Origin of the sequence: Streptomyces sp. BK022 (assembly GCF_004217355.1) — a bacterium.
Taxonomy (GTDB): domain Bacteria; phylum Actinomycetota; class Actinomycetes; order Streptomycetales; family Streptomycetaceae; genus Streptomyces; species Streptomyces griseoluteus.
In genome coordinates this window covers 53,956-108,182 of sequence record NZ_SHKU01000010.1, presented here as the reverse complement: position 1 = coordinate 108,182, position 54,227 = coordinate 53,956, and the positions used below count along the sequence as shown (strand labels likewise).

General features: G+C 71.3%; 66 protein-coding genes (1 of these 66 running past the window's edge). 11 read left to right on the top strand and 55 right to left on the bottom strand.

What is annotated here, in order from left to right:
* The 13 genes from EV284_RS32410 to EV284_RS32355 all read right to left on the bottom strand — a co-directional run.
* A protein-coding gene (locus tag EV284_RS32410) for a phage major capsid protein (RefSeq protein WP_130340572.1) crosses the window boundary here: on the bottom strand, positions 1-688 show its 5' portion. Its footprint begins 614 nt before the window's first position; the window shows 688 of its 1,302 coding nt (coding positions 1-688); it begins with the start codon at positions 686-688; its stop codon lies off the left edge, out of view.
* A 202-nt stretch (positions 689-890) separates the two neighbouring features.
* Positions 891-2,843 (bottom strand): NUDIX domain-containing protein, encoded by a 1,953-nt coding sequence (locus EV284_RS32405; protein ID WP_130340571.1) that lies wholly within the window; start codon positions 2,841-2,843, stop codon positions 891-893.
* Between the two features lie 59 nt (positions 2,844-2,902).
* Positions 2,903-3,112, bottom strand: coding sequence for a hypothetical protein (locus EV284_RS32400; RefSeq protein WP_130340569.1), 210 nt, complete (start codon positions 3,110-3,112; stop codon positions 2,903-2,905).
* Positions 3,113-3,115: 3 nt separating this feature from the next.
* Complete coding sequence (locus EV284_RS32395) at positions 3,116-3,709, bottom strand: hypothetical protein (protein ID WP_130340567.1); 594 nt, start codon at positions 3,707-3,709, stop codon at positions 3,116-3,118.
* A gap of 127 nt (positions 3,710-3,836) precedes the next feature.
* Positions 3,837-4,103 (bottom strand): hypothetical protein, encoded by a 267-nt coding sequence (locus EV284_RS32390; RefSeq protein WP_130340565.1) that lies wholly within the window; start codon positions 4,101-4,103, stop codon positions 3,837-3,839.
* A gap of 10 nt (positions 4,104-4,113) precedes the next feature.
* The gene (locus tag EV284_RS32385; protein ID WP_130340563.1) at positions 4,114-13,968 is read right to left on the bottom strand and encodes a hypothetical protein; all 9,855 of its coding nucleotides are present in this window, start codon (positions 13,966-13,968) and stop codon (positions 4,114-4,116) included.
* 56 nt (positions 13,969-14,024) lie between these two features.
* The gene (locus EV284_RS32890; RefSeq protein WP_165425700.1) at positions 14,025-14,192 is read right to left on the bottom strand and encodes a hypothetical protein; all 168 of its coding nucleotides are present in this window, start codon (positions 14,190-14,192) and stop codon (positions 14,025-14,027) included.
* Positions 14,189-15,202: a hypothetical protein gene (locus EV284_RS32380; protein WP_130340561.1), complete on the bottom strand. Its 1,014-nt coding sequence runs from the start codon at positions 15,200-15,202 to the stop codon at positions 14,189-14,191. The genes EV284_RS32890 and EV284_RS32380 overlap by 4 nt, the downstream gene beginning before the upstream one ends.
* Positions 15,203-15,249: 47 nt before the next feature.
* Positions 15,250-15,462, bottom strand: coding sequence for a hypothetical protein (locus tag EV284_RS32375; protein WP_130340559.1), 213 nt, complete (start codon positions 15,460-15,462; stop codon positions 15,250-15,252).
* A 6-nt stretch (positions 15,463-15,468) separates the two neighbouring features.
* The gene (locus EV284_RS32370) at positions 15,469-17,919 is read right to left on the bottom strand and encodes a phage portal protein (protein ID WP_130340557.1); all 2,451 of its coding nucleotides are present in this window, start codon (positions 17,917-17,919) and stop codon (positions 15,469-15,471) included.
* A complete protein-coding gene (locus tag EV284_RS32365) occupies positions 17,919-18,299 on the bottom strand; it encodes a hypothetical protein (RefSeq protein ID WP_130340555.1) in 381 nt (126 codons plus the stop codon). Before EV284_RS32365 ends, EV284_RS32370 begins: the two co-directional genes overlap by 1 nt.
* 41 nt (positions 18,300-18,340) lie before the next feature.
* Positions 18,341-18,850, bottom strand: a complete 510-nt coding sequence (locus EV284_RS33475; protein ID WP_242625886.1) for a hypothetical protein — start codon at positions 18,848-18,850, stop codon at positions 18,341-18,343.
* 163 nt (positions 18,851-19,013) lie between these two features.
* Complete coding sequence (locus EV284_RS32355; protein WP_130340553.1) at positions 19,014-19,340, bottom strand: DUF6087 family protein; 327 nt, start codon at positions 19,338-19,340, stop codon at positions 19,014-19,016.
* A gap of 151 nt (positions 19,341-19,491) precedes the next feature.
* Here EV284_RS32355 and EV284_RS32350 point away from each other — a divergent pair, with 151 nt between their 5' ends.
* Positions 19,492-19,899 carry a hypothetical protein gene (locus tag EV284_RS32350; protein ID WP_242625885.1) on the top strand — a complete coding sequence of 136 codons (408 nt, stop codon included), beginning with the start codon at positions 19,492-19,494 and terminating at the stop codon, positions 19,897-19,899.
* On the opposite strand, the gene EV284_RS32885 is transcribed toward EV284_RS32350, so the two are convergent.
* The 5 genes from EV284_RS32885 to EV284_RS32325 all read right to left on the bottom strand — a co-directional run bounded on the left by EV284_RS32885 (position 19,896) and on the right by EV284_RS32325 (position 22,725).
* On the bottom strand, positions 19,896-20,474 hold the full coding sequence (locus tag EV284_RS32885; RefSeq protein WP_165425699.1) for a hypothetical protein: 579 nt from the start codon (positions 20,472-20,474) through the stop codon (positions 19,896-19,898). The genes EV284_RS32350 and EV284_RS32885 overlap by 4 nt on opposite strands.
* Before the next feature lie 91 nt (positions 20,475-20,565).
* The gene (locus tag EV284_RS32340) at positions 20,566-21,042 is read right to left on the bottom strand and encodes a hypothetical protein (protein WP_130340551.1); all 477 of its coding nucleotides are present in this window, start codon (positions 21,040-21,042) and stop codon (positions 20,566-20,568) included.
* A complete protein-coding gene (locus EV284_RS32335) occupies positions 21,036-21,659 on the bottom strand; it encodes a hypothetical protein (protein ID WP_130340549.1) in 624 nt (207 codons plus the stop codon). The genes EV284_RS32340 and EV284_RS32335 overlap by 7 nt, the downstream gene beginning before the upstream one ends.
* Positions 21,653-22,144 (bottom strand): hypothetical protein, encoded by a 492-nt coding sequence (locus EV284_RS32330; protein ID WP_130340547.1) that lies wholly within the window; start codon positions 22,142-22,144, stop codon positions 21,653-21,655. Before EV284_RS32330 ends, EV284_RS32335 begins: the two co-directional genes overlap by 7 nt.
* A complete protein-coding gene (locus tag EV284_RS32325; protein WP_130340545.1) occupies positions 22,141-22,725 on the bottom strand; it encodes a hypothetical protein in 585 nt (194 codons plus the stop codon). Before EV284_RS32325 ends, EV284_RS32330 begins: the two co-directional genes overlap by 4 nt.
* Positions 22,726-22,882: 157 nt before the next feature.
* Here EV284_RS32325 and EV284_RS32320 point away from each other — a divergent pair, with 157 nt between their 5' ends.
* Both EV284_RS32320 and EV284_RS32315 read left to right on the top strand, forming a co-directional pair.
* Entirely contained in the window at positions 22,883-24,148 is a 1,266-nt protein-coding gene (locus tag EV284_RS32320; RefSeq protein ID WP_242625884.1) for a Tat pathway signal protein, read from the top strand.
* Positions 24,145-24,708, top strand: coding sequence for an N-acetyltransferase (locus EV284_RS32315; RefSeq protein WP_130340543.1), 564 nt, complete (start codon positions 24,145-24,147; stop codon positions 24,706-24,708). The genes EV284_RS32320 and EV284_RS32315 overlap by 4 nt, the downstream gene beginning before the upstream one ends.
* Positions 24,709-25,283: 575 nt before the next feature.
* Here EV284_RS32315 and EV284_RS32310 read toward each other — a convergent pair.
* The 18 genes from EV284_RS32310 to EV284_RS32225 all read right to left on the bottom strand — a co-directional run bounded on the left by EV284_RS32310 (position 25,284) and on the right by EV284_RS32225 (position 35,463).
* Positions 25,284-25,706, bottom strand: coding sequence for a hypothetical protein (locus tag EV284_RS32310; protein ID WP_130340541.1), 423 nt, complete (start codon positions 25,704-25,706; stop codon positions 25,284-25,286).
* 73 nt (positions 25,707-25,779) lie between these two features.
* A complete protein-coding gene (locus EV284_RS32305; RefSeq protein WP_130340539.1) occupies positions 25,780-26,094 on the bottom strand; it encodes a hypothetical protein in 315 nt (104 codons plus the stop codon).
* 80 nt (positions 26,095-26,174) lie between these two features.
* A complete protein-coding gene (locus tag EV284_RS32300; protein WP_130340537.1) occupies positions 26,175-26,486 on the bottom strand; it encodes a hypothetical protein in 312 nt (103 codons plus the stop codon).
* Entirely contained in the window at positions 26,468-28,438 is a 1,971-nt protein-coding gene (locus EV284_RS32295; protein WP_130340535.1) for an FtsK/SpoIIIE domain-containing protein, read from the bottom strand. The genes EV284_RS32300 and EV284_RS32295 overlap by 19 nt, the downstream gene beginning before the upstream one ends.
* 116 nt (positions 28,439-28,554) lie before the next feature.
* Positions 28,555-28,809: a hypothetical protein gene (locus tag EV284_RS32290; RefSeq protein WP_130340533.1), complete on the bottom strand. Its 255-nt coding sequence runs from the start codon at positions 28,807-28,809 to the stop codon at positions 28,555-28,557.
* A gap of 83 nt (positions 28,810-28,892) precedes the next feature.
* The gene (locus EV284_RS32285) at positions 28,893-29,243 is read right to left on the bottom strand and encodes a hypothetical protein (RefSeq protein ID WP_130340531.1); all 351 of its coding nucleotides are present in this window, start codon (positions 29,241-29,243) and stop codon (positions 28,893-28,895) included.
* Between the two features lie 146 nt (positions 29,244-29,389).
* Positions 29,390-29,845: a hypothetical protein gene (locus tag EV284_RS32280; RefSeq protein WP_130340529.1), complete on the bottom strand. Its 456-nt coding sequence runs from the start codon at positions 29,843-29,845 to the stop codon at positions 29,390-29,392.
* Positions 29,842-30,300, bottom strand: coding sequence for a hypothetical protein (locus EV284_RS32275; protein WP_130340527.1), 459 nt, complete (start codon positions 30,298-30,300; stop codon positions 29,842-29,844). Before EV284_RS32275 ends, EV284_RS32280 begins: the two co-directional genes overlap by 4 nt.
* Positions 30,297-30,755 (bottom strand): hypothetical protein, encoded by a 459-nt coding sequence (locus EV284_RS32270; protein ID WP_130340525.1) that lies wholly within the window; start codon positions 30,753-30,755, stop codon positions 30,297-30,299. The genes EV284_RS32275 and EV284_RS32270 overlap by 4 nt, the downstream gene beginning before the upstream one ends.
* On the bottom strand, positions 30,752-31,036 hold the full coding sequence (locus tag EV284_RS32265; protein WP_130340523.1) for a hypothetical protein: 285 nt from the start codon (positions 31,034-31,036) through the stop codon (positions 30,752-30,754). Before EV284_RS32265 ends, EV284_RS32270 begins: the two co-directional genes overlap by 4 nt.
* Positions 31,033-31,689: a hypothetical protein gene (locus EV284_RS32260; protein ID WP_130340521.1), complete on the bottom strand. Its 657-nt coding sequence runs from the start codon at positions 31,687-31,689 to the stop codon at positions 31,033-31,035. The genes EV284_RS32265 and EV284_RS32260 overlap by 4 nt, the downstream gene beginning before the upstream one ends.
* Complete coding sequence (locus EV284_RS32255) at positions 31,686-32,012, bottom strand: hypothetical protein (protein WP_130340519.1); 327 nt, start codon at positions 32,010-32,012, stop codon at positions 31,686-31,688. Before EV284_RS32255 ends, EV284_RS32260 begins: the two co-directional genes overlap by 4 nt.
* Positions 32,009-32,248 (bottom strand): hypothetical protein, encoded by a 240-nt coding sequence (locus tag EV284_RS32250; RefSeq protein ID WP_130340517.1) that lies wholly within the window; start codon positions 32,246-32,248, stop codon positions 32,009-32,011. The genes EV284_RS32255 and EV284_RS32250 overlap by 4 nt, the downstream gene beginning before the upstream one ends.
* The gene (locus tag EV284_RS32245) at positions 32,248-32,535 is read right to left on the bottom strand and encodes a hypothetical protein (protein ID WP_130340515.1); all 288 of its coding nucleotides are present in this window, start codon (positions 32,533-32,535) and stop codon (positions 32,248-32,250) included. Before EV284_RS32245 ends, EV284_RS32250 begins: the two co-directional genes overlap by 1 nt.
* Positions 32,536-32,645: 110 nt before the next feature.
* The gene (locus EV284_RS32240) at positions 32,646-33,281 is read right to left on the bottom strand and encodes a hypothetical protein (RefSeq protein WP_130340513.1); all 636 of its coding nucleotides are present in this window, start codon (positions 33,279-33,281) and stop codon (positions 32,646-32,648) included.
* A 102-nt stretch (positions 33,282-33,383) separates the two neighbouring features.
* On the bottom strand, positions 33,384-33,962 hold the full coding sequence (locus EV284_RS32235) for a hypothetical protein (RefSeq protein WP_130340512.1): 579 nt from the start codon (positions 33,960-33,962) through the stop codon (positions 33,384-33,386).
* 17 nt (positions 33,963-33,979) lie between these two features.
* On the bottom strand, positions 33,980-34,891 hold the full coding sequence (locus EV284_RS32230; protein ID WP_130340510.1) for a hypothetical protein: 912 nt from the start codon (positions 34,889-34,891) through the stop codon (positions 33,980-33,982).
* A 296-nt stretch (positions 34,892-35,187) separates the two neighbouring features.
* Positions 35,188-35,463, bottom strand: a complete 276-nt coding sequence (locus EV284_RS32225; RefSeq protein ID WP_130340508.1) for a hypothetical protein — start codon at positions 35,461-35,463, stop codon at positions 35,188-35,190.
* 179 nt (positions 35,464-35,642) lie between these two features.
* Between EV284_RS32225 and EV284_RS32220 the strand changes: the two genes are divergently transcribed.
* The 8 genes from EV284_RS32220 to EV284_RS32185 are packed head-to-tail and all read left to right on the top strand — an operon-like array spanning position 35,643 to position 39,337.
* Positions 35,643-36,029 carry a hypothetical protein gene (locus EV284_RS32220; RefSeq protein ID WP_130340506.1) on the top strand — a complete coding sequence of 129 codons (387 nt, stop codon included), beginning with the start codon at positions 35,643-35,645 and terminating at the stop codon, positions 36,027-36,029.
* The gene (locus EV284_RS32215; protein WP_130340504.1) at positions 36,026-36,250 is read left to right on the top strand and encodes a hypothetical protein; all 225 of its coding nucleotides are present in this window, start codon (positions 36,026-36,028) and stop codon (positions 36,248-36,250) included. The genes EV284_RS32220 and EV284_RS32215 overlap by 4 nt, the downstream gene beginning before the upstream one ends.
* Positions 36,243-36,491: a hypothetical protein gene (locus tag EV284_RS32210; protein ID WP_130340502.1), complete on the top strand. Its 249-nt coding sequence runs from the start codon at positions 36,243-36,245 to the stop codon at positions 36,489-36,491. Before EV284_RS32215 ends, EV284_RS32210 begins: the two co-directional genes overlap by 8 nt.
* 3 nt (positions 36,492-36,494) lie before the next feature.
* Positions 36,495-36,977 carry a hypothetical protein gene (locus tag EV284_RS32205; protein ID WP_130340500.1) on the top strand — a complete coding sequence of 161 codons (483 nt, stop codon included), beginning with the start codon at positions 36,495-36,497 and terminating at the stop codon, positions 36,975-36,977.
* The gene (locus EV284_RS32200; protein ID WP_130340498.1) at positions 36,974-37,273 is read left to right on the top strand and encodes a hypothetical protein; all 300 of its coding nucleotides are present in this window, start codon (positions 36,974-36,976) and stop codon (positions 37,271-37,273) included. Before EV284_RS32205 ends, EV284_RS32200 begins: the two co-directional genes overlap by 4 nt.
* The gene (locus EV284_RS32195; protein ID WP_130340496.1) at positions 37,270-37,821 is read left to right on the top strand and encodes a hypothetical protein; all 552 of its coding nucleotides are present in this window, start codon (positions 37,270-37,272) and stop codon (positions 37,819-37,821) included. The genes EV284_RS32200 and EV284_RS32195 overlap by 4 nt, the downstream gene beginning before the upstream one ends.
* A complete protein-coding gene (locus EV284_RS32190; RefSeq protein ID WP_130340494.1) occupies positions 37,818-38,174 on the top strand; it encodes a hypothetical protein in 357 nt (118 codons plus the stop codon). Before EV284_RS32195 ends, EV284_RS32190 begins: the two co-directional genes overlap by 4 nt.
* Positions 38,171-39,337 carry a tyrosine-type recombinase/integrase gene (locus EV284_RS32185; RefSeq protein ID WP_130340492.1) on the top strand — a complete coding sequence of 389 codons (1,167 nt, stop codon included), beginning with the start codon at positions 38,171-38,173 and terminating at the stop codon, positions 39,335-39,337. Before EV284_RS32190 ends, EV284_RS32185 begins: the two co-directional genes overlap by 4 nt.
* A 47-nt stretch (positions 39,338-39,384) precedes the next feature.
* Here EV284_RS32185 and EV284_RS32180 read toward each other — a convergent pair whose 3' ends face one another.
* The 19 genes from EV284_RS32180 to EV284_RS32090 form a co-directional block, all read right to left on the bottom strand.
* On the bottom strand, positions 39,385-40,089 hold the full coding sequence (locus EV284_RS32180) for a hypothetical protein (protein WP_130340490.1): 705 nt from the start codon (positions 40,087-40,089) through the stop codon (positions 39,385-39,387).
* 2 nt (positions 40,090-40,091) lie between these two features.
* Positions 40,092-40,526: a hypothetical protein gene (locus EV284_RS32175; protein ID WP_130340488.1), complete on the bottom strand. Its 435-nt coding sequence runs from the start codon at positions 40,524-40,526 to the stop codon at positions 40,092-40,094.
* The gene (locus tag EV284_RS32170; RefSeq protein ID WP_130340486.1) at positions 40,523-40,768 is read right to left on the bottom strand and encodes a hypothetical protein; all 246 of its coding nucleotides are present in this window, start codon (positions 40,766-40,768) and stop codon (positions 40,523-40,525) included. The genes EV284_RS32175 and EV284_RS32170 overlap by 4 nt, the downstream gene beginning before the upstream one ends.
* A complete protein-coding gene (locus EV284_RS32165; protein ID WP_130340484.1) occupies positions 40,768-41,823 on the bottom strand; it encodes a hypothetical protein in 1,056 nt (351 codons plus the stop codon). Before EV284_RS32165 ends, EV284_RS32170 begins: the two co-directional genes overlap by 1 nt.
* Before the next feature lie 298 nt (positions 41,824-42,121).
* On the bottom strand, positions 42,122-42,871 hold the full coding sequence (locus EV284_RS32160) for a hypothetical protein (protein WP_130340482.1): 750 nt from the start codon (positions 42,869-42,871) through the stop codon (positions 42,122-42,124).
* Between the two features lie 10 nt (positions 42,872-42,881).
* Positions 42,882-43,490, bottom strand: a complete 609-nt coding sequence (locus EV284_RS32155; protein ID WP_130340480.1) for a hypothetical protein — start codon at positions 43,488-43,490, stop codon at positions 42,882-42,884.
* Positions 43,491-43,510: 20 nt separating this feature from the next.
* Positions 43,511-43,897 (bottom strand): hypothetical protein, encoded by a 387-nt coding sequence (locus EV284_RS32150; RefSeq protein WP_130340478.1) that lies wholly within the window; start codon positions 43,895-43,897, stop codon positions 43,511-43,513.
* Positions 43,894-44,256: a hypothetical protein gene (locus EV284_RS32145; protein WP_130340476.1), complete on the bottom strand. Its 363-nt coding sequence runs from the start codon at positions 44,254-44,256 to the stop codon at positions 43,894-43,896. The genes EV284_RS32150 and EV284_RS32145 overlap by 4 nt, the downstream gene beginning before the upstream one ends.
* A gap of 27 nt (positions 44,257-44,283) precedes the next feature.
* Entirely contained in the window at positions 44,284-44,499 is a 216-nt protein-coding gene (locus EV284_RS32140) for a hypothetical protein (protein ID WP_130340474.1), read from the bottom strand.
* Between the two features lie 51 nt (positions 44,500-44,550).
* Positions 44,551-45,567 carry a hypothetical protein gene (locus EV284_RS32135; RefSeq protein ID WP_130340472.1) on the bottom strand — a complete coding sequence of 339 codons (1,017 nt, stop codon included), beginning with the start codon at positions 45,565-45,567 and terminating at the stop codon, positions 44,551-44,553.
* Between the two features lie 76 nt (positions 45,568-45,643).
* On the bottom strand, positions 45,644-46,357 hold the full coding sequence (locus EV284_RS32130) for a hypothetical protein (RefSeq protein ID WP_130340470.1): 714 nt from the start codon (positions 46,355-46,357) through the stop codon (positions 45,644-45,646).
* A gap of 97 nt (positions 46,358-46,454) precedes the next feature.
* Complete coding sequence (locus EV284_RS32125; protein WP_130340468.1) at positions 46,455-48,245, bottom strand: hypothetical protein; 1,791 nt, start codon at positions 48,243-48,245, stop codon at positions 46,455-46,457.
* 278 nt (positions 48,246-48,523) lie between these two features.
* The gene (locus tag EV284_RS32120; protein ID WP_130340466.1) at positions 48,524-49,231 is read right to left on the bottom strand and encodes a hypothetical protein; all 708 of its coding nucleotides are present in this window, start codon (positions 49,229-49,231) and stop codon (positions 48,524-48,526) included.
* A 343-nt stretch (positions 49,232-49,574) separates the two neighbouring features.
* On the bottom strand, positions 49,575-50,174 hold the full coding sequence (locus EV284_RS32115) for a hypothetical protein (protein WP_130340464.1): 600 nt from the start codon (positions 50,172-50,174) through the stop codon (positions 49,575-49,577).
* A 110-nt stretch (positions 50,175-50,284) separates the two neighbouring features.
* Entirely contained in the window at positions 50,285-51,013 is a 729-nt protein-coding gene (locus EV284_RS32110) for a hypothetical protein (protein ID WP_130340462.1), read from the bottom strand.
* A 211-nt stretch (positions 51,014-51,224) separates the two neighbouring features.
* Positions 51,225-51,578: an HNH endonuclease signature motif containing protein gene (locus EV284_RS32105; RefSeq protein WP_130340460.1), complete on the bottom strand. Its 354-nt coding sequence runs from the start codon at positions 51,576-51,578 to the stop codon at positions 51,225-51,227.
* Between the two features lie 102 nt (positions 51,579-51,680).
* Positions 51,681-52,145: a hypothetical protein gene (locus EV284_RS32100; protein WP_130340458.1), complete on the bottom strand. Its 465-nt coding sequence runs from the start codon at positions 52,143-52,145 to the stop codon at positions 51,681-51,683.
* A 111-nt stretch (positions 52,146-52,256) separates the two neighbouring features.
* Positions 52,257-52,853 carry a hypothetical protein gene (locus tag EV284_RS32095; protein WP_130340456.1) on the bottom strand — a complete coding sequence of 199 codons (597 nt, stop codon included), beginning with the start codon at positions 52,851-52,853 and terminating at the stop codon, positions 52,257-52,259.
* Between the two features lie 727 nt (positions 52,854-53,580).
* A complete protein-coding gene (locus EV284_RS32090; RefSeq protein WP_130340454.1) occupies positions 53,581-54,021 on the bottom strand; it encodes a hypothetical protein in 441 nt (146 codons plus the stop codon).
* Between the last annotated feature and the right edge of the window lie 206 nt (positions 54,022-54,227).

Below are 54,227 nucleotides of genomic sequence, written 5' to 3'. Positions count from 1 at the left end.
CCGGGTACATCACGCTCGACAGCTTCAGCTTCGAGCGGGGGGCCCGGCCCCAGGTGTCGGAGTCGTCGCCGGTGGCCGGGCTGACGCCGTCCGCCGCGTACCGCTCCTTGACCTGCGCGGCGTTGTTCACCCAGCCGGTCTCGCGGACGCCGTAGAGCACCGCGGCCTTGGTGGTGGACTTCGGGAACAGGTCGCGGATGTGGAACTTGCGGCGGGGGATCTCGCCGAGGGTGAGGGTCTGCGCCGAGCCGAGGGCCTGGTGGGTGACGGTTCCGGCGGAGAGGGAGAAGATGGACTTGCCCTCGATGTCCGCGCGGATGTCGGGCTTGTTGCGGAGGTTCGGGTCGGCGGTGCGGGCCCTCTTGTAGCCGTCGGAGTCGAGGAACAGGTCGCCGAGGGACTTCCGCTCCATCTGCGGGTTCTGCCCGTAGTGGGAGCCGGCGGCCGACGGACGCTCGGGGGCCTCGAGGTACTGCTTGATATCGGTGAGGCCCTGCTCGGCGTCGATGAGGCCCTTGATCTCCTGCGCCTGGGCGGCGATCTTGCGGAACTCGGCGGCCTGCTCGGTGGAGATGACGAAGCCGCCGTTGTCCTCGACCTTGAAGGTCGAGCTGATCCGGTCGGCCTCGGCGGACTTGGCCTCAAGCTGGCGCTGGAGTTCGGTGATGCGGCTGGTGGTGGCGGGCATTTCTGCTGCTCTCCCTGATGCTGGGTGCGGTTGACGTGCGTCGCTCGCCCGGCCAGCACCGGGACGCCTCGAACGCGAGGCGCATGGAAGAGGGTGGGAGTGGTTAACGTCGCGCGCTGCCCGTTCCTGAAATCTGGAACGGGCAGCGCATAGGGTCTGACCTGGGGTTTTCCGTGCCGAAGATCCTTGGTCCGAGTGCGACTCAGCTCGGGATCAGGGTGCGACTCAGCTCGAACGCCTCCATCAGGGCCTTCATCTCGGCGGGGTCGATCCGGACGGTCTCCTCGGCGTCTTCGTCGTCCTCGTCGCCGCCGTCGTCCTCGTCGGGGTCGGGGTTCGGCAGCTCCTCCTCGTCCTCCTCGTCCTCGGGGAAGGCGTCCGCATCCCACAGGTCCAGGGCGTTCCCCGACGGCGCGGCAGCCGGCCGTTCGACCTTGGCGGCCGCCACGTCGAGACCCTTCGCGGACAGCGCCTCGATCAGCTCGCGCACGGAGGCCCGGACGTCTTCGAGCTGCCCGGCGTCCGCGCCGGAATTGCTGACCCGGGCGGTGGCGTCGGTGAGGGCCTCGACGGCGGGCTGCACCACGCGGGCGTCGATGTCCTCGGTGTCGGTGGCCTCCCGCTGTGCGCCGTCGCCCTGGGGGATGACGACGGTTGCCAGCTCTACGGGCTGCGGGGTGTCGAGGGTGATCCCGCCGTCGGCGTCGACCGTGTAGGGCACGGCGTAGGCGTTGCCGTCCTCGCTGCTGCCGTCGTCGTAGTGGACGGTGACGATGACCTGGTTGGGGTAGGTGCCCTCGATGCACGGCCAGGCGGCGTCGTTGCCCTCACGGAACAGGTCACGGACGAGGCCGCGGAGCCGGGACTGGAACGCCTCCATGGACTCGGGCAGATAGGTGGACATGGCGGGGGCCTCCGTGGGCGGGGTGGGGAGGCTCTTGGCCTCGGCGACTGCCGTGTGGGCGGACTTGTGCTCGATGCGGGCCGGCGTGGCGCGGGCGGCGGCGACGTCGGCGTGGGCCTTTTGCTCGCCTCCGGCGGCCGGGGAGGTGTAGGCGGCCATCACCGCGGCGGCGAACTGCTGCGCGGCCGGGCTGGGCTTCCCGCTGGCCGGGTTCTGCGGCAGCGACGCCCCGGTGAGCAGTGCCCAGGGGGTGTCGCGGCAGGCGGGCCGTAGCAGCGGCATGTCGGGGAGGGCGTGCAGCGGCCACCAGGCGGTCACCTCGGGGCTGTCGCCCTTGGGGTCGTCGGGGTTGGCGAGGGGCCGCTCGGCGGCGGGCCGGTTGATGGGGACGCTCTGCTCGCTGGGGACGACGACGACGAACCCGCGGTACTTGCCGTTCGGGGCCGTCCAGGAGCCGACGACGCTCGCATCGGCGGGGAGTTCGGAGCCGGTCTCCTCCTGCCACTCGCGGAGCGCGGCCGCGAGGGGGTTCTCGCCGTCCTCCAGGTGCCCGCCCGGGAACTCCCACGTGCCGGCGGCGGGGTCCTCGGGGTCGAGGGCGCGCTGGATGAGGAGAATCCGGCTGGTGTCGGCAGCCTTGACGGTGAGTCCGGCCACCTTGATGTCGTCGCTGCTCTCGGGGGCGGCGAGCGTGATCGCGGTGGCGGTGGCCTTGTACTCCATGTCCGGAGCCGTCCCGGCCGCCGACTTGATCTCCAGGGAGCGGGTCATGGGGTGCGCGCCGTGCAGGACCGGGGAGACCTCGAACAGGTCCAGGGAGTGGATGACGCGGACGCCGTCGGCTCGCTTCGTCGCGGCGGTCTCGGGGACGCGGTAGCCGATGGAGAACGCGGCCTCGCCGCGCTCGTGCCACTGCTTGACCTGCTCGTAGGTGTCGCGGCCCTTGGAGGTGCGCAGGTTGTAGGAGACGGTGGCGACGAGCGCGCCGGCCTGGGCGGGCCAGTCGGGGATCTCGGCGAACCGCTTGTCGCCGGGCAGCCACTCCTCAACGCTGAGGACGACGCCGCACGGCTCCTTCCACTCGTGGTGCCAGACGGTTTTGACGGGCCGGGTGGAGAGGGTTTTGGTGAACGCGCCCGGCAGGATGAGGTCGTTGACCTCGTCGACGACGCCGGTGACGGCGTAGATCGCGCGGCCGACGCCTCGCAGGCTGGCGGGAAGAGACGCTGGGGTGGGTGGAGCGCTCGGCACGGCGGGGAACCTCCGGTGGACGACAGTGAACTGCCGGGCACCGTGCCGAGTGCGCCTGCCTAGTGTCCTGCTGTGGCCGGGGCGGCCGTCTGGGCTTCCTCTGCTGCCGAGCGGGCCGTGGACCAGCCCTTCGTCCAGTACCGGCTGCCGAACTGCTGCTCCGCGTTGCCCAGTCGGTCGTACGGGCAGGCGTCGGAGGGGTCTCCATTCGCCTGCGCGGCCTTACCCTCGGCGATCAGCGCGAGGGCGGTCTGGCGGTCGAGTTGCACTGGTCAGCTCCCCTGGAACATCGAGTCCTGGACCCCGGCCTGCGGTGCAGTGGCGGAGTCCGGCTGTTGGCTGGTCGTGTCGCCGTTGGCCTGGCTGTGCGTCTGCGTCATCTGGGCTCCGTCGACGTCGTCGGCCCAGGCGTCGGGGTCGGTGTAGCGCCAGACCTGGCCCGTGGAGTCACGGACCCACCCGGTGAGTGTGCCGTCCGTGTCCCTGTCGAGCCAAGCCTGCTCTCCGTTGCTGCCGGTGTAGGCGGAGAACGCGTCGGCCGGGTCGCTCTCGTCGCCCGCGCTGTACTCGTCCCCAGCCCAGGGGCGGGCGTCGTCAGCGGGCGCATCCGGCGGCGTCTCCGCCTCGGTTTCGGCCGGCTCCTGGCCGCCATCGGAGGTCTCGTCGGCGGCCGGGTCGGGCTGTTCGGTACCGGGGTCGGCGAACGGATTGTCCGTGGCCGGGGTGGGCTCGGGCTCCGCAGGGCCGGTGCCGGCGTCGGGCTGTGTCAGCTCACTGGTGCCGTCGGGCTTCTTGTCGTCTTCCTCTTCCCCGAACGGCTTGGCGCCCTTGGGGAGCGCCTTGATGGCGAATCCGTATCTGGTCATGGCGCGCACCGTGCCCAGCAGGTGGGGCTTGCGTCCTCTCCTGCTGCGCAAGGAAACGGTGGGGATCGGGTTCGACCGGACGTCCGCCGGGCCGCTTGCACAATTGTGCAAGCGGCCCGGATCGGCTCTATTGCAGGGCCGAAGCCCGCCGGGGCGCCCCCGGCCCCTCCTCGATCACATCGGTGTACTCGCGGAGCACGGCAAGGACGGTCGCCGTATCGGCCCCGTCGACGGGCCGCCGGGGGCCTGTGGGGGACAGCGCGATCTGCTCGCCCTGGTGGAGCTCCACCAGGGCGGCCGCGCGACGCGACCCCGCCACGGGGCGGGCGGCGTCCCCCGTGACCTGGACGGTGTAGGTCGCGCCGTCGTCGAAGGCTCCGGTGACGGTGAACATCGGCTCTCTCCTATCGGGTGGCGAGCAGGCCCAAGAGGAAGGCCCGCAGGTCGTCGTCCAGGTACCAGTCCCCGTTGAACATCGCCTGCACAGACCGGGCGAAGCTGTCACCCGTATCCGGTTGCGTCTGCTCGCGCCGCAGCACGCGGGACAGTCGGCTCGGCCGCATCCGGCGCGCGCCGGGCCGGCCGGTGTGGGTCCGGGAGAACCAGTAGGCCCGCTGGGCGGAGTCGAGGTCGCCGACGTGCCGCGCCAGGTGCTGCGCGAGCGCGTGCGCGGCGGTTCCCGCCCCGTCGTCCCCGAGGTCGGCCACGGTGATGTGCTGGTCGTCGGGCTCGTAGTCGCCCGCTGTGCCGTCCACAGCCGTGATCCGGCGGGCGGCCGGGGTGCTCAGCCAGGTGCGTGGGATGAGGCGCTGTACGCCCCGCACGGCGCGTTCGGCGTCCGGTGTGGAGTCCGGGCCGAACACCAGCCCGGCGCTGCCCTCGGGGCCCATGTCGCGGATCTCGGCAAGGGCGTCGGCGACCGCGTCGGGGACTGCGGCGGCGTACCGGTCGCGCAGGTCCGCCCACTCGCTGCGGGCGCCCGTGACCTCGGCCTGGGCGGCGGCGATCTCCACGTCCAGGTCCGGGTCGGCGTGCAGGAGGCTGTCGGACCGGGCCGCCTGCAGGCTGACGAGGCGGCGCTCGGCGGCGGCCAGGTAGTCGTCGGCGTGCTGCAGCGCGCCGTGCGGGTCGTCCCCGAAGTCGTCGCCCAGGGCCTGGGAGAGACGGCGGGTCACGGCCTGGTCGACGTCGCTGCCGGCGGCGCGGAGCGCGGCCAGGTGCCGGAGCCCGGTCAGGCCCGGCCCGCCGTCCGCCGCGCGGTCCGGCGCCCAGCCGATGCGGTCGGAGCGGCCGGGGAGCCGTCCGGCGGCGAGCTGCGCCCACGAGGTGGGGCGCCACCAGGTGACACGCTGCTGCGTCTGCCCGAATCGGCCGGGCTCGGGCATCAGTCCGGCCCAGTGGGTGATGCGGGCGGCCAGGGACTCGCCTTCCGCGTCGGGGAGGTTCACCGCACGGTGCAGGCGGGCCAGACGGCGGGACTCGGGCCACTCCCGGACCCGGCGGACCATGCGGCCCAGGAACGCCCGCAGACGGGCCGCGCGCTCCTTGGTGTCCTCCCACTTCTCGGCGATCTTCTGGGCGCCCGCGCGGACGAGTTCCGCGAGGCGCTTGGCCATCTTGACCAGTGCGGCCACGATGTGGGCGAACATGCCGGGCTGGCGGGCGGCGTCGGGGTTGGCGGCGGTGACCTGGCGGGCGATCCGGCGGGCGGTGGCCTGCCGGGTACGGCCCGTCTGCTGGGTGAGAGCGCGCACGATGCCCTCGGCGTCGCCGGGGTCGACACCCGCGGCCTGCAACTGCCGCAGCACCGTGTTCACGGCGTCGTCGACGTGCCCGGTGACCGAGCGGGTCACGCCGGGGGCCCGGTCACCGGGGCGGTGGGCGGCGCGGCCGCCGATCTGGTCGGGGATCAGGTTCAGCAGGTCCCGCGCGCGGGCGGCCAGGTCTTCGTCGCTTTCGTCGGGCAGCGGCTCCAGGTCGTTGATGGTGCGCAGCGCGGCCCGCACGGTCGCCTTGTGGGCGTCCTGCCGGGCCTGCTTGAGGGCCTGGATCGCGGCGGCCCGGTCGCGGCCGGTGACGCCGGCGTCGTCGAGGGCGGCGTGGGCGTCTCGGCGGGCGGCCTGGCGGGCGTCGCGCAGAGCCTCGGCGGTGAGGCGCTGGGCGATCTGCTCGCGCAGGGCGTGGATGTCTCCGGCGGGGTCGGTGCCCGCGATGGCGTCGGCGATGATCCGGGCGGCTACCGCTCGGGGATGGTCGGCGATGATCCGGTCGGCGCTGGACTGGGGGGCCGGGTTGGGGTCGCGGGGCGCGCCGAGCGGCGGAAGGGCCGGGGTGGGCCGGTTCCGCTCGTACACGTTGACTGCGCGGCCGGAGTGCAGCCCGAAGTCGTGGACGTTGCCCTCATCGTCTACGCCGGTGAGCTGCATCCACCAGCCGTTGCGCTGGGGCGGGCTGATGATGGTGAGCCGCCGGTGCCCTTGGAACTGGTAGCCGGTGCGGGACGTGGGGGCGTCGATGACGTCTCCGACGCGGAGGCTTCCGGGGCGCGCCTGGGCGACGGGCGCGGACGGCGCCGGGGCAGCCGGAGTGACCGCGGGGGCCGACGGTGCTGCGGGGGTCGACGGTGCGACCGGGTCCGGGGCGTCGTCGGGGGCGGGCGGGGTCGGCTCGTCCGGGCGGGCCTCGGGGAGCTGCCAGACGGGCATGGCGCCGTGAACGAGGCGGCGCCGCCACTGCCGGTCCTCGTCTTCCAGGAGGAGGCTGCGCAGGCCGCCGGGGGCGTCTTCGGCGTCGATGACGCGGAACACGCGGACCTGGTCGCCGTGGCGTTCGTCGGGCATGGCGATGTGGTCGCCCTCGCCGAGCTGGGCGACGTTCGACGGGCGTGGCCGGTCCAGGCCGGTGGGCGGGGTGCGGCCGGCGGCCTGGTCGAGGTGGTCGGCGGCACGCATCGCCGCGCGGCCCTCGGGGGTGGACGGGTCGGCGGAGCTGCGGAGCTGCGTGGCGAGCGCGGCCGCCTGCTGGTCGGTGACCGGAAGGTCGTCGTCGATCCGGGCCGCGGCCTGCTGGGCGTCCGGGTCGTCGTCGGGGCCGTCGGCATGGTCGCCGATGATGTCCCGGTCGCCCGTGGTGAGGCCGGGGTCGAGTACGGGGCCGGTGACCGGGTCGATGCGGCGGGGCGGCTCGTGCACGACCAGGTCGTCATCGGCGTCGGGGGCGTCGCCGGGGCCAAGGTCGGGGGCGTGGCCGTCCTCCCCGTGGGCTCGGGCCAGGACGGCGGTGGAGTCGACGTCGATCTCGCCGATCTCGCCGGTGGTGGTGTCCGCGTACTGGAGGGTGACGCGGTCGCCGCTGCGGCTGCTGCCGGTGACCGCCACGGTGGAGGGTGTGCCGTCGAGGTCGAGGACGACGATGTCGCCCTCCTTGATGTCGGCGGCCGCCGGGGTGTCGATGCCGGTGATGGGCGGGGTGTCGGCGGCGTCGTCGCGGACCTGGCCGGTGACCTGGAGGTCGGCGGCGCTCCGGGTGGTGGTTCCGGAGGAGGTGGTGATGGTGACGCGGTCGCCGTCGACGTCGTCGACCGGGCCGAGGAGAGCACCGTCGGTGCCGGACACGACCTGGCCGGACGTGATCCGCTGCCCGGACGACGTCCACCCGTCGGGGCGTTCCTCGCTGGTCACGGTGAGCACGTTCGGGGCGAGCCCGTCCTCCTCGTCTCCGTCCGTCCAGTCCACGGACACCGTGCTGCTGGTTGCGCCCGTCACGGTGCCCGCGCGGTCGCCGGGGCCGCTCACGGTGCTGCCGGGGAACAGGCCGCGTCCCTCACGGTCGGAGGGGATGGTGTCGGGCAGGTCGCCGGAGCGCAGCGCGGCCTGGGCGCCGCTGGCGGGGGAGCCGGGCGCCACGTTGCCGGGGGTCTCCGCGCGGGCGGCGGCGGCGTTGAGCGGTGTGTAGACGTTGCCGGCCGAGCCGGTCCCGTCCGGGTTCGCGGTGACCCAGCTCCGCCACATCTGCTCGGTGCGGCCGCGGCGGGTGACCTCGACGCGGACCGGTCCCGTGTACAGGTATCCGGCGCGCTGGGTGTGGCGGCCGCGCCGGGTGGTGCCGGTCATGCGGACCATGTCGCCGGGGGTGAGGTCGGCGACGCGCGCCCAGTGCGCGGGCTGGCCGTCGACCGGTTCCGGGGCCTCGCCGGGGAGCGGCGCCGGTTCAGCGGGCGGGGCCGGGGTGTCCGGGGTGTCGTCCGGTGCGTCGGGGGACGGCAGGTCGGGAGACGGGGTGTCGCCGGCGACGTGGGGTTCGGCGTCCGGGAGCGGGCGTGCGACGTCACCGGCCGGCGGTTCCCCGAGCGCGTCCGTCATGTCCTGAGCCCAGGAGATCCGCGAGTCCAGGTCGGCCACGGTCTCGCGGTTCTGGCTGGGCTCGCCCGAGCGGCTCACGGCGTCCCGCAGCCACGTCAGGTCATCGCGGGCCTGCACCAGGTCGTTGCGCAGGTCGCCGCTGGGCGAACGCTGGTCCCGGAAGGCGTCGACCATGCCGGTCAGCCGCTCGTACCGGGCGCGGGCGTCCGGATCGTTACGCAGGGAGTCCGGGAGCGGAGGCAGCTCCCGGTTCACGCTGGCCATCCGAAGGGTGACGGTGTCCCAGACGTCCTCGCTGGGGTGCGTAGAGTCGTTGGGGCCGTCCTGCTCGGCCCGGGAGACGAGATCGGCGACAGCCGCGTCACGGGACTGGGCCCGGCTGGTACGGGACTCGTCGAGCCCGAAGTACGGCTGGGCCCGCCACAGGGGCCCGCGCTCGGGGGTGTTGCGGTTCAGGTCGACGACCGTGCCGATCCTGCGGCCGTCCAGCCACACCGCCTCGCCGCCCGACGCAGCGTCGGGCCGGAGTTCGGCCCTCGCGGCGAACTCCTGCATGCGGTCGCGGCCGCCGAAGCGGGCTGCGGCGTCCTCCTCGTTCTCCCCTCGCATCGTCGCTCGGGGCGCCGCCGTCGGTGCGGGCGTACCGGCGTCGGCGTCGGCCGCCGGGGCAGGCTGCACGTCCTCCGGGGCAGTGCTGCCGGTGGCAACGCCTTCGGCGGCGCGCCGCTGCTCCTCCTCGTGCTGGTGGCGCTCCGCCCGGTCGTCCGCCCGGCGGGCCTCCTTGTACTGGGCGAAGGTCTGACGGCCGCCGTTGGCGTCGTACCAGTCCTGCAACTCCTCGCTGGCGTACTGCCGCCACCGGTCGCGGGCGGACAGGCTGCCGCCGGAGAACAGCTCCCGCTCGTTGAAGCCGGGGTCGCCGTACTTGTGCTCCCGGTTGAAGAAGTAGCCGTTCGTCGCCTCGATGGCCTGCCGGTAGCGGGCGTCGTCCCAGTCGGCGAACTCGGCACGGAGCACGCGGTCGGCTTCCCGCGCCCGGTACTGCGGGTAGGTGAGCCGGCCGTGTCCGGGCGTGGTGTCGTCGCCGTACAGCCAGGTGTTCAGCTCAGGGGACGCCAGATCCCGCGCGGCCTTGTTGCTGTACTTGCCGCCCGAGAACACGGCGCGCGGGTCCACCCCGGCGGCTTCGGCCTCGGGGGTGAGCATGCGGCCGCCGGTGGCCTCCATGGCGGCCTGGAAACGCTCCTCGTCGGCAGCGTCGAACTCGCGGCGCAGACGTCCAGGGGTGGGCGGCACGGGCTCGGTGACGTCGGTCCCGTTGAACCCGAGGGCCTCGTCCATGGCGCGGGCGCGGCGCTCGGCTTCGGCAGCGTCCTCGGGCGGGGTGTCCGGCACGGCGGCGCGGACCCGCTCGTCGGTGTGGCCGTCGCGGCGGTCCATCTCCGCCATGAGGCGCTGCAAGTCCTGCGGGCCGAGGCCGTGCCGGAGCGCCTCTTCCAGGCTTCCGTCGTCGAGGGTGGACAGATCGTCGGGCAGCGTGAACTCGCCGGCGCGTTCCTGCTCGTAGTCCTCCTGGACGTCCCGCAGGGCGCGGGGCAGGGTGCGGCCTTCGCTGTCGCGCCACTGGGCGAGGCTGCTCGGCCCCCATGCGGCCTGCCAGTCGAAGGGGCGTCCGTCGTTGCCGATGAGGTCCTCGAACCGTCCGGCGAGCGCGCGGGCTTCCTCGGGGTCGTCGGTGGTGAGGGTGACGCCGGGCAGGTTGGAGCCGTTGCGGGCCTGGGCGAACCGCCACACGGTGCTGCCGTCGGCCTGCGGCTCGGGCCAGGTCGCCAGACCGCCGTCCGGGGACAACTGGAGTCCTTCCCGGTCGGCGGCCTCCGTGAGGGCGGCACGCCGCTCCGGGGTGTCCTCGGCCTCCGTAAGGCCTGCTCCGGTGCGCCACGCGTTGCGCAGCGACTCCGTGTCGCGGTGCGGGGTGCCGTCGTGGCCGGTGCGCGGGTGCCGGTCCCGGCCGTGTCGACCCCGACCGTCGCCGTCGCCTCCTCCGGGCGCGGCGGGCGGGCTGAGCCGGGGCAGGTGGGGCAGTCCCATGCCGCCCGGGCCACCGGGTCCACCGGGGCCTCCCGGACCCCCGCCGTCCCTGTTCCTGCGGCGGCGCCGCTTCTTGTCGTCGTCGTTCTTGTCCTCCTCGTCCTGGCCTTCTTCGTCGGGGCCCGGGGCGTCGCCCTCTTCGTCCGTGTGGTCGGGGGCGTCACCGCGGTTGTCGTCGGTCGAGTCCCCGTCCTCGCCGGAGGAATCGGGGGCGCCGGGGCCGCCAGCGTCGGGCCCGCCGTCGGGACCGGCTCCGTCGGGGTCCGTGTCGCTGCGCGGCCGGCCGTTGTCCTGGTCGTCCCCGCGCTGCTCGTCCTCGTTGTCCGCCTGGCTCTGGTCGTCGTTGCGGGTCTGCGTGTCGTCGGGGTTCGGCTCGTTGCTGTCGTCGCCGTGCTGGTCGTCGCGGGGTGCGTCTGCACGGTTGTCGTGGTCGTCGTGCTCGCCTCGCGCAGCACGCGCCGCGCGACGGAACCGGTCGGCAGCCAGCTCACCCTGCGGGCCTGCGAGCCCGTACTGGTCAGCGAGCCCGTCCATGCGGTCGGCGATGTCGCCGAGTTCCGCGTCCCGGTCCTCCGCAGTGTCGGCCCGGCCCAGGCGGTCGTTCAGCTCCTGCATCTCCGGCAGCGAGTCGCCGCCCACCGCGTTCATGCCCTCGCCGAACAGGTCCCGAGCGCGGCTGGCCCGGCCGTCTCCGCCGTCGTGGCCGTCGCCGCCGTCGGCAGGCGCGCTGAGGCTCGGCAGGTTGTTCTCCCGCAGCTCGCTGGCGAAGCCGCGGGCGGCCTCTTCGGGGGTGTCGAAGCGTTCTTCGCTTCTCTGGCCCCCCGGCCGCCACCAGTAGTACCCGCCCTGCGCCCGGTCCCCGCCCAGGAGTGCTTCGATACGGCCGTCTACGTAGATGTTGCGGGAGTCGTGCGTGTTGCTCGGCTGGTCGAGCCAGACGCTGTCCCCCAGGTCGTCAGCCCAGTCGGGCGCGCTGCCGGCGTTCGGAGCGTCCGCGTCCGGGGCGGTGTCCGGGCCGTTGCCGGTGCTGCCGTGCTGGAAGTCCGGGTGGTCCAGCGCGCGCTGCGCCTTCCCGTGCGCGGCCACTGCCCACGACCTGTAGGTGCGCGTCTCGTACGGCAGATCCGGGTTGTTGTACTGCTCCTCAAGCCACGCGGCCTCGTCGCGGATCTTGCGGAGGTCCGCCTGAAGATCCTCGGTGTCACCGTCCTCGACGCGGCGGATCAGCTCGCCCAGGCGCCGCATCCGGTCCTGGTCCTGGCCGTCGATCCCGTCGGCGTGGTTGAGCAGGGTGGCGACGTCGTCGCCGATGTCGGCCATCCGGGGACGGAGTTCGTTCCTCCACTGCGGGGTGGGTTCCGGCCTGGTCCGGTCGGTCGCCCACACGAAGCCGGCGTCCTTGCCGGGGCCGTCCATCATGACCACGCCGGTCCCGGCTCGGGAGCCGTCGAGGTGAGTCACTGAGAGGGTCATGCGGCCGTTGTCGTGGCGTTCCACGGAACGGACGCGGACGGGCTCGCCCCAGCCCACCGGGTAGGCGCGGCCGTCGCGGTCCCGCTGAGTTCGGGGCAGGCGGATGATGTCGTTCTCGGCGAGGTCGTCGCGGTCGCCGAACAGCCAGCCCTCCGGGGCCTGCGTGCGCGCCTCCTCTTGCCGGACACGGTCCTGCTCATGCTGCGTACGCGCGTCGTGAAGGCGGACCAGCGCGGCGACCGCGTCACCCTTGGTCTTGTGGTCGTAGACCGACGTGCCGTCGCTGTACGTCCCGTACCAGTCCCGGCCCGTCTTCTCGACCGAGCCGATGCTCTCCCCGTCGACGGTGACCGGGAAGGTGCCGTCCGCGGCCCGCTTGCCGACCTCGGCGCGCGCCAGGGCGTCCCGCTTCGCCTGCTGCTCCGCCTCAGCGCGCTCCCGTGCCTCCTGCCGGGTGCTGCGCTGCCGCTGCTCGTCCATCAGCTTGCCGCGCCGGTCACCGATCGCGCTGACGGTCGGGCTCAGTTCCTGCCGGGGAACAGTGGGGCCTTCGCCGCCGGGCACTATGTGCCGCTGCCGCCACTCCTCCATGGCGTCGATCTCGGCCTGGAGGGCGGCGTCGTCCATGTCCGCCGGCCGCTGCTCACCGATCGGCACGGGCGGGATCTCGTCCGGGGTGGGTTCCGGGGCGATGTCCGGGCTGTTCGGCGTGCCGTTCGGGGTGGTCTCGTCCTTGGGCTGGAGGCGTACCTCGGCGTCGGCGGTGTAGAGCCGCTCCTGGCCGTCGTCGGTGACCAGGCGGGTGCGGCCGCGCGGAGTGCGCACCGGCTTTTCCGCCACGGTGTGCACGTTGCCGTCCGCGTCGGCGTAGCGGTCGCCGACCTCCAGCTCGGCGGCGCTGCGGATCTCGGCCGCACGCAGTCCGGCGGTGTCGCGTCCCTCGTGGTCGGCGAACATGTCCGGGGTGCCCAGCTCGTCGTCGGGCTGGTCGTCGGGGTTGTTCGGGTCGGCGGCCCGGCTGGGCTGGGCGGTAACCGGCTGGTCGATGTCGAAGAGGCCACCCTCGTCGACGGCGGGTTTCGGCTTCGCGCTGTCCTGCTTCGGTGCCCGGCCGGCGCGGCGGGCCTCCTCGGCCTCCAGGACGCGCATGCGGGTGCGGTCGGGGCCGGACAGTTCCCCGCCGTTCTCCATCTCGCGGCCCATCAGGTCCACGATCTCGTCACGGAGTTCCGCGTCCGTCATCGTCGACGGGGCCCTGGAGCCCTCGGGGCGAACGGCGTCGAGGGACTGCGACACCTCGTCAGGGCTGAGGGTGACCTGTCCGCCGGGCGCGTCCGGATGCGGGGTCTTCGGGTCTTGCTGGGGTGCAGCCTGCTCGGCGGAGAACTCGGTGCGGGCCCGCACGATGGCGGCCTGCACGTTCTCGTTCCATTCGGAGCGCCATGTGCGGGCGGCCTGGTCGAGGGAGGGGTCGGAAAAGTCGAACGGCTTGCCGTTCGAGGCCCGGACTTCGTCCTCCAGGTGCTCGGCGAAGCGGGTGGCGTCCTGGACGGTGGCGAAGTCGCCGGCGTCGTCCATGCGCTGCCCGGTGCCGGTGGCGGTCAGGTTCCAGCGGCCGTCGCTGTTGCGGAGGATGGCCAGACGGCCGGACGGGGTGACGTGCAGGTCGTCGTCGTGTGCGACCGAGCGGAGGAAGGCGGCCATGCCGGGCTGGGTGCTGGGCTGCTCGGCGAGCTGGAGGAAGTGCTCGCGGACCGCCGCGGTGTCGGCGTAGCGGGCCCCGTCCGCATACCGCTGGTTGGGCAGCGCGCGAACGTTGACCGGGTGCGCGGCGTCGGCCGACTCGGGCTGGTCGTCGCCGGCGTCCGGGCCGTCACCGTGGTCGTCCCCGAGAGGCTGGCCCTGGTCGTCAACGTGGTGCGGGTCGTCGGGGGTGTCCGGGTCGCCGCCATCGTCGTGGACCACGCCGTTACCGCGGCGCGGGTCGACCTGGCGGCGCTCGTCCTCCTCAGCAACCTTCTTCTCGTCGCCGGTGGGTGCGCTGCCGTCCGGGCGGGCGACCATGGTCACCCACTTGGCGCTGCTGGTGCGCCGCTCGCCATTGAACTGGTTCGGGCCGCTCTGGTCCTGGACGAGGATGCGGTCGTGCGGGAGCGCGCGGACGACGCGGGCGAGCTTGCCACCCCACAGTCGCACCACGCCGCCGGTCTCAATGAACCTGCCCTTACTGTCGCGCGGGTGCAGGGCAGGGTTCCACGGGCGGCGCGTGGCCTTGGCTTCGAGGCCGTCGCTCAGGTCGGACGACAGGGCCTGTGCAGTGGGACGATTCAGCATGCGCGGACACTGCACACCGCGCGCTGCTTATGTCGCGGCCTACGGGCCGCGCCGGATCAGGAAGGGACCGGGGGGAACCCGAAGTCGGCCTCATCCATGGTGTAGTCGCCGGGCGGAAGCGCCGGCCAGCTCTTCTCGTCCGCTTCGAGGATCTCCGCCGCCACCTTGTAGGCGTCCACGCCGTGCTCGGCGATCAACTCGTCCAGCAGCTCCGGCTTGATCATGACTGGGCCCCCTTGAGCAGTCCCCTGGCCGCGAAGATCGCATCGAGTTCGGCGGCGATCTCGGCGAAGTCCTCCTCGGGCCACTGGCGAGGGTACCAACCGCTCAAGCCGCTGATGATGTTGCCGAAGCCGCGCTCGATGTCGTTCTTCAGCAGCTGGAGAAGGACCGGATCACCGCTCCGCAGCGCGATCCACTGGGCGTAGGCGCGGGCGAACATCTCCCGGGGGCTGACGTAGTAGTCCACCTCCCCGCGGGTGACGGAGACCGGGCGTTCCTCGCCCGTCGACGGATGCCTGATCACCGACCAGTGCACCGTGTCCTTGTTCCGTAGCCGGAGCTGCATGAGCCGCAGCAACTGGTACGGCTTGCTGCGCTCCACGGCAGCCCACCAGTCGGTCAGGTCGTCGTCGACGTGCACCGGTTCGCCGCGCCCGCTGGTGGCGAACCAGTCCCGGCCGGCGCCGAGCAGCAGATGGTCGAGCACGTGCCCGATTTCGTGAACAGCCGTCAGCGCGGGCTGCACACCGGTGGGGCTTATGAACAGGCTGACCGGCTCCGCCGCACCCCCGGGTGAGGGACTGACCAGGTACTCGCCGGCAGCGGGCAGTTTCCCGGCACGGTCCACCTGGGTGATGACCGGGAGGACCGGGACGACGTCGGGCACGCCGTGCACCTTGGCGATGGCCTTCCGCGCCCGGTCAACGGCCTTGGCCACCTCCTCCGCGGTGTTCGGCGAGGTGACGATGTTGTTCAGCCCGGCGTGCTCCCGCTCCAGCGCGGACGCGGGTGAAAGAGCTGGGATGACCTGCACCCGGTCCGCAGCCACGGTACGGGGCTCCCCGCCGAACACGGGCTCGACGGAGACCCTGCTCCCGCCCAGGGGGCGCCGCACACGGAAGAGACCGGGCGTGCTCCACAGGGAGACGATCGCCCCGGTCTCGATGAACCGGCCGAAGCGGTCTCGCGGGTGGAGCGCGGCGTTCCAGGCTGCTGATTTGGTTTCTGGCATGGCGCGAGGGTGAGCGGCTGTCAGTTCTTGGGTCCCTTCGGTCCCTGTCACATCGTCTCGGTGAGGATGTGCAGGGCGAACCAGCCGGAGAAGCCGATCCAGGCGACCGCGAAGATGGCTCTGCCCACCTTGCTGGTCCGGGTCCGGAAGAGGCGTCGGGTGTTCTCGGAAAGGGTGTCTCCGTCGCGTCTGTTGGTCAGGGCGAGGCCCTCAACGACGGCGAAGGTCACGCCCCAGGCGATCCAGATGGCTGCCCACATGGCGGGTTACTCCTCTTCGGTGGTGTAGCGCAGACGGCAACGGCAGTTGATGGTCAGGCCGAGCGGGGCGAACGGGTCGCCGGGGTAGCGGAGGCTGGCTCCGTCGACGGTGTACGGGGTGCCGACGGGTAGCGTCTTGCCGCTGAGGGCCTTGTGGGCGGGCCGTACGCGGTCGTCGCCCCGGGTGACCCAGGTGCGGACGACTCCGGGTCCGGCGTTCTCGGCGGCGGCGTCGGCTGCCCCGTTGATGGTGGCCACGGCGCAGCTCTCTGCGACCCGCTCGATCAGGGCGGGCTTGGCCGCCTCGTAGTGGCCGCCCACGGCGTCGATCAGGCCGTCCAGGGTCACGGGGCCCTGCTGGGCACCCTGAAGCACGTCGGCGAGGTCGGCGAGGAACGCGGTCACGGCCTGGCCGGCGTACGCGGCGCTGGCTATGGCGGCCGCGGCGGCGGCCGGGGTGACCGTGTCCGTGCCCGTGAGGGCGCGGCCTACCTTGCGGGCGGTCTCGACGGCAGCCTGCTGAAGGATCGGCGCCAGTGCGGTCATGGCCTCCGTGGCCCAACGCTCGGCGGAGACCACGCGGTCCTGGTCCAGGTCGGCGTCGCCGCCTCGGGTGTCGTGCTCGTACTCGGGCTGCCAGAACCGGGTGTGCTTGCGCGTCTTCGGGGCGCGGAGCCGGGCGATGATGACGCCCTCCTGCTGCTCCAGCAGCGGGCTGAGCGCGGCGGTGACGGCGGCGGCGAGGGTGTCGAAGTCGTCTTCGGTGACCTCGGACCCGGTGCGCTGCGGGCTCTGTGGCAGCGCCTTGGACTCGCGTGCGAGGGTGACGTCGGCGGCGGCCGGGCCGGGCCGGAGCGTGCTCTGGGAGCTGCTGGCGGCGGCGACGTCGGCGGCCGCGTTACCGGGGCCGATGCCAGCGCTGGCGGCGCGGGCTGCCTCTACGGCGTCGGCAGCACGGCCCGTCGCGCCGGCGGGCGGCTGCTGCGCGCGTGCGGCGGCGACGTCGGCGGCCGCGTCCCCGACGCTGGCTGGGGCGCTGCTGGCGGCGGCGACGTCGGCGGCCGCGTTGCCGGCCGGGGCGCCGTCGGGCAGGGGTGCGCCGGTGGGGGTGGCGCCGGGCGCGCCCGGGCCGCCCTGGGTGAGGCCGAGCGTGGCGGCGTCGGCGTCGTTCGCGGCGATGGGTGCCTTCTGCGGGCTGATCCACAGGGCGCGAGACTGTGCGGTGTTGAACCTGGGCTTCCTCGCCACGTCCCGGTACTCGTCGACGCTGATGAGCCCGGCCTCGAACTCCTTGCGGGCTTCCTCGCGGGCGGCGCGGCGGGGGTACTCCAGGGCCTGCACGCGCTGGGTGTCGAACCGGACCACCCACTCGTCGTCCAGGTCGTCGTCGAACCCGGACGCGATCAGGTTCAGGTGCGGCAGCTCGGTGTGGTCCCAGAACGTCCACTCCTCGCGGTCGGCGTTGGCGTACGTCCGCTCGGAGGCGTTGCCGACGACGCTCTCCGGCACGCCGAACGCGGCGAGGATCTCGCCCTTGCAGATGTTCGACATCGTCTCGTAGGCCATGTCGCGCGGCCGGGTGGAGGTGTCGACGTAGGTGATGCCGCCCTTCCCGGTGCCGACGAGCGCGAGTTCACCGGCCTGGTGGGCGCCGGGCGCGAAGCGGCGCTGGATGCGGTCGATCTCCTGATCGGCGACGCCTTCGAGGTCGATGCCGACGATGCCGGACGGGCGGGCGTCTCGGTCGATGAAGCTGATGTTGTAGGTGCGGGCCTTCACGTCCAGGTCGACGGACAGTCCGGCGGCCTCCAGCGGGGTGACACCGCTGAACGGGTCGTACGGGTGCGGGTCCCGAATCCAGATGACGTGCTTGGGCAGCAGGATGCGGACCCGGCCGCGGTAGTCCGTGAACTCGAAGTGCTTGACGTAGTCGTCGTTCTCGTCGTCCGGGATGATCCGCACTCGGTCCGGCGGGAGCAGATCGAGCCGTACGAGGATGCGCGCGCGGGAGTACGTCTTCTCGATGAAGACGCCCTTCTTGCTGAGCAGGAGCTGCGCGGAGAGCCGCTTCTTGAAGACGTCGCCGCTCTCCAAGGGGTTGGCCTTCTTGTTGAGCAGCTTGAGGAGCGGGTGGGAGTCGAGGGTCTCTGCGAAGCGGCTTTCGTCGCCGCCTCGGCCGATCTGGATGGGCAACGAGCCGGCGTGCTTGCTGATCGCCTCAACGGCCTTGAAGGTCCAGATGCTGCGCTCGTAGCCCTCGATGATGACTCGTTCGAGGTCCCAGCCGTCCGCGCGGCCGGGAGTGCCCCACACGTTGGTGACACCGGCGTACGTCACGGACGCGTAGCTGCCCGTGAAGGAGAGGTCCTTGGTCTCGGCCGGGGCGAGCGGGGCGGCGGCTGCGGCGGTACGGGGGACGAACAGGCCGCGCCAGGCGGGGAGCAGATGGCGGGGCATCAGGCGGCCCCCTCGCCCTGGTCAGCGGCGCCGCTCTCGGGGGCGGTGTCGCGGGGGGAGGCCATCAGCAGGCCGACGATGCCGACCCCGGTGAACACCGCGATCCACCCGAGTGGGACGGACAGGTTGAACGCGCAGACGATGAGCCCGAGGTAGCCGGTGACACCGAGCACGCCCCGCAGCATGTGCGTCCAGCGGGGGAAGCTGGGGTCGGGCCGCAGGAAGACGCCCGCCAGGATGAACAGGACGGCTATCGCGGCGAGGGCCGCACTCCAGTGGACCTGGCCCAGCGCCACGAGGACGCCGAGGACGCCGAACGCGGTGAGGACCAGGCCGACGGCTTCGCGCGCTAGCGCCCAAGAGGTTCGCTCAGTAGTCACGCCGCGCACAGTGGGGCGCGGCCGGCGTTAGTGTCGCGTGGTCAGCGCGGCGGGCGAGACACCCCGCTCATGTAGGCGTCGACTCCCCGCCGGTTGATGCGGCCACCGGGGATGATGCGGGCGTTCTTCGGGGGCGCGGGGGCCGGCTTCCGCTTCGCGCGCACGCTCTGGTCACCGCCGATCAGGTGCCTGTTGTCGATCTTGGCGGCGCAGTCCTCGCCGCGGACCTCGTCGTACGGGCGGCGGCACTCGCGGCAGTACACGTCCAGCGCGTCGACGCGCATCCCCTCCGGGGTCTTGAAGCTGCCCTTGCTGTCGGCCATCTTGGCGATCTTCGGCTCCACCTCGACCTCGGCGGCCACCACCCACACGTGCGAGAGGTCGTCCTTCTTCTTCTTCCGGGCCGGCCTCTTCGTCTCCGTCGGAGGCTTCGCGGGCGGGGGAGCGGTCTTCTGCAGGGGCTCGGCCTTCACCTGCGGCACGGAGGGCACCGGTTCGTCCGTGAGCCACGCGAAGAGGGACTCCTGCTGGGGGGCTATCGCTGTCGACACCGTTTCCTCCGGAAACCGCGCTGGGGGATTGACATAAACCGCGAGTCTCTACATGCCAAACGTCACCCGGAACGATCTGTTACACCCTGCAACGGAGAAGCCCCGCCCGTGCGCCTCGGGGGTTCAGCGCACGGACGGGGCCGATTGAGTGAGCCCAGAAGGCTCAGGAGTGCGGGCGGTGGACGGGGATGGTCGGCCGGTATGGCTTGGGCATCGTCGGGAGACGTCCGAACGCGGGCAGCGGCACCCGCTCGGCTCGCACCGTGGTGTCACCGCCGGTCTCGGCGGCCGCCGCTTCGTAGTCCTCTGCCGCCCCGGACGGCACCCAGTCCTGCCCGTCCCACACTTCGACACCGCGCGGGGCGTCCGGGTCGACGTGCGCGCCCCGCTGCTCGTCCCCGAGAGGCGCCGGGCGGCGCTCCCCGAAGCGGGGGCGGCGTGCGTCCCGCCGGGCGGCCCAGTCCTCCAACGGCTCCTCATGTTCAGCCATGCCGTGCCTCCCCTACTTTCCCTCTGGTGTGGTGGTGAACTGCGCCCCGTGCGCCGCGGGGTTTGAGTGCGCGGACGGGCCGTGAGGAGGGGCCACGAAGCCGGGTGGAACTCCGCTACCGTGCACCCCCAGTACGACGGGAGGCGGGACGATGACGGGACGCGTGGAGCCGTTCGCGCGGGGCGGCCGGCCGGTGTGCGACGTGTGCCCCTCGAACCAGTTGCCGGGCGGCGGGTTCGACGTCCTCGCACGCCCTTCCCGCGACTGCCCCTTCGACCCGAAGACCGGACACCGGTTCACGGCCGCAGGCGTTCCCGTGTGCGTGCACCCCGACCGGGTCGGCCTCCCCGCCGCCCCATACGCCAGCGATGGCCTGCCTCTGCCCTGGGAGACCCCGCCGCCGGTACAGGCCGACGAGGTCCCCGCGTGGGTGCGTTCCATGCTCGACGCGGCACCACCGGAGGTGTGCGACGACGTGATCCGGCAGGCGACGGAACTCCTGCTCGCCTCAGACCCCGGCATCGACATCACGGCGGTGCTGCGCGCCGCTCTCGGCTAGGCCGCGACCGTGGCGAAGTCGATGCTGTGCTCCCGGCCGGAACGTCCCACGCCGATGCTCTCGTACCGGCCGGCCAGGACGTCACGGCGCCGCTCCACCTCCTCGTGGTCCAGCCAGTAGCGGGCCGGGGGCTCACCCCACGCCGCCCGGTAGCAGTCGTAGGTGTACCCGCCCGAGCGGTAGTCGGTGTGCTCCTGGTCCGTCTGGTGGATGATGCCGACCCCGCACCGGACCGCGATCCGCGCGAACAACTGCGTCTGAGCGAGCATCGCGTGGGTCATCTCGTCCACCGGCACAGCGATGGCGACCTCCGCCACCTTGTCGTCGCCGGTGGCCGCGTACACCGCGGCCTTCAGCGCGAGGGCGCGCAGACCCTCCTCGAACAGCGGTGCGGCGTCCGTCTCCAGCTTCCACAGGCTGACCACCGGAAACCCGGTGAAGCACTGCCAGTCCTCGCCGTACTCCAGCGACGCCGCCTCGAACGCGCCGAACTCGGGGTCGCCCTTGATGCGGTCCACGATCTGCTGCGCGGCGACCGCGACGGTCTCCACGGCAGGCATGCCGGTCTGGGACATGTGCGGCTTCCTCTCCTTGAAGGGATGGTGCCTTGCTGCCTGCCCGACGACCGAGCAAGTGACATCCCGGCCGCCGAGCAGGGGCCTGTGGTTAAGACGGGAGGGGCATGTGGGAGGCATGGACGTAGCCCATGCGCGGGCCGTACTGCTCGTGCCGCCTCTGTGCGGCGACACGTCGGTTGGTCTGCATGGGATCGGCGCAGCGGAAGCACCACAGCATCCTTTTCACGCCCGGCAAAGTCCGCTCATGCTCGACACGGCGGCGGCGCCCCATGAAGCAGGGCCAGCCCAGTGTGCAGGCCGGACAGATGTCGACGTGCGCAGCCCAGTTGTCCCAGGTCAGCACATACGCCAGGCGGGTGGAGTAGCAGGCGCGGCACCCTCGGGGGTCCTCGCCGTCAACGAATACGTAATCCAGTTGCGGCCCGGTCGGCTCCGGCGTGTGGCACCACACGCAGATGCGGCCCCTCAGTGCGTCCGGATGATGCAGGTCGACGCTGAACTCGTAGGTGACGAGACTGTGGAGACGCAGCAGTTCCAGGGGACTCAGGGAGTCGGCGGTCAGCAACGGTGCTCCTGCGGGGTGACGGACGGCTTGGAGATGCGGACCACGGTGGTGCGGCGTAGCTCGCGGATGGCCTGGCGGGCGACGACGAACGGCAGGTCCGGGGAGTCGTAGAGGACCAGGGCGTCGGGGTCGGGGTCGCCGGGCTCGCCGGGCCGGGGGTGGCGGGTGCCGCGTACGCCGATGGGGCCGGCCTCCCGTACGCGGAGTTCCACGTGGCCGTCGCCGAGCACCGGGCACACGGTGGGGGCCAGCTCGGCGCAGGTGGCGCACATCGGCGGGATCGCCGTCCGTACGCCCTCCCAGCGGGTGTCCGGGGCGGCGCCGAGCAGGGGCAGCAGCCACAGCATTCCGTCCGGGCCCCGGTCGGCGGGCTCACGGCAGCCCGCACACAGCAGACCGTCCATGGCCTCGGGCTGCCGGACCGGGTGCAGCTCGGCGGTGTACGCGGGCGGGCCCGTGGGAGCACCCTCGCGTACCTCCCAGAGCACGCCGTCGAGGTCGCGCCAGGTCTCAGTCAGCGCCGGGTCGGCGTAGCGGACGCCGGCCGGGGTCACGATGACCGGCTCGCGCTTCCCGAGTTCACCGGTGCGGGGCAGGACGTAGGGCATCGTCACCACGCCGCACCCCCACCGCTCGTGGGATCGACCTGCTGGAGGAACGCGAGGAACGTGGTGTGCTCCCTCAGCCGGTTCACCCGGTCCTCGTACGTCTCGTCGTCCAGCGGCACGCTGGTCCGGCGGATGGTGAGGATGCCGTCGACGTAGCCCTGCCGGGCGTACTGGCAGGCGCTCTCGAACTCGGGGAAGAAGGAGGCGCCGGCCGCGTCGGTGAACCTACGACCGCTGACACGCCAACCGCGGGCCGTGGCGAGCGTGGCGAGGGTGTGCCCCCAGTAGTCGGTGTCGAGTCCGCCGGCAGCCCGGAGGTAGATGGCCACCCGCACGGGTCGGCTGCCCCCGATCCGGTCCAGGACGTCGGCGTAGCAGGTGCGGCGCACCGATTCGAGACGGCTCTCAGCGGTCGGTACGAGCCGGACCTCGGGGGCGCGCGTCAACCACGGGCGGAACTCCAGCTCCCGAGGGTCGGCCTGGCGGTACCTCATACGGTCGCCTCCGCCCGCTCCAGCAGCACCTGGTGCAGGTGCTCGGGATCGGCGAGCCACTCCGCGGGGCCGCCGGGCCCGAACGGGCGCACCCAGTGGAGATGCGGTCCCTCGGTGCACAGCGGGCTCGGCACACCCACCAGGTGCACGTCGGCGTACGAACCACCCACGCACTCCACCTGGTCGCGCAGGAGGCGGGGCTTGGGCCAGGTCCGGTCGGTGCCCGGCGGGACCAGGAAGTACAGGTAGGGGCGGTAATCGGTCCGGTAGACCATGCCGGTGATGCCCAGCTCGGCCAGCCTGCCGAGGAGGTCCGGCCGGGGGACCGGGAGCGGACGGCCGCCCGCGCGGTCGGGCAGACGCACGCCGAGCGCGCGGTAGGTGACGCGGAGAACGTCGAAGGTCTTCCCGGCCCTGAGCAGGGTCCGCCCACCGTGGCCGGGCTCCCACTCGCGCTCGGCAACGCGCTGGCTGTCGGCCGCCCGGAGCAGCCAGTTCCAGGCGGCTTCGAGGGCTTGGCGCTCCTCGGCCGGCATCGGCGGCCGTACGTGGCGCGCGGTGTGCGGCAGGGGCCCCGTCACTGCACTACCTCCTCGGTCGCGGTCGTCTTACGAGGTAGGTAACCGCTGCCGAGGGGGCGTCAGTAATGCCATCTGGGGCGGAAGTTACGAGCAGTCGCCCTGCCATTTTGACTCCCGCTTTACCTATCGCAGGGCGGTCAAGTCCTAACGTTCTGTCATGACGGGGACGCGGAACGAGGCTCTCACGGCGTGGATGCGCGAGCACGGCGTGAAAGTCGAAGAGCTGGTGAAGCTGGTCAACAAGACACTTCACGACCTCACCGGCCGGTACGGCACCATCCACGACCGCCACGTCTACAAGCTGCTCAGCGGCGAGGTCCGCTGGCCGAACACCGCACTTCGCATCGCCTTACAGGCGGTTACCGGCCGAACTCCCCTAGAGCTAGGGTTCGTTCCTCGGGGAACTAAGACCCCAGGGCTCTCCCTCTCATCTCTTGAGGACGATCCGTTGTTCCGACGCACATTCCTCGCCGCGGCCACTGCCGCCGGCGCCTCGCTCACCGCCCCCTCCGCCAACCAACGCCGCCTGGGTTCCACCGACGTCGACCGGCTGAACGCGAAACTCGCCGCCCTCGTCAGCATGGACAACCGGTACGGAGGCACCCGGCAGCTCCAGCAGCACGCGGCCGCGCTCGCCGAGGAAAGCGCCGACCTACCCAACCAGCACATCGCCTCCAGCCGCATCCGGTCGGAGTGCTACTCCGTCGCGGCCGCGTTCACGGCCAGCGCCATGTGGGCCGCCATCGACGGCCGCCGCCTGGACGAAGCCGAGCCCTACCTCAACCGGGCCGTGACCCTCGCTGGACTGGCGAACAACCACGCCATCCTGTACCGGGTGTGGGGGCACGCGGGCATCATGTACCGGCACCTCGGCCGCCACGCCGACGCCGTCGCCGCAGGCGAAGCCGCCCGCTCCACCCCCATCACTCGCGCCGACCCCCTGTACGCCTCCCTGGCGCTCGCCCGGCTGGCCACCTTCCACGCCGACATGGCAGACGAGCGGGGAGCCGTCCGGGCCATCAAGCTCGCCCAGAGCGCTTACGAACGAGCCGACCGGTCCAAGCACCGTCCCCCGTGGATGGCCTTCTACGACCAGGCCGAACTCGACAGCCTGGCCACCTTCGCCTACCTGCGGCTCGGCCGCTGTGAAGACGCTGAACGGCACGCACACCGCTGCCTCGGGAAACTCCGCCCCGACCTCGAGCGCAACCGGTCCCTGACCTACGCCAACCTCGCCCTGGCCCAGCTCGGGCAGCGCGAAGTCGAGACCGCCGTCGCCTCCGCACGGAAGATCCCAGCCGACATGGCCCGCCACGGCCGCGTGCACGTCCTCCTGAACGACTTCACCCGGCGCCTCACATCCATCGCTCCGACCAGCTCGGACACCACGGCATGGCTGGAACACCGAAGGGAAGCCGCATGAACGGCACGACCTACCGCCGAACGGCAGATGTCGACTCTGTCCGCGATCTCATCCTCGACATCCACATCGAGGTCCGCGGGGAGTTCGGGCTGCTGAACCAGCCCTTCTACCACCCCGAACGGTTCGATGAACGGCTCACCATGTACGCCTCGCGCCCCGGCTGGGAGGCCGTCGTGGCCTACTCGGGCGAGGAGGAACCCATCGGGTACGTCTTCGCCGTTCCTCTCGGCGCCGACACCAAGTGGTGGGACAACGAACGCCACGATCACCCGGCTGACTACGTTCGGGAGGATGGGGAGCGCACCCTCGCGTTGAACGAGATCCTCGTCCGCCGGAAATGGCGTGGCGCGCACGGTCAGGGCGCCGCTCGGGCTCTTCACGAGGAACTCCTGTCTCAGAGGCAGGAGCAGCGCGTAACCCTCCTGGTCAACCCGGAGCTGTCCGGCGGCCGCCTCAAGGCGGTCTACGAGTCCTGGGGGTATCGGAAGATCGGTGAGCAGCAGCCCTTTGACGACTCCCCGGTCTTCGCCACGATGCTGCGCGACCCGCTCGGAGCGTAGGAGTTCCCCGTGAACCCTGAGCCGCAGAAGAGCCGGAAAGTCCAGCTGAACGCAATGGGACTCGAAGTCGAATCATGCTGGTGTGGAAGATGGACCGCCGCAGGAATCAGTTGCTGCGTGCCATGTACCAATAATCGCGTCTATGGTACCAAGCACCCACATCACGAGCTTTGCGATAGAAACCGGGACTTTCAGGTCAAGTTTCCCGTCTCTCACGTCAACCCGCGCCGCTGTTGCCCATCGTGCGGAGCCTCGAACATGACCGAGCGAGGGGCGTGGAATGCCGAAGAGGGCGAGATGCTGCTGCGCTGTCGTGATGTGCGCTGCAGAGGCACTCGACCCTTGCCCGTGAAGCGCGGGTTTTGAAACCGACCCAACGAGCAGCCCGACGTGCCATAGTGGGGGTGTTGGTCCCCCGCGTGCGCGGGGATGATCCGCTCCTCTGTTTCATGGAGTGGTTGACCCCGCCCTCGCGGGGATGTTCCGCTCTCCCGTCTCACCGACGGGTCGCCCCCGCGCTGGCGGGGCAGAGCCCCGACCACACAGGTCGGGGCTCTCGCGGTCTTACCGCTACCTCAACTGAGCGGGTGCTCGTCCAGCCAGTCGGCCAAGTGGTGCGCGGAGCCGAGGACGTCTGGCCGGTTGGAGAAGGTGCCGGCGCCCTTGTCCTCTCCGACCGCGATGCCCTTCTCCATGGTGTTGATCAAGGCGTACGCACCGGTCCAGAAGTCGGGGCCCACCGTCTTGTCGGCGTTCATCGCCTTCCGCAGGGTCCGGGCGGGCTCCATCACCGCGGTCATCTCCGACCAGCACGTCCCCGGGGCCTGTTCCAGGCACCCGCCGTCCGTGTCGAACTTGTCCACGGCGGCCTTGAAGTCTTCGGTGGCGGCCGCCACGCTCACCGTCTTCGGCTTCGCTGCCACCGGCTGCTCTGCCTTCTCCGACGTGCCGCAGCCGCTCGCGGCCGCCACGGTCAGGACCAGCATGCTGGCCTTCATCCCCCACGTGTATCTCCCCATAGCCGGTGATCATCGCACGAACGGCCGACACGGGCCCCTGTCGCGCCGGGAGTTACCCGCGCGGCTTGCCGCCCATGGGCGTGCTGATCAGCCGTGTGCGGTTCACCCGATGCCAGTGGGCGAGCTTCTTCCGCTCCTCCCGCAGTTGAGCTTGCAAGGGGTATGCGGCCGCGACCGCCAGCGGCGCGGTGGGGTGGGGGCCGCTCTGCCACTCTGCGCCGGGGAACTGGGACCGGCTGACGGCGGCGTACCAGCCCCCGGCCGGGTCCTCTCCGTCGGCCTCCGCGAAGAACACCGAGCCGATCTGGCCAGTCTCGTCGATCAGGTTGAAGTGCGCCGCGTGCTCGGTCATCCGGACTTCCAGCACCGTCAGTTCCTCTCGTCAGCGGGCAGGGGGCGAACGCGCCCCCTGCCCTTCACGCAGTGAGTCGGTTAAGTGCTGTGGGCCTAGGACGCCTTCTTGCCGTTGAACAGGCCGCGCAGCGCCCAGGTGGCCACGGCGACGCACAGTGCGCACGCGCCGGCCGCGATGAGCGTCGCCACGATGCTGGCAAAGACGAGCAAGCCGATCCCGGCCCCGGCGAAGCCCACCCCGATGTAGCGCAGCCACGGGTCGGCCTGCTTGATGGTGATGTTCTGCACCGGCGCCTGGCTGTGGGAGTGCCCGCACTGGCAGTGCTGCGCCTGGTACTCCTCCACCGGGTAGTGCGTGGCCATGGGCTGGTAGACGCTCGTGGGGATCACAGGCTCGCGGGACATGCGGGGTTCTCCTCGTCGGTGGCGGGCGCCTCGGGGGCGGGTGAGTGCTGGGCGGCGGTGAGGACGTAGACGATCGCCCGGTCCCGCTTGCCGTCCTCCTCGACCCATCCCTGGGCGGCCCACTGCGCCAGGTAGGGGGCGATGGACGTGTGGTGGTTGCAGATGCCGTGCCGGACCGCCTCGGGTTTGGTCAGGCCCTCGGGTCCGGCCTTCTCCAGGGCCTGCCACAGCGGCAGCCGGTTGTCGGGGATGCGGGAGCCGTCCGGGAACGTCGGCACGGCGCGCAGCGTCGGCCGGCCGCCGCGCGGGCCTCCCCCGCCGGGCGGCCTCGGGGGCTCCGGGTCGGGCTCCGGGTGCGGCCGCGCTTCCTGGACCAGCGTCTCGTCGTACCGGGCGTGCTCGGTGGAGACGGCCACGATGTCGGCGTCGCTCACGTAGTAGCCGCGGCCCTCGCGGGGCGTGGTGTACCGGCGGGACATCACCATGTACTTGCCGGGGAGGTAGAGCCAGTCCAGGCGCCAGCCCTGCCCGTACGCGCCCCGGCCGAACACCATGTTGATGGGCTCGGGCTCGAACATGGGCAGCCCGATGCGGGTGCTGTACTGCTGGCGGGCGTCGGTACCCTTCCCGCCGAACGCCTGCTCGCTGGGCGACTGGGTCGCGGAGATGACGCGCATGCCCATGGCGCGGGCCACCTGGTTGATGGTGACCAGCTCGGCGGCCACGTCCGGGGCCTGGCGCAGCAGCTCGGCCAGCTCGTCGATGACGAGGACCCAGTACGGGCCGTGCTCGGACGTCCACTTCCGGACGGGCTCGCCGTTCGGGCCGCGCAGAGACGCCAGGTACTTCCCTCGGCGGTGCATCTCCGCCTTGAACATGGTGAGAACCTGGCGGGCCGCATCGGCGCCGTCGGCCAGGGCGAGCATGTTCCGCCGCCACGGGCCCAGCTCAAGGGCGCCCGGCTTCATGTCGATACCGAGGATCTCGGCGTCGGCGCAGGCGACCAGGTTCCCGATGATGCAGTTGATGACGGTCGACTTGCCCATGTCGGTGCCGCCCGCGATGAGGACGTGCCCGGCGACCAGGTCGAGGAACGTCTCGGTGCCGTCGGGGTACACCCCGATGGGCAGCGGCTGCTCGATCGAGGGGATAGACGGGCCCGGCCACGGCACCGTCTCGGCGAGCGGGTCGAAAGTCTGCATGAACACCAGCAGCTCGTTGGCCTGGGCGCCCTCGGCCAGGTGCAGCTTGCCCGGCAGGCCGAGGTTGGCTTCGAGCTGTTGCCGCCGGGCCTTGATGGCCTCGGCCGAGGTGTTCTTGCCGGGCGGGAGCGTCACCACGGCGTGCCAGCCGGTGTCGCTGAACCGGAGCCGGGAGACGTCCACGGCGGGGGTTCCGAGGGCGACAAGGGCGCGGCGGAGCGCGGTCTCCTCCTCGGTGTCCCCCATGACGCCGGGCATGCCGACGTTGACGCCCATGCCGTCCGGGAGCGGGCCGGTCTTCGCGGCCTTGATCTGGAGGTTGATGCGGTCGTGCCGGGTCTTGATCAGCCACGGCAGGTACGTGGCGTACGCGGCCAGGGTGACGACACCGGAGGCGATCAGGGAGGGCACGGAGGGGCCGGTGGCCGCGCCGATGGTGGTGTTGATGAGACTGCCGGTGCCCACCATGCCGATGGAGGCGGCGGGGGCGCTTTTGAACTTGAGGCCGCCCGCGGTGAGCGCGCTGGTGGCGGCGATCCCGAGGCCGTACCCGATGTAGGAGGCGGTGTTCACGCCGGCGAGGTGGTGGAGCCAGCCCAGGCAGGTCATGCCGACCGTGGCGGCGGCCGGAGCGAGTTCGTAGCGCAGGCGCCCGCACAGGCGGCAGATCGCGGCGGCCGCGCGGCGGGTCCGGCCGTGCGGGGAGCTGGTCGCGGATGAGGTGAGGTGATCGGAGTCCGGTATGAACACGTCACCTCACCTCGCCGGAGCGAGAGGGCATCGCGGGTGTTCCTTCGATTCGCGGTGGTGCCGGCGGTTGCTCTCCGCCGACGGGGTCTGGCTGGTGGGCCAGGTGTTCAGTTGTGTTACGGCTTGCGGGTGTTCAGGTCGTTCTCCGGCAGCGTGATCGTCTCGGTCCTGTCGACCCAGGCGTAGGACCATTCCTGCCGGACCGTCATTCTGTCCGCCCATGGGAACAGCCGGTGGGCGAGTGCTTCCACCGACGAGATCAGCGACGCTACGGCGCTCTCCCGCCGGTCGTTGCGGATGTTGGTGCGCAGGCCGCGCGGGATGTGGAACTCGAACGTCAGCCGTAGGACCCGTGGTACATCGTTCGTCATGAACTTCCCCCCTGATTGACCGTCAGCCCTCATTGTGCCGGTCTTTCACGGAGATTGGAAGTTGTCGCCGAGAATGATTGATCTCAGCGACAGCACAGCCTCTCGCTGACGTTGCGGCCTGCGAAGGGGAGGGGGCACGGCCAGAGCGGGCGGTGGAGCGCCTCCGCGAGGATGGCGGCGGCCCGCCAGCGAACGGCCCGCTTCTCGATCGCGGCCACAGCATCAACGCACGGCGGGTAGATCCACGGGTGGAAGACGCGGCACCGGCTCATCGAAACCGAGGCGGTGAACGGCGAAATCTTCAGGTGAGCGAACGGGTACGGGTCAGCCGTGTCCCACTCGGGCGTCTCCGTGAAGGAGGAGTCGGTGACGTAGCCGATCTCCTTCCAGGCGCTGGGGTCTGCGGGGTCAGCATCGACTGGGGCCAGGAACACGCGAGCACCGGCAGGGGACGGACGCATATCTACCGGGTACTGGGTGCAGCCCCCGCACAGGCCGCCGATGACGGGGGCCGCGGGGTGCTGCGCGCATGGCGCCGTGAGTCCGGCGGACCCGGGCGGACTCGCTGCAAGGTGGGCTTTCACTGCTGAGCCTCCATGGCGGCGAGAGCGGCGCGAAGGTGGTCGTGGCTCTGGGCCACACGGCTCTTGGTGGGCGCGAGGGAGCCGTGGGCCAGGTGCTCCTTGCAGTTGGAGCACCGCAGAACGACGGCGAGGTCGGGGTGTGCCTCCACAGCCGTCGGGCCGCACGTCGGGCAGATGAAGCGGACGGCCTGCGTCGACTGCTCCGTCGCTGGTGCCAGTGGATGGCCGTGCGGCGTCGCCCCGATCGTCGTGTCGGCCCAGGTGACCCAGGTGCCGTCGCGGACAGGCGCAGACTGGTGCCACCCGTTCGGATCTGCCTTGCCCCAGTCCGGCACGTTCGCCGCGTCATAGTGCCCGACTGGCAGGGCGCACCGCACGATGCCCTGAAGAGCGTGCACGACGGTTGCGGTGCAGGCGATGCAGGAGACCTCTCCGCTCTCGATCGCGGTCACAGAGTGGTGCCCTTCTGGAAGAACTCCCGGATGGCGGCGGCGTGGTCGCACAAGGCGCAATCCGGCACCGCCCCGTACTGGTGGCCGACGACGCTCTCCGCGTGGACCGCAGAGTGGACGCGTAGGGACTGCCGCAGCAGCTCCATGGCCTTGTTGCCGTGCTTCAGCTCGGCGTCGATCCGGGCCGCGAGCGGCGCGCCGAACGTGTAGGTCATCGGCGGCGGGGTGAAGCGCTGCACGGCCTCCCAGAACGCCTGGGCCGCCTCGTCCGGCCTGTAGCCGTCGCCGAACTCCAGTCGGCCGCCGGGGTGGATCGTGACCAGCGGGCGCCCTCCGACGCCGGGTATGGAGATGCTCGGCGGCGGCGGGTCGATGGCCGCACATCCGATGGCGTCAGCGCTCACCGCCAGGGGCCCGACGACGGCGCTGCCGCTGAGGGTCAGGTGCTCTGTCACGTCTCGTCCTCCCAGCCGGGCACCACCGTGACGGGGATGCCCTCCTGTTCCCACAGCCGGATCACGTTCGGGTTGTCGTCCCAGGCCCGCACCACCTGGTAGCGGTTCCGGGCGGAGCGCAGCAGCTCCCTCTTGATGACGTAGTCGGGCCGGTAGTCACCCCGGCCGCGCATCCACAGGCCATCGGAGGGCACGTCGTGCATGGCCAGCCACATGGACGTCAGCCGCTCCCAGCGGCGGTCCCGGCCGGTCATGATGAGCACGGCCAGGCCCTCGGCGCGGGCCTGGCGGGCGGCGTCGACGACGTCCTGGTGGGGCGGGCAGTTGATGCTGGCCGCGTGGAACGCGGTGAACCCGCCCGGCCCCTTGGTCAGGTGGCGGATGTCGGACACGTCGCAGAGGGTGCCGTCGACGTCGAAGATGACGGCCGGCGCGAGCGCGGTTGCGGTCGTCACTGGCTCGCCCTCCACGCGTTGTAGACGCTGACGCACCGCACGGCCTTCTCCGTGCACGGCTGGCACGACCGGTTGTGCCGGTGCCCGGAGCCGCATATCGCCGCGGCGAGGGCGTCGACGGCCCCGGTGGAGGTGATCCGCAGCCAGGTCGACGACTTCTTCAGGTGGTCGTCGCAGGCGCGGGTCTTACCGGGCCAGGAGTTCTCGCCGCAGGCGATCAGGGCGAGACGCTGCTCCAGCTCGGCGCTGGTCGACGGGGGTGCGACGGTGGCGGTGCTCATCGGTTGCAGTCCTTCGGGGCATGGGACTTGAAGTGGGCGATGACCGTGAGGTCGGTGCCGGTCTGCTCGTAGGCGGTCATCAGCTGGCAGGCGGTGCACCGGTAGGCGAGGAACCTGCGCAGCGGGTTGGTGGCCGAGAGCGGGTTGCCCTGGCGGCCGCTGGTCATCTCGCCGTGCTCGGTGTCGCCGCACCACTCGCACGCCGGGTCGTAGCGGCTGAGGACCGGGGTGGGCTTCCACGCCGACCAGGTGATGCGGCGGCCGGCGTGTTCGGCCGGCAGCGGCGCCTCGGCGTAGGTCTGCGGGGCGGGAACCGCCCACAGGTGTCGGCCGGCCCGGTCGGGCTCCGGCTGCGGCAGTTCCTCGAGGACCCCGGCGGGGACCCGGGCGGGCTTCACCGGTTCGGGTTCGCCGCGCAGCGCGCGCAGGCAGGCCGGGCAGATGGCGCGTTCGGTGACCGGGCCGGTCCACGGCCGGACGCCGGGCGCCTGGTCGACGTCCGGCTGGCACTCCAGCGCCACGGTGAACATCGGCACCCGCGGGGCCACGGTCCCGGCGGCACCGATGTGGAGATCGGGGCGTCCGGCGGCGCGTACGACCAGGCGGCTGTCCCACTCGGGGACGGCCGCGGTCTCCACCGCGAGGGCACTCACAGCTCGCTCCCCGGCCACGCCGGGCGTAGCCAGTCGGGCACGACGACGAGGAAGACGTGCCGCATGCAGTCGGAGCCGACCATCAGCCGCTCCGACACGGTGGGAAGCCACCGTCGAGACAGGCGGCCCTCCCCGCACGCCGGGCAAGGAATCGACCAGCGGACCTCGACCGGCCGGCCCACGGCGGGCGCCGGGTAGAGGGGGAACCCGGCCTGCATGGTGAGCCCCTCGGCCGCATTGCCCTGGAGCAGGATGTGGACGAGCTGCTCGTCGTACAGGGAGGCATAGCAGTCGGCCGGCATGGCGGCCGCGACCGCGCTCATCGGGCACGCCCGACGAGGAGCGGAACCAGCGTGACGGCCTGCTGCCGCTCCCGGTACGCCGCGCGGCGCTGAGTGCACACCGCACGCCGGGACCGGCACAGCGTCCCGGCCGGGGCGCGGCAGGTGTCGCACGGCACCGAGTAGGCGCCGTGCCGGAACCGGGCGAGCGTCTCGTGCGCAGCGTCGTGCGCGGCGTCCGCGGCCGGGGAGGGGATCACGACGGACAGGGCGGCCATCAGGCGGTTCCCTCCGCCGGACGCGGGGGGTTGACCACGATGAAGCCGTGACACCGCAGGTCAATGACGAGCTGCTGCTGCGATATGTAGTAGTCGGTGTCGGTCTCCCGGCGATGGCACTCGGGGCATTCGACCTGGTTCTGCGGGCCCTCAACTACGGGACGGTGGCTGAGGTGGTCGACGCCGTCGAGAAGGTCGCGGAGGTCGGGGTAGTTGACCAGTCCGGACGTCGTCGCGCTGATTTCGTCGATGGGGAAGTAGGTCTTGTCCTGCTGCGGCAGGCGCATGAGGCAGAACTCGTGCGCAGGGGAGCCGTCTTGGAGGGGCGGCCCTTCAAGAAGACGAACAGCCGACCCGAGGACGACCTTGCGAGGCGGGAGGGGGGTGGGGGTGGTCATCACACGTCCTTCCGGGCCGAGACGACGGCGATGTGGGGACGGGCGTCCTCGGGGACCTGGTTGCCCAGCTTGTACGGCCAGAGGTGCTGGTCGTTGGCGTCGCCGCTGCGGACGTAGATGGCGGTGCCCCGGCCGCGCTCGGTCGAGTCGCCCCAGGCGATGGGCAGCGTGAGCGTCTTGACCGGCCCCTGGCCGGTCGGCCCGTGGAACGGCATGATCGCGCCCTTGAAGGGGCCGTTGCGGAACTGGACCAGGTACTGCTGGTGCTGACCGTCGATCTTCTGCATGGCGAGTCGCTTCTGCAGGGCCGCCCAGTTGAAGACCTCCACGCCGGTGGGGGTCGGGTCGAGTCCGAGGACTTCCCGGAACGCGGCGATGGTGGCGAGGAGTTCGCTGTACGCGGCCACGGGGAAGTCGTCGCGCCAGCGGTCGCGCAGCAGCGAGCAGGCCGCCTTGTCGGCGATCTCCAGCAGGTGGCTGTCCACCACGTCGGGGTCCATGTAGGTACCGGAACGGGTGAACGCCGCGGCGGCCACCTTGAGCATCTGCTCGCGGGGGTCGACGTGCGGGACGGGCGTGCCGTTGGCCTCGTAGACCTGGAGGGACGACAGCTTGACGGGCGGGGTGGTGCTCACGGAGGGGCATCTCCTTGTGCAGTGCGGGAAGGGCCGCGAAGGCCCTCACCCTTCAGTACGACAGAACGCCTGTACCTGTTACGTTTTCCGCGTTTGGGCAGGTCAGGCAGGTGTGATGAGTTCGGTGATGACCAGGGTCATGCGGGCGTAGCCGGTGCTGACCGGGGCGCCCATCGCGGGGAAGGGGCCGAGGAGGTGCTCGTGGTCGTCGTCCGGGAGGAGGTGGCGCTCGCGCGGCTGGTGAGGGTTCGGGGTCACCAGTCCGTCGACGTACGCCTTCGCGGTCGGCGCCCAGTTCCCAGGGTCGCGGGACCGCCGGATGGATCGGGGGTGCAGGACGTAGAAGATCGCCGCGCGCTCCAGCCGGGGCAGGCGGTGCACGCGTGCCATCTGCACGGCGTCGGTGCGGAGTTGCTGCCGGATGGCGTGCTCGGGCCGCCAGTGCAGCCGCTGGTTGCTGTCGAGCATCTTCTCCGCGTACGGCATGAGGATGCTCCAGGTGCGCCCGACTCCGGACAGGCCCGCGAGGAGGGGCTCCAGTGCGGGCGGCTCGGGCACGGAGGGCGGGCCGGGGTCGGCGGCGGGCTTCTTGGTGGCCGGCTTCTTCTTCGGCGCGGCCGCCGGGGCGCCCTTCCCGGCCTGACGGCTGGCAAGCAGGGCTTTGTACTGGGCTGCGGTCATCCGGGCAACCATCGGGGTCAGCCCTCCAGGGCGGCGGTACCGGTGTCGGTCAGCCGCCAACGGTCGCCGCGGTGACCGTCTTGCGTCGCGCTGTACGTCTGCTCCTTGCTCACCCAGCCCTTGGCCTCCAGCTTGAGCATGGCGGCGTCGACCTTCCGGCCGAGGTGTCCCCAGGCGCCCTTGCTGCGCTGGCTGGTGTCCCGGATGGTGGCGGGGCGGCGCGCGACGTGGAAGGTGAACACGGCTCCGTCGCGGACCAGTTGCAGGAGTCGCCGCTCGGCGGCCGTGGGCGGGGCGGGTGCGTCCAGCGCGCGGACCTGCTCCATGTAGGTGAGGCAGCGCCGGCAGTTCGCAGGGTCGTCGACGGGGTCGCTCAGGTGCAGCGGGTCTGCGCGGCCGGGCGTCTCGCACAGCCCTCGGCCGGGCAGGTGGCGGCGTGAGCGGCCGGACACCAGCTCGGCGTTGGGCACGGCGTGCCGCAGCGCCCCACCGACTCCGGTGTGCCGGGTGTTGGCCCGCACGGTGATCTCCACCCCGGCGGCGGCTACGAGGGCGTCCCACTGTCGGCGCTCACGGTCGCGGCGCTCGGCCTCCTGCTGCTGCCGCTTCCGATCGCGGGCGGCGGTCTCCTCGCGGGCCTGGACGACGGGGGCGGGCAGGGGCGGGTCGATGCCGAGTTCGTCGGCGTGCACCAGGTGCCAACCGTCGGTGCTGGAGACGTAGTGAATGCCGGGGAAGCTGTAGCCGAGGACAGCGGTGCACCAGTCTCCCCCGCGCCGGGAGGCGACCTCCTCGAACCGGCGAAGGTCGTCGGGTCCGAGGAAGCCCCGGCTCCGGGACTCGGCGTCGACTCGGATCTGCTGGTACAGGCCGTAGGCGGGTTCGGGCTCCGGATTTTGGCGCAGGGGGATGCCGAGGCTTCGCCTCATGGGGTGTTCCTTCGATTCGGGGTGGGCTGCGGCGGTTGCTCTACGCCGCGAAGGGGTGCCACAGGGGGCGTTTTACGGTCGCGCGGTGTTGGTGCCGCGCGAGGGGGCTGAGCGCAAAATCGTTCTCAGCGAAGAATCGAACTGTTCGACTAGTGCCAGTGGCGGATCACCAGCACGGCCACGAGCCACGCGGGGGAGAAGATCCCCAGCAGGTTGACGAAGTCCATGACCTTGCCGTCGCCTCCGCGCAGCGCTGCCATCGTGGTGTTCCTCTCGGGGCGTGATGGGGGTGAGGGTCAGATCGTACGGGGCAGGATCGCGTCGATCGACGTATCCCAGGCGCGCCCGAACCAGCGAGCGGCGGCACCGAGTTGGCCGGGCAGGAACTGCGCGAGGAGAACGCCGGCGGCGACCGTGAGGGTGAGCGCGAGGTGTGCGAGGACCCAGAGCGCGGCGGCGGCGCCGAGGCCGGCCGCGAAGGCGAGCGCGTGGAGAACGGGCGGAACGATCGCGGGGTGGGCGAGGGCCAGGAGGCCGAGGGCGTAGGCGACGGTCTTGACCGGCTTCGGCATGGCGGGTGTTCCTTCGGTTCGGGGTGAGGTGAGGCGGTTGCTCTCCGCCTCGGGGAACACCATACGAGGTTACTGGCGAGTAGCCGACAACAAATTCAATTGTTGTCGGTAAAGTTGGCGGCACGTCAGAACCACCACACGAGGGCGGGGTACGCAGGGCCGTGAAGCGATGGGAAGACATGGACGACTGGGAGGTCCTGGCCCAGAGGGTGAGATGGGCCGGGTACGAGGCGCGCAACGTCGAGGACTTGGTGCGCTTTGCCGGCGCGCAGAAGGCCGGCGCCCGCGTCATGGAGGGCGTCGAGAAGAAGCTGGCCGATCACAACATCGGCCACCTGCCGACCAAGCTCCCGACCGACAGCACGCGCCGCGTCCTGCTCTACAGCAAGGAACACAACGGGGTCGGCTACCTCCTGAGCCTGGTCCACGAACTTGCCCTCCAGGAACCGGCGGACGAGCGGAATGCGACGGTGCACCTCCTGGACTTTGCCCTCAGGGAAGTCAACTCGTTGAAGCTGAACGCCGACGCTAGAGGGGTGAACCGGCCGTGGGCGCCACAGGCATGAACGCTGAGCAGTGGAACAAGCTGTACCCGATCGGGACCCCCGTCATCGCCTACCCCGGCTGCCGGCCCGAGGACCACCCGAACGATGAACGGCTCGTCACGAAGACACGCAGCCGCGCCGAAGTCCTCGGGGGCCACACCGATGTGGTCTGGGTCGAGGGGCACGGCGCGTGCATCGCCCTCACCCACGTGGACGTCGTTTCTGGAGATGATCGTGGCTGAGGCCCAGACGCTCGCGGAGCGGACCCGCAAAAGCGTGCTCGCGGCCTTTGGGCTCGTCGAGGACGACCCGCTGGGCCAGGCTCTCGACTCCCTCTACCTCGCCGCGCGCGCCGACCGCGAGGCGGGCGAAGCTCGCGTTCTCGGTGACTTGCAGGCCGTTGAACACGAGGTGACGGAGTCCCTACTGCCGCCTGCGCTACGCGCTCCTGGCATCCACTTCGCGTACTGCCGGGAGGCGTGACTCATGGACCCGAACACCATGTACAGCGTGGACCTGAGCGGGCCGCCCGTCGCGCTCGACATGCAGGCGTGGATGGACGACCGGGACAGCGTGCCGCGGGTCGTGTTCGCCGCCACCCATCGGGTGGAGACGTTCGGCACAGACGGCGGCCGCGGCCCCGACCCGTACCTTGAGGGCCTGCGCACCGGCGGCTGGGCGCTGCTCGACGACTTCGCAGGCTGGGCCGACCCGGCGCCTGGCTGGTCCGCCGTCCTCGACGTCGCCACCGACGAGCTGACCATGTCCAACTCCGCCGGTGAGGCGTTCTACAGCGGCACGCTGAACAGCTCCCCCAGGTGGCGGAAGGAAGCCCGCAAGCTCGGGATGTTCATCGCGCTCGCCGGGGACTTCGCCGACCCGGTCGGCTGCTCCGACGCTGCGCTCCGAAGCCAGCTCTACGCGATGCTCTGCCCTATTACCATCAACCGCCCCGGTAGGAACCCGTGAACCATCCGATGCACGACCCGGCAGGTCCGCACCCCATCCCCGCTGACGCGATCACCGCAGGACAGATCCCCTCCGGCGCCATCCAGACAGGCAACGTCCTCGAGGACATCCGTAACCGGGAGCCGTACGCCGTCGAGGCCGTCATCCTCCACGCGCTCGCGGAGTTCAGCATGGGCGGCCCGCCGATGGGCAAGGAGGAGGCCCGCCGCTGGCTGAGCCTCTACCTGCACCAGGTCGCCGAAGGCCGCTCCCCCGTAGACCCCGGGGTGCAGACGAGCACGGGGGGACTGAAGTGACCGAAACCGAGAAGACCGCCCGCACCCCGCACCCCCTCTACACCGTGGAGTCCGCCCTCGCCTGGTACACCTTCATCGCCGACCGGCTCGCCGACGACCTGCGCACGGGCTACCCAACGGCCGACAGCGGGTCTGCCGTCGGGGATTACCAGGAGGACCTGAAGACTGCGCAGTGCGCGCACCAGAGGTTCACCGACGCATGGCAGCGCCGGGACCGGTACGAGGCCAAAGACGCGTGGTGGGAGCTGAAGAACATCGCCGGCCAGTGGAGCAGCCACACCGACTTCCCCGAGCCGGTCTCCGACGGCACCATGCCGTGCCCCATCCCGTCGGACGACACCGGGCACCCCTGCACCAAGAAGATCCCTCGAGGTTGGACGGCATCGGAGGGGCACGGCGGCGGGCACTTCTGGCAGTCACCGAAGGTCGCCGAGCTGGAGAAGGCGGGCGTCCACTATGACGCTGGCCAACTGCTGTCCGGCCAGCCGGCGAAGTACCACCTGCCGAAGGACTGCACCCCCGACTGCTGGAAGTGGAGAGACCGGTGACGGTGGAACGACGCGCGAGCGACCTGCCGATGGTGCTGCCTGGGCTGGAGCTTTCGGCGGACGAGGATCTGGTCTTCCGCTATGAGCAGGCGCCGGACCTGCCCGGCCCCGTAAAGGCCGTAGGCATCAAGGACGGGCCGGTAACCGAGGCATGGTGCCCCCAGTGCCAGGAGACCACCACGGCGATGGCCCAGGACAACATCGTCGCCTACGCCCCCATCCTCGACGGACCGCGGAGCCTGTGGCCCGGTCATCAGATCGCCGGGCGCCTCCTCACCCTCACGCCCTGCGGCCACGCCTTCCGGGTCATGGAGGGGCAGTCCATCCTCCAAGTTCAGTGGGCGGAAGCGTGACCCCGGACGATGAGGAGATCGTCACCGCCGAGATCGTCGACGACGGCGGCGCCCTGGCGGTCATCGAGGAACCGGCGCCGCGGCCGCTCGTCGACGCGCACACCGTGCTGTTCCCCGGCGAGGAGATCCCGACCACCGACACGCCGGGTGTGACGTACAGCGAGCGGGATCTGCACGTCAGCGAGGAGACCGCCGAGGCGATCAAGAAGGCGCGGGAGGAGGAGTCGCCGCCGCGGCGTACGGCCATGCGCCTGTTCGAGGCGTGGTGCGCGCAGGAGGGGCGAGTGGCGAAGCCGTGCACCACGGCGACGTACACCGAGTACGGCCGCCACCTGATGCGCAAGCAGCTCAAGGTCACCACGATCAACAACTACATGTCGCTGATCATGACGTCGATGCCGCCGGGGAAGCGGCCCGACAAGAGCATCTTCAAGTCCCTGATGGTGCAGTACCGGAAGAAGAACAAGCGGGCGCTGCGCCGCAAGGAAGCCTTCCCGATCACGCTGGCGTACCTCATGCCGATGCTGGCCAAGGCCGACGCGGCCGACCGGCCGATCGCCTGGCGGGACTCGGCGATGATGGCCTTCGGGTACCAGTTCCTCGGGCGAAGCGTTGAGGACGTCGACTTCGACATTGAAGACCTCACCATCCTGGACGACCGGGTGATCGTCTGGCTGGCCGAGGACAAGACGCACGACGACGAGCAGACGATCGTGCTGCACGACCGGACGGACCTGCGGCTGGTGTTCCGGCTGCGCCGCTGGCTCGGCTACCTCCAGCAGCAGGGCATCACCAGCGGCCCGCTGTTCCGGGAGGTCAAGCGGAGCGGCAAGGTCGCCTCGTCGGAGACCCGCGCCAAGACGGCCACCAAGCGCGGTGACTACCTGCGCCCGCAGACCGTCAACGAGCGTGTGAAGTTGTGGTTCAAGGCCGCCGGACTGGTGACGGACGGGCGGCCCGTGTCCTCCCACAGCCTGCGTGCCGGCGGGGCCACCGACCTCGGTATGAACAACGCCACCGAGGAGGAGCTGGAGGACGCCGGCCGCTGGCGGCGGGGCTCTCGCATGCCCCGGATCTACGTGCGCGCGGCCAAGGACGCCAACCGGAACCGGTTCGCCAAGGTCCCGATCTACGACCCGGACGCCCAGGAACCCTCGGCGTAGGCAGACTCGCGCAAGGCCCGCACGGCAACGTGCGGGCCTTGTCGGCGTCAGGCGTCCAGGACGGCTACCGGGTTGTCTCCGAGGTAGCCGAGTCGGGCGTCGACGGTGGCCTCGGCCTCGCGGAGACGGCCGGTGTGCGGCTGCTCGGAGATCCGGCCGTGCTTCGTACGGCACGGTTCCCCGTCGCCCGCCTGGCACGTCGGGGTCTCGCACTTCGTGCGCAGCACCTGCTTGTCGACCTCGGCGTCCCGCTCGCGGCGGCGCCGCGCACTGGCGGCCTTGGACTCCCAGCCCAGCCCGACGCCCTTCATCGCCTCCGGGAAGGTGGTGGTCTCCTCGCCCTTCTTGACTAGGCGGGCCCCCTCCCGGGCGAGCAGGTCGAGCTGATTCTCGGTGGGAATGATCGCAGGGCCACCGAAGTCCTCGCGGTCGCTGTCCCGCGCGGCCGCGCCCCATCCCTCGCCGCGGTGGGGGAAGTGCTTGGCGAGCGGGATGCCGCCGTCCACGATCCGGGCGAGGCGAGCCATGCGCTCGGCCTGCCCACGGTGGCTTCCGGCATGGCCGCGCAGGCTCTCGATGAGCGAGTCCAGTTCGACCGGCGTCTCCGGGGTTTCCAGGGCACGGGCCAGTTGGCGGAGGCGCAGGTCGATCGCCGCCAGCTCCACGGCGGCCTCGGTGACCGTGATCCGCTTGCCTGCCCGCAGGTCGCTGGTGTCCGCCTCGGCGGGGGTCTCGTACAGCTCGTCGCTCATGGTCAGTTCCCTTCGGGCAGGTCGTGGGTCAGAACTTCCAGGCCCGGCGGCGCGGTGGTGGCGAACGGGACGGGAGGCTCCGTTTCGAGGTGGAAGGTGCGGCCCCAGGCGGGGCCGGCCAAGCTGACGTAGCCAGGGCCGGGAGGGGCGGGGGACAGGGTCACCCGATGCAGCCACGCCTCCTTGTATCGGGGCAGCCGCGCGGGCATGCAGGGGTCCCACAGCAGCAGGTCGTAGCCGCGCTCCGAGGTGGGCGGGAGGACCGGCAGTTTCTCGTCGGCCAGGCGGAGGATGTACCTCTCGCCGCCGTGGGCGTCGGCGTCGGCGACGACGAGGGCGAGTCCGTGCACGGACAGGTCGAGGTATTCGTCGGACGGCTGACCGGCGGCGGTGTACGGCGTGATCCGGGCTGCCGCGAACTGGAAGAACGGCGTCATGAGGGGGTCTCCGGTCCATCGAGGTCCAGGGCGGTGTTGCCGGTGTCGAGAGCGAAGTACCAGCGGTCACCGGGATAGTCGCGTGCTCGGGTGACCGTGAAGTTGGCGCGCAGGACGTCCATCACGACCTTCGCGGTGTTCTCGTCGGCGCGAAGCCGCACCTCGGCGATGCCGGGCAGCGTCTCCCGGTCCTCCTGGCGGTCGTCACGGTCGCGGCGCGGGCGCCGGGTTCCGGCGGCCATCAGGCGAACGCCACACGCGCGACGACAGCCAGCAGCCTGCCCGCGTTGGCCTCGGCCTTCAGCGCACCGGGGGTCTCGGGTTCGGGGACCGGGCCGACGACCAGGACGTGCTGGACGCGGTCGAGCAGGTCCCACCAGGCCGCGGGGAGGCTCACGGACTCGGCCGCCCGCCACAGCTCGACGGCGTCGTCGCCGTCCGGCCCGACATGAACGAGGCCCTGCAAGGACCGGTCGGCGATCCGGGCGCGCACCCGCCACAACGGGTCCATGTGCGGCATCCCGTGCAGGCCCCAGTGCTCCCAGTCGGTGCGGGCCTCCAGGTCTTCGATTCCCGCGTCCTCGGTTTCCGGGTACAGCAGGAGCATCGGCATCGGATGACCGTCCGGCCCGGTCGTCTTCATCGGCATCACGCCGTAGTTCGGGGCCAAGTGGTAGGCGTCGACGTCACCCAGGTCAAGGTCATCGAGCGTCACCACGTTGATCCCCGCCTTGCGGAACGCGTCCATGGGGTCGGCGGGGCGCTGGCGCGGTGGTGCCTGCGTGAGGCGGTCGGCGAGGCCGATGCCGGGGCGGCTTGTCCCCGACATGGCCCAGAGGTCGAGCGTCGCATCGAGCAGATCGGCGGCCGCCGTCTCCTCCAGTTCCTGCACCGCCCGAAGTGCCGTCTCTGCGCCGGCCGTGAACGCCTTGCCGTGCGCCTGGTCGATCCATTCTCGGGCGGCTCCCCCGGTAAGTGGGGTGGGCGTGCGGACGGCGTCCGGCTGGGTGAGGAACATGGTGCCGGCGAGTCCGGCGAGGGTGGCCCGGTGCGCGACGACCTGCTTCCCGATCGACTTCTGGCATGGCATGCAGGCGGCCCAGCACGCGGCGACGAGCCGAGTGGCCAATGCGTCGTCAGCTTCCCAACCGGGCACGTAGGGCATCATGCCCGCCAGCAGGCCGGTGTCCGGCTCGGGATGGTTGTGCAGGGTGTTGGCGGCCGCCGACGCGTGGGCCGCTCCGGTACGGCGCGAACGCTGCTTCGCGCGCTGCTTCTTGCCGTGCTTCTTGACCACGAGTCTCTCCTCGGTGGCGCGCAGCGGTTACCCATGACCCGTTGCACGCGGAGAACTCGGTGGACCTGCGCGGGCATACGGAGGTACGTCGTCGAAGACGAGGTGATGGTGCTCCGCACTGATGCGCTGGGACCGTCTGTCCTGGCACCTTCGCCTCAGATCGCTCCCAGTCATGGGCTGAGGCTGGCTTGGGCCTGTGCGTGGCCGTGCAGTTGGCACCATACCGAAAGCGGCCGACATCAGGTAGCGCCTCGCGCCTCTGCGCCCCCTCGCGCGCGGGCGCGCCGTCGGGGTTCGACTAGGAGTGCGCCGCCACCACGTCGGCGAACTCACGGCACTGTCGGTCGGTGAGCGTGAAGGCGACGACCACTCCGAAGCCCCCGTCCAGGCTTGGCTTCGCGGGCACGCCGAGGGCGAGCAGGCGGCGGGCCTCGTCCGGCGCGCAGCGCAGGGTGACCATGCCGTCGGGGCGCATGCCCCAGTACGCGCCTGGGCGGAACCCCAGTCGGCGCTCCAGGGCGAGCAGCAGCCGCTCACTGCCGGCCTGCGGGCCGTCCTCCACCACGATGCCCTCCACCACGGCGTCCAGGTGGGCCTCGAAGGCGCGGACGGCCTCCGGGTCAGGCGGAACGGGTCGTGCTAGGGGGGCCTGCTCGGAGCAGGGGATGCCGTTCGTCCATCGCAGGCGACTGTCACAGTCGGCGACCCGCACCTCGGTACGGGCTTCCTCGGTCAGGGCGGCCGTCATGCGTTCCCCGGTGCGGGCGTGCAGGAGGTCGTGACTCCCCCGGCCGGACACCCACAGGGAGAGCACGCACCCGTCCGCCGTCACGTCCAGGCCCGTAAGGCGCAGGTTGGCCATCAGGCGGTGCAGGGCCGGGTCCGTCGCGCGGTTGTCGGCGGCGCGGGACTTCACCGTGCGCCACGTGGTCCGGAACAGCTCGGCCAACTCGCAGCAGATGCCCTCGACGGTGTCTTCGCTGCGCCGGTCGTCCGGATGCCAGTGCCAGCGGACGGTCTCCGCGGTGAGCCGAGGAATGTAGGGCATGGCAGTCAGGCTATCCCGCACGGAGGGAGGTGATGATGGGGGCGGCCTCACGGTTGAGGTGGTCCGCAACCAGGGCGAGGGCGCGGCGGGCCTCCTCGTAGAAGGTGGGGCCCTCAAGGGCGGTCGGGGTGACCAGGGCCCAGTCTCGGCCGGGGATGCGCACGAGAGTCGTGGTGAGGATGGCCTTGGTCACGCTGCCATCGGTCTCGGGCTCTGCGAGGCTGCGGAAGTTCTCGTCAACGCCGTTCTGGAACCGGGCCGTCTCCCAGTCCCTCCACTCGTACGGGATGCGCGGGCCGGTGAGGTGGTGCTGCTGGAGCGGTAGCTCGATCTCCGCGTACAGGGCTCCGTCCCAATCGTCGCGGCGCAGGGCGATGCTGAACAGGTCTGGCCGGAACCGGACGTAGCCGGGGCTCAGGATGGGCCCGGTGGCGATCGCCCAGGCGTCGATCGCAAACCGCACGGGGTCCATCTCGTCGTCCCACTGGGACGCTGCGAACCGCTTCTGGTTCTTCTTCAGGTAGGTCTCGTATCGGGAGCCGCCACGGAAGTCGGCGTACTCGCGGTCGTACTCGTCGTCGACGGCCACCAGGCGGTCGACGTTCCAGGCCAGTGCCACGGACGGAAGCCTTTCAGGGGTCAGGCGGAGAAGGTGCCGCCGGGCGCGGTCGGACCTGGCAGGTGGATGGCGGCGAGCGCCGCGTCCACTTCGGCCAGGGCAGCCCGCAGGATCATCATGGAGCCGGTGAACGCCAGCGCAGCCCATCCGGCGGTCCGTGCGCTGGCCGGGGTGGCGGTGAAGGCGCGGGAGACCCAGCGGGCGCCGGCGTCGTCCTCGTCGACGTATTCGGAGGACTCCAGTGCTGCGATGGCGGCGGGCAGTTCGTCGGTACCGAGCGGCCTGAAGTCGTCCACGTCCTTGGCCATCTGGACCACTGCCGCGCACGCCTCTTCCACGCCCATCCGCGCCTCGGCCAGGCGGCCGTATCCGGCGCCCAGCACCTGGTCGATGCGGTCCCTGTTCATCGGCCCTCGCTGTCGGCTTCGGTGAGCGGGCCGTAGTGGTAAGCGAGCTGCTGCCAGGTCTGGTCTTCGCCGGCGCGGGCCTCGTAGTCGCCGGGCCGGAAGCCCACCATGCGCCACATGCCGCGGTTTGGGCCGCTCTTGAGCCGCTTCCACCGGTCGAGGTCGCCGTCGAGGACCTCGGCGGGGCCGGTGTCGCCCGGGTCGTTCTGGTCGGCGAGCGACCAGTGCCTGCGGCCGGGGTGTGTTTTCGTCCGCTCCTCGTAGGCGGCGACCTGCGCCATGGCGTCGCGCCCCCTGGCGGGCGCCTCACGTACGCGTTCGAGGTCGTAGGCGTCGGCGAGGGAGGTCAGTTCTGCCATGGTGGGAGCCTACGGGCCCCACAGGACTCAGCGGGCGTAGTCGTGCTGAATCCGGTCTCGGGTGACGACAGTAGTGACGGCCTGGTCGAGGGCGGCGAGGAACGGATCGCGGGCCGCGTCCAGCACGGCGGCCCGCACGAACTCCTCGACCGGCTGCCCGGCGACGGCCGCCGCCCGCTCCACCTCGACGCGTTCAGCGGCCGTGAGGGACGCGAAGAGCGGTGCGGGACAGGCGATATCCATGCGGGGACCGTACCAGCGTCCTGGGGGCGCTCAGGCGCCTTCCAGGCGCGCCTAGTCGGGTGCGGCCAGGGCGCGCCGCAACGTCTCCCACCTGGTGGGGATCAGGTCTTCCTCGGGAACGCCGGCGGCGTCCTGCTTTCTCTGGATCTGGTCGGCGACCTTCTTGTAGAACCGGCTGATGCCGCGCCGGTTGATGGGGACGCCGTAGTCGGCGGCGGGCGGCACGGCCAGCCAGAGCTGATCGGGGACACCGCCGCGCAGTCGGGTGATCAGCTCGGTGCGCAGCTTCAGCCACTCGCCCATCAGAGCGCTGTCTGCCTCGTCGAGGGTGGCCGTGTCGGCTTCCGGTCTCTCCCCGCGGTTACCGCCCTGGGGCATCCGGATCACGGTCACCGTGTAGAGCCCGCTGGCGTCCGCGACGCAGTCGGTCGTCCCCATCACCTCCAGTTCCCCGATGCGGGGCTTGAGGCGTCGCATGACCGCCCACATGGCGCGGCCCCGGACCAGGGACTCCGAGGAGAACGACTCCACCCACTCCTCGCCGCCCTCGACGAGATGCCGTTCGGCCAGCTCGTCCAGGTGGCTGGTGATGAGGTCGGCGAAGTCCGGACGGGTCCGGCTGAGCTTCTGCGGGAGGGCCGGGGGGATCGTGAAGGGGACCTTGGCCTCGCGGGCGATCAGGTCCAGGCAGAAGATCCGGATGCGTTCGGAGGCGTCGCTGCTGGTGGGGTCGGTGGAGACGGTGGGCATGGTCCGCAGGAAGCCGCTGCGGCTGTAGGCCAGGTAGGCGCCGACGGCGTCCTCGGCGAGGAGAGCGGCCAGGGATTCCCCGGCGGTCTCGGACAGGCCGAGCGGGAGCGCGGTGGTGAGTTCGGCGGCCACCCATTCGATCTGCTGCAGCCGGGCGGCGGACAGGAAGCGCGGCGAGGCCCGGTGCAGCCGTCGGAGCCGGCCGACAACCTGCTCCAGCTCGACGACAGCGGTCGCGGGCGGGGGCACGACGGTGAGCGTGGCCGCCGTGTCGGGGCGGCCGCTGCCGGCGTTGAGGCGGTGGGCGGGCGAACTCATGACACAAGAGTGTGCCTTGTCCGGTCGGCCCGGGTGGAGGTGCGGCCAGGATGGGCTCGTTCTCGCCCGTGCCCGGTCAGCCGTCGATCACGGCCTGGAGGTCGCGGCGGGCATCCTGCACCCGCTCCTGGTGGAACGCGGCCGAGCCGTCCTTCAACCGAGCGTTGCACGACTCGCCGGGTGCTGCGCCGCACCGGCGGCAGACGCGGGCCTTGACGAGCGCAGGCGGAACCGCGCGGGTGTTCGCCGACCTGGTTGGGGAGCCAGGATTCCCGTTGCTGCTCTTGCGCCGGTTGTTCTCCTTGGCGGCCTCGGACTGGGCGGCCCGCGAGGCGCGCTCGGCCTCGGTCGGGGGGCGACGGCGTGCGGCCAGCTTCTCCTCCCGGACCTGGGCCCCCTTCTGCACGGCGGCCTTCACCTGATCGGGGGTGGCGTCGCTCTGCCCGTTGACCGCCCGGTACAGCTCAACCCGGGCGCGGTGCCCCTGCCGCATCGTGCACGGCTCCCCCACCGGCCGGCCGCAGCCGGTGCACTCCACGGTGAGGAGCTGCTTCATCGTGGGCATCAGACGCGGCTTCGGCTTCTTCCCGGCCGGCGGCTTCTTCCGCCGCTGCGCGGGCGGGGTGCTGCGCACGGCCCTCTGCGGGGCCTCGACGTCCGTGGTGCCGTCGGCGCGGGTGATGGTGACCGGCCCGGCCGGTGGGGTGCTGTAGGACCGCAGGTTCGGGGTGGCGCTGTAGTGCTGCCCGGTGCGGCCTCCGCTGCCGTGACGGCGTGTACGACGTGACACAGGTGCCCTCCGAAAGTCGTGCGAGGCCCTCGGGCACGGGCCGGGGAGAGGACCAGCCGGTGCCCAGGGTGGCGTGATCGTAGCGCGGCGGCCGCCGTCAGTTGAGCAGACCGCGACGGCGACGGCGGTTGATCGGATCGGGCTCGTACAGGGCGAGGAGCGCGGCCTCCGCACGGTCGGGGGACTTCATGCCGCGGGCCTTCATCGTCTTCTTCGACTCGATGATGCTGTACCCGGCGGTGTTCGACCCGAGCTTGGGCGTGGAGAGCTGGATGCCGGCCTGCCGGTCGACGCGGAGCCGGAGCCGTCCGGTGCCGGTGGACGGGTCCGGCTGCAGCAGCGCCCTGGTGGCGAGCCACATCTCGTCCCGTTTCCGGTACGGGCGCATCACGGCGCCGGGGTCGTCCTGGCTGGGGCTCTCGGACACCATGACGCCCACGATCTGGGCCTGGTGGGTGCCGTTGTCGGCCCAGACCTCCAGCATGCTGGTCGCGCCGTGGCCGATGCCGTTCTTGTCGACCTTCACGCGGACGGGGTGCGGGGACTTCAGGGCATCCGCCAGGCGCTGCGCGGCGCGGATCTCCTCGAGCACCTTCTCCGCGACCTTCACCTGGTTGTCGTTGGCGGTGCCGGAGCTGGCGTGACGCATCTCCACGGCGTCGCCGACCACCCGGTAGATGGTGAACTCATCGCCGCCGTCGGCGGCGACGTCGACGCCCAACCGGACCCAGGCCCCTTCCTTCACGGTGTGCTTGGCGGTCTCGCCTTCGAGGCCGAGGTCGCATATCCGGTGCCAGCCGGGTCCGGTCGGGTCGTCGTTGTTCTGCGCGTCCTCGACCCAGGTGACGGGGATCGCCAGGCCGCCGCCGCCCTTCGGGAACTTGGCGTGCACCTTGGCGATGACGTACGGGTGGTCCTCGCCGTACTCGCGCAGGGTGCGGTCCACCCAGTCCTGGTCGGGGAGGTGGATGGCGAGGGAGTGCCGGGGTACGCCGTCGGGGCAGTCGTTGCAGAACGGGACGCGTTCGCGGGTGATCGCCGGGGAGTCGAACGTGGCGATGGGGATGGTGACGGTGGACGGTTCCTCGGGGTCGTCGCCTTCCTCGCACAGGGTCTCGAACCAGGACCGCGGGTCGTCCATCGCGGGGTTGCCGATCGCCAGCATCCGCGCGTCACCGGTGAGGAGGTTGTTCGTGCCTGCGCCGATCATGCGCGCGATGCCGCCGGCCTCGTCGACGACGATCAGCAGCTTCGGGGTCCCATGTATGCCCTGCATTGCGGCTTCGTCGTTGTCCGGCGCGGTGAAGCCGTACGCCACGAGAACGTCGTTGCCCCACTGGTCGGGCATCTTCCACTGCGTCGTGTCGCAGTAGCCCGGCAACCCGGCTCGGGCGACCGTCTTGCGGATGTGGGGCCAGAGCTGGTTACGGACCTGCCGGAACCGGGTCGCGGTGGTGACGATGACCATGGTGCCGGGGGCGTTGACGGACCCGGCCCAGGCGACGAGCCTGCCCGCGATCCACGTTTTTCCGACGCCGAATCCGGCGGGGACGGCCACCCGCTTGTGGAACGGGACCGCGTCGACGATCTCCCGCTGCTTGCCCCAGATGCTTTCGCCGAGGACGTCCTCGATGAACCCGGACGGGGTGTCCGCCCACAGCCCGTACATGGAGCCGGTGGCCCGCTCGACCTCCCGCATGACGTACGCCCGCTCACGGCCGCCCATGTCGTGCTTGAAGGCGTGCCGGCGGGCCTTGGCGGGGGCGCGGAGCAGGACGTCGGCGACGTTCGCGGCGTCCTTGGAGGTGACGCCGGGCTGGCGGGCTTTGCGCAGCGCCTCGCTGGAGGGCGTCACGCGCCGCCGGGCGGGGGACTGCGGTAGGGACATGGCCCGGAAGGTGCAGTCCGTGGGGGGTTTGTGTCGCGGCCTGGCCTGGGGTCCATGCCCAGACCCGTGGCCAGGCCGCGTGTTCCGGCGGGACCGCAGACGACTCGCTCCCCCTGTGCAGGGAGGCGGTCCGGGCCGGAAGCCTGGGCCTCTCGGGGCGATGGCTGCGCGCCGTCACGGTGTGGGGAGGGAGGCGGTGCTTGCGCCTGTCACCCCGAGAGGCGGCCGGTGTTGGGGAACCGGCCTCACCCTGTAGTACGACAGGGCGGCAGGTTCTGTTACACCGTGCCCGCAGACACCGTCGAGAGCCGCTTCAAGGAATCGCCGACCCATGCGGCCCAGCGCTGCCGCTCCCGGTCACGCCGCATCTCCTCCCGGAACGCTCGTTCGAGGCCGGCCTCGGTGATCCACGGCGTGCCGAAGTCGATGATCGGCGGCGGGGCCGGGGCGTCGCCGGTGAGGACGCCCGGGTCGATACGGGCGACGATCAGCTCCAGCTCTGCTGGCCGCGCCCTCCGGGCGGGCTTCTCCAGCTTCTCCTCCTCGTCGGCGCTCAGCGTCACACCCCAGCGGCGGACGTCGAGCGGGACCAGGCGGACCCGCCGCTCGGCGGGCGGCGCGGGCGGACCCTCGGTCGGCGGGTTCAGCATCCGCAGGACGGCCTCCAGCAGGCAGGAGGGGCAGTTGCACGCGTTGACGGGCGAGGGGGTGCTCTCCGGGCCTTCCGCCTGGTCGGCTCCGGCGCTCTCCAGCACTCCGCGGATGTCCGGCACCGCCTCCGGCTCGACCCGCTCCTGCTGCTGCTCCTGCTCGGCGTTGCGCAGCGCGGTCCAGAACTTGTCCACGTCCTTCTGCACGTTGGCCTGGATCTCGGCCGGGAGCTGGTACCAGTGCGGGAGCTGGCCGCCCTGATCGGCGACGTCGGCCCGATGGATGTCGTAGAAGTGGCGGGCGAGGTTCTGCGGAGGCGTGGTGTTCATCGTCATGTCTGGTGGAACGTCACCCGCCCGGATTTTGCGACACCTCTCCCCTGCTGCTGCTTGTGGTGCGCCGCTTCGGCGCCGGAGCGCGGAGACGAAGCGAGACGAGATGCCCGCCGATGCCTGAGCGAAGCGAAGGCATCGGAACTACTTCATTGTGTTACTTGATCTTGTTACTAAAGGCGCCTGATCCTCCGGGACCCGGCTTTCCGGTGGCAGGTTTCACCGGCGCCGGATTATCAGGCGCCGGTACCGGGGCCTGATAATCCGTCCCCGGTCCGACCTGGGGCAACACGAGAACCGGCCCCGACTATGCGTCGGGGCCGGCGAGTTGGAGGCGGGTAAGCCGTCAGGACTTCCGGGCCTTGCGGGCGAACTTGAGGTGTTCGCTCATCAACTTGTTCGTCTGCCCGGTGTGAGCCGCGACCTGGTGCACCGCCCAGTCGTGCTTCTCCACCAGCTCGAGAGCCGTCCTCCGGAAGACGGGCAGGGCGGCCTTGCGGCGGGCCTTGGCCTCCTCGATGACGAGGGACGCCTCCAGGAGCTGCTTCCCCGGGGACTTCTTGATGTGGCGGACGTTCATCTGCTTGGCGAGCGCGTTCATGTCCGCGTCGCTCATGTACGCCGGGAGCGTCTTCCTCGCCGCGGAGCCGTACACGGCGTACCCCAGCAGCCTGCGCAGCCCGTTCTTGTTGACGCCGGCGATCTGGCTGAGCTGCGCGCCCTCGATCAGATCGTGCAGGTAGAGACTGGCGAGCAGCTCGTTACGGGTGTCGGCGTAGGTGGCGATCTCGATGTCGGCCTGCTGGATGATCTCTGCAGCCAGCTGGACGCGGTCGTCCAGGCGCTCGACCCGGTCCAGGGCCTGGACGACGTCCCTCTCGGCCTTCTCGCGCAGAGCGTCGTAGTCCGGAGCTTCGATGTTCAGCCTGTTGGCGATGCGGGGCATGGCGGGGCTCCGTGAGCGGAGACGTGGCGCGGTGTTGCGCCCAGCACCGACTGGGGTAACCCCATGTCGGCACCACGCCCGGAATGGTACACCACCCAGGTTGATGGTGCTCAGGTGCGAAGCTGCCGAACCTCGACCGGCCGGCTCCGCAGCACTGCGAACGCCCGCCCGAACAGGACCACCGTGTGTCCCCGCCAGTCCTCGGTCCGCGTCAGCCGCAGGTCGGACGGCTTGTCCGCCACCGTGATCTGCCCGACCCCGATGGTCGTCCCGGGCATCCGCCCGGACCACAGCATCCACGAACCCACCCGCAGCGACCTCGGCCCCGCCACCACGAGCCGACGCAGCCGACGCCGGACCCGGAGCGCCCTTCGGGGCCCCTTCCGCTGCGCCCGCCGCTCGGCCTGCTCCGCCCGGAACACCTTCCACTCGGCTCGCGGGAGCAGCGTGCACGCCATGAGCACGACGCGGCCGAACCCGATGGACAGGCCGTTCGCCGGCGCGCCCGCGTCGGGCCCGTGCCGGGTGAAGCCGATCGAGAAGAACGGCTCGCAGTTGCTTCGAGGAACCGCCAGGAACACGCCCACGGTGAACCGGCCGACGTCCACGAAGTGCGGCCGCCGTACGGACAGCAGCATGTCCAAGACGAAGAACACCGCGGCGGCGCCCGGGTTCCCGCTCGCCCAGAGCGCTGCGGACATGAGCACCCGCACGACGAGCCCGCCCAGGCCGTACGACACCTTGTCGAGGGCCTGGCACTCTCGCTTGCGGAACCGGACGTTGCCGGGCAGCCACTGGTAGCCGAACCGGTCAGCGCCCTCCGACCACGAATGATGCATCGCCGAATCCGCCCTCGGTGACGCCTTGTGCTCCCCCACATGCCGGGCGGCCCGCTGGCACTGCAAGTCGCCGGCCAGAACCTTCTCCGCCCGCGCCGGGCACTGCTTCCGCAACATCACTTCCACCCCCGAGAGAACAGGGCTTCGATCAGCCCGTCGAGCACCGCGTCGAACATGTCCGAGATCCATCTGCGCCTGCGCCTGCGCCGGGTCACCGCGCGGCCGCCACGGTCGTCGAGCGCACCCCGTCCGGGGTGAGCCGGTAGAAGCAGCCGTCCGGGTAGCGCACCTCGACCTCGCCGGGGAGCTGCGGCCGCCGAACCTTCCAGCCGGCCGCGTACGACTCGCGCGGGTGGTCCTCGAACCAGCCGTTGCACGTGGTGCACACGGTCAGGAGGTTGTGGGCCTGGTTGATCCACGCCTCGCGGGCGCCGCCCATACCCCGGTTCACGCGGTGGTGGATCGTCAGGTCATGCCGGGCCCCGCAGCGCACGCATGTGCCATCGTCCCGGTCGTAGACGATGACCTTCACCACGTCGGTGGGGCCGGTCTTTCGTTGCGCCACAGCGCCGTTCTCCTTGCCTGCCCCGGCGCGCCGGGCCGCAGGGAGCGCGGCCCAGGAGTCCGCTTCCGGGGCGAGGCGAGGAGAGTGCGCGGCGGCCGCCGCTTACGTCGCGTCGCCGCCGACCGTCCTCTTCCACCCACCGCTGGTCTCCCCGCACACCGTGCAGGGCCCTTGCCCGTGCGCGTACAGAGCGGCCCGCTGCCGCGGTGTACGCCACGTCAGCCAGATGTGGAGGCAGGGGATACGGAGAGCGACACCACACCAGGAGCGCGGTCGCCCCTGGCAGTAGGACTCGTGGATGCGCCCGGTGTCCTCTCGCACGATGTTCCAGAGCCGCTTCCACGTTCCCGGGGCGCGAGCCCCCCGCCGGCCGAACTCCGCGTGAGGCGCAAGGGAGATCAGCATGAAGCCGACCTCGTAGGGCAGCGCGAGCAACTCCCATTCCCGCACGGTGATGCCGTCGCCGTCGAACGGCGGCGCCTTCAACACCCGCACCCTCGCGCGGCCGACCTTGTACAGCCGGTTACACCAAGGGAGGACGCGTATCGGCGGCTGCTGCTCATCCACAGCGGTTCTCCGTCCCGCCCCCGCACGCCGGGCCTGCCACGCGGAGGACCCTGATGAACGGCGAGGACGCGAGACCCTGTGCGTCCTAGACGTCTTACGTCGCGCCCAGAGTCAGCGACAGCGATCGGCGACCTCACGGGGGAGCACACGGCCAGGCGGCTCGCTTAGAAAGTCGGCAAGGTCGGCGGCCGCGCCCCGGTCGATGACCGCCCTCGGCAGGCCGTAGGGCACGACGTCCAGGGGGGCGTCGGCAGGGAACTCGGGCAGGCCGGTGGCGAAGAACCCGACGTGCCCCCTGTGCCCGCCCCGCACGCGGGCGAGGAGCAGCTCGGCGGCGGCGCCGTCCCACGGCCCGACGGTGTCCATCAGGATGCTGCGGTACGAGAAGTGCATCCGGCTCGCCGGGCTGTCGCTGTGGGTGCGCTGAACGATGGGCTTGGTGTCGCGGACACGGCCGAGGCGCAGACCCTCGTCCTCGTCGCCGGTGGCGTGCTCCACGAAGTCGGCCACGAAGTCCGCCAGGGCCTTCATGTCGGCGATGGTGCCGGCGTACAGCGGGGCGGCGACACCGCGGGGCCGGGGGCTTTCCGCGATGACGGCGCCCAGGTTCCGCGCCCAGACGGAGATTCCGCTGCCGTAGGTGTGAGTGAAGACGAACGCGCCGCCGTCCCACTCGGGGGCGACCAGGGCGTGCTGCTGTTCGGGCATCAGGGGGACTCCTCAGCGGTGGCGGGCGGGGCGCGAGGCGCGCGTGACCAGCCCGGCCGGAACGGGCTGCATCCCCGCAACTGCGGGTCCACGAGGGGGAGTCCGGCGAGGTCTCCGGGAGCCAGGCTACCGAGGGCGGCAAGGGCACAACCCCGGAACCGGCGGACCCGCCGTACGTCCCGCGCGGCGCTGCGCGCAGAAATTCGCGGCGGATCTTTCACCTGGTACGAACTACGTAGGCGCCCGCGGCCGGGGATGAAATCCGTCTAGTAGGACCTGGTAGGGGAGAGCGGGGAAAAGTGCCAGGCATCAGCTTCAGAAAGTGGTAGCCCCTGGCGCACCGGGTGAGGACGTGTTGCCGGTGGTCGTCGCGCCGGTGTTCCCGGCAGCAGCTTTTCCCGCAGGATTCCTACGCGGAAACGGCCGCAGACCTGTAAAACGCCCCTTCGGCCCCGCACCCCAAGACGGGGTAGACACCCCTCCCCACCAGCGGCGTTGAGCTAGACAGCGACCTTCGGCGGACGTGCGATCGTGATTTCGGACGCACCACGGCGTCCCAACCGAAGGGGGAAAAATGAGCACCATCATCGCGGCCTTAATCACCACGGTGGGAATGGTCGCTGCGGCGCTTATCGCCAGGGGGCGCGGCGGCTCCGAGGAATGATGCGCGGCGAGGTGAGGTGACGTGTTCCAGAGCGCTCTGGCACGTCACCTCACCTCGCGCAGCCTAGGCCGCGCAGCGCAGCTCGGCGAGGGCGCGCTCGAGGGCGTCGAGCATGGCCACGATGTCGTCGACCTTCACGTACGCGATGTCGAGGTCGACGGTGCCGTCCGCCTTCACGTCGAACTCGTACTCCGCGTAGGTCTGCTCGTCCTCGTAGTGGTAGCGGCCGGGCTCGGCGGCCGCGAGCCCGCCGGGGCCCTCGTCGAACCAGTCGGCCCCCCAGGTCTCGGTCATGGCCTTGCCGATCGCGGCCTTGGGGACGTTCTCGAAGGCCATGGTGGCGCGCCCGTGGCCGTCCAGGCACACCTTCCCCGTACCCTCGCCGTCGACGTCCCAGCGCAGTGTCGGGCCGAAGCACTGGCATCGCGGGTCGGAGGTGTTCAGCGCCGGGAACGCCGCGGTGAACGCGTCCTGTGCGGCACTCTCATGGTCGGCCCAGGCCATGCGCCAGTCGTGAAGCGCTCGTATGACGTGCGGCTGCACGCAGCTCCCTTCCGCCGGCGGCGCGCGGCCGCCGTGGTGGCAGCCTCGGGAGCGCGCCACGGGCAAAGCGGATGCACCCTGCACGAACCGGAGTGCTTGCGTCCGATAGGCCCTGGGGCGTAGCACCCGTGACCTGCTACAACACGGCCATGCTTGAGACCCTGCTG

Bases quoted from the DNA above. Each gene is read 5' to 3' on its own strand.
- EV284_RS32370 (WP_130340557.1), bottom strand. From the start codon at position 17,919: ATGCCCCGCCATCTGCTCCCCGCCTGGCGCGGCCTGTTCGTCCCCCGT.
- EV284_RS32205 (WP_130340500.1), top strand. From the start codon at position 36,495: ATGGACCCGAACACCATGTACAGCGTGGACCTGAGCGGGCCGCCCGTC.
- EV284_RS32225 (WP_130340508.1), bottom strand. From the start codon at position 35,463: ATGCCGAAGCCGGTCAAGACCGTCGCCTACGCCCTCGGCCTCCTGGCC.
- EV284_RS32255 (WP_130340519.1), bottom strand. From the start codon at position 32,012: ATGAGCGCGGTCGCGGCCGCCATGCCGGCCGACTGCTATGCCTCCCTG.
- EV284_RS32885 (WP_165425699.1), bottom strand. From the start codon at position 20,474: ATGTCCCAGACCGGCATGCCTGCCGTGGAGACCGTCGCGGTCGCCGCG.
- EV284_RS32140 (WP_130340474.1), bottom strand. From the start codon at position 44,499: ATGGATATCGCCTGTCCCGCACCGCTCTTCGCGTCCCTCACGGCCGCT.
- EV284_RS32230 (WP_130340510.1), bottom strand. From the start codon at position 34,891: ATGAGGCGAAGCCTCGGCATCCCCCTGCGCCAAAATCCGGAGCCCGAA.
- EV284_RS32320 (WP_242625884.1), top strand. From the start codon at position 22,883: ATGACGGGGACGCGGAACGAGGCTCTCACGGCGTGGATGCGCGAGCAC.
- EV284_RS32385 (WP_130340563.1), bottom strand. From the start codon at position 13,968: ATGCTGAATCGTCCCACTGCACAGGCCCTGTCGTCCGACCTGAGCGAC.
- EV284_RS32095 (WP_130340456.1), bottom strand. From the start codon at position 52,853: ATGCCCGAACAGCAGCACGCCCTGGTCGCCCCCGAGTGGGACGGCGGC.
- EV284_RS32250 (WP_130340517.1), bottom strand. From the start codon at position 32,248: ATGGCCGCCCTGTCCGTCGTGATCCCCTCCCCGGCCGCGGACGCCGCG.
- EV284_RS32380 (WP_130340561.1), bottom strand. From the start codon at position 15,202: ATGCCAGAAACCAAATCAGCAGCCTGGAACGCCGCGCTCCACCCGCGA.
- EV284_RS32135 (WP_130340472.1), bottom strand. From the start codon at position 45,567: ATGAGTTCGCCCGCCCACCGCCTCAACGCCGGCAGCGGCCGCCCCGAC.
- EV284_RS32390 (WP_130340565.1), bottom strand. From the start codon at position 4,103: ATGTTCACCGTCACCGGAGCCTTCGACGACGGCGCGACCTACACCGTC.
- EV284_RS32175 (WP_130340488.1), bottom strand. From the start codon at position 40,526: ATGACGCCGTTCTTCCAGTTCGCGGCAGCCCGGATCACGCCGTACACC.
- EV284_RS32145 (WP_130340476.1), bottom strand. From the start codon at position 44,256: ATGGCAGAACTGACCTCCCTCGCCGACGCCTACGACCTCGAACGCGTA.
- EV284_RS32310 (WP_130340541.1), bottom strand. From the start codon at position 25,706: ATGAAGGCCAGCATGCTGGTCCTGACCGTGGCGGCCGCGAGCGGCTGC.
- EV284_RS32290 (WP_130340533.1), bottom strand. From the start codon at position 28,809: ATGACGAACGATGTACCACGGGTCCTACGGCTGACGTTCGAGTTCCAC.
- EV284_RS32110 (WP_130340462.1), bottom strand. From the start codon at position 51,013: ATGCATCATTCGTGGTCGGAGGGCGCTGACCGGTTCGGCTACCAGTGG.
- EV284_RS32115 (WP_130340464.1), bottom strand. From the start codon at position 50,174: ATGCCCCGCATCGCCAACAGGCTGAACATCGAAGCTCCGGACTACGAC.
- EV284_RS32375 (WP_130340559.1), bottom strand. From the start codon at position 15,462: ATGTGGGCAGCCATCTGGATCGCCTGGGGCGTGACCTTCGCCGTCGTT.
- EV284_RS32355 (WP_130340553.1), bottom strand. From the start codon at position 19,340: ATGGCTGAACATGAGGAGCCGTTGGAGGACTGGGCCGCCCGGCGGGAC.
- EV284_RS32395 (WP_130340567.1), bottom strand. From the start codon at position 3,709: ATGACCAGATACGGATTCGCCATCAAGGCGCTCCCCAAGGGCGCCAAG.
- EV284_RS32220 (WP_130340506.1), top strand. From the start codon at position 35,643: ATGGACGACTGGGAGGTCCTGGCCCAGAGGGTGAGATGGGCCGGGTAC.
- EV284_RS32180 (WP_130340490.1), bottom strand. From the start codon at position 40,089: ATGAGCGACGAGCTGTACGAGACCCCCGCCGAGGCGGACACCAGCGAC.
- EV284_RS32125 (WP_130340468.1), bottom strand. From the start codon at position 48,245: ATGTCCCTACCGCAGTCCCCCGCCCGGCGGCGCGTGACGCCCTCCAGC.
- EV284_RS32160 (WP_130340482.1), bottom strand. From the start codon at position 42,871: ATGCCCTACATTCCTCGGCTCACCGCGGAGACCGTCCGCTGGCACTGG.
- EV284_RS32315 (WP_130340543.1), top strand. From the start codon at position 24,145: ATGAACGGCACGACCTACCGCCGAACGGCAGATGTCGACTCTGTCCGC.
- EV284_RS32300 (WP_130340537.1), bottom strand. From the start codon at position 26,486: ATGTCCCGCGAGCCTGTGATCCCCACGAGCGTCTACCAGCCCATGGCC.
- EV284_RS32090 (WP_130340454.1), bottom strand. From the start codon at position 54,021: ATGGCCTGGGCCGACCATGAGAGTGCCGCACAGGACGCGTTCACCGCG.
- EV284_RS32265 (WP_130340523.1), bottom strand. From the start codon at position 31,036: ATGAGCACCGCCACCGTCGCACCCCCGTCGACCAGCGCCGAGCTGGAG.
- EV284_RS32890 (WP_165425700.1), bottom strand. From the start codon at position 14,192: ATGATCAAGCCGGAGCTGCTGGACGAGTTGATCGCCGAGCACGGCGTG.
- EV284_RS32215 (WP_130340504.1), top strand. From the start codon at position 36,026: ATGAACGCTGAGCAGTGGAACAAGCTGTACCCGATCGGGACCCCCGTC.
- EV284_RS32120 (WP_130340466.1), bottom strand. From the start codon at position 49,231: ATGACGATGAACACCACGCCTCCGCAGAACCTCGCCCGCCACTTCTAC.
- EV284_RS32350 (WP_242625885.1), top strand. From the start codon at position 19,492: ATGACGGGACGCGTGGAGCCGTTCGCGCGGGGCGGCCGGCCGGTGTGC.
- EV284_RS32235 (WP_130340512.1), bottom strand. From the start codon at position 33,962: ATGACCGCAGCCCAGTACAAAGCCCTGCTTGCCAGCCGTCAGGCCGGG.
- EV284_RS32245 (WP_130340515.1), bottom strand. From the start codon at position 32,535: ATGCGCCTGCCGCAGCAGGACAAGACCTACTTCCCCATCGACGAAATC.
- EV284_RS32150 (WP_130340478.1), bottom strand. From the start codon at position 43,897: ATGAACAGGGACCGCATCGACCAGGTGCTGGGCGCCGGATACGGCCGC.
- EV284_RS32170 (WP_130340486.1), bottom strand. From the start codon at position 40,768: ATGGCCGCCGGAACCCGGCGCCCGCGCCGCGACCGTGACGACCGCCAG.
- EV284_RS32330 (WP_130340547.1), bottom strand. From the start codon at position 22,144: ATGAGGTACCGCCAGGCCGACCCTCGGGAGCTGGAGTTCCGCCCGTGG.